We start from the raw sequence: 56,430 nt of genomic DNA on the forward strand, positions 1-56,430 counted from the left end.
TCAGCGGTTGCCATTGCCGGCCCCGGATCACCGCTGGCGAACACTCGAGCAGCTGTTGCGCCAACGCCCGCCATTCGGGGTGACTAAAGTCGATCATGTGCACTTCATCCCTGTAAATCGCATCCCTGTAACTGGCTGACAGACAAAGAGCCTGAAAAGGTACAATTACCGGCAGATGACGCCAACCCTTCTGCGTCAATTACGTGACCCCTCCCCCGCCTTTGCGCCAGAAATAGACAGCCCACCGGGAGGTGGGCTGTAACGGAAGATAAAGCAGAAGCTATTCGGCGGCGAGCCGCAGTTCGGCATCGTGCCAACCAAGCGGCAGCGTCAGCAGCTGATCGATCAGTTCGCGGCGATCTGATTTCTCCAGATAGGCGAGATAGAGCGGACGACTCAGCGGCTGGCCCCCTTCTACCAGATGCAACGCCCCTTTTTCGAGGAAGGGGCTGACCATCCGCCGTGGCAGATAGGCGGCACCGCCGTTGGCCAGCACGAATTGCAGCGCCATGCTGGCAGAGCTGGAGTGCAGCACCGGGGTCTTTTGCAGGCTCTGCAACCGGCTCGGCTGCGGCTCGAAGCTGGTACCCCAGTCGAGATGGATGTGGGGCATCTGCATCAGGTTGTCGGCATTGGCCGCCGGATCCCGGCTCACCAGCTCGAACACCAGCTCCCCGATGGGGTGCAGGGCGATCTCGTCGATCTTGGTCGGCTCGGAGAGCAGAGCCAGATCGAGAGAGCGTTCCAGCAACTGACGGCAGAGGTGCTCGCGGGAAGCCGTTTCCAGCCGCACCGCCAAGCCGGGTGCCAGCGCATAGATGTGGTTGAGCCAGTCATTGAAATCGAGCTCCCAGAATACGGCGGGAGCACCGATGGCCAGCTGCTGGCTGAAACCTGGCGAGAGCGCCACATCCTGTTTGGCACGACCGAGGGTATGGAGGATGGCGTCTGCATAAGGCAGCAGACGCTCACCGGAGGCAGTCAAACGGATGTTGTTGCGATGACGGGCAAACAGACTGACCCCGAGTTGCTGTTCAAGCTGGCGGATCCTGAAACTCACCGCCGACTGGGTCAGATAGAGATTTTCAGCAGCCCGGCCAAAGTGCCGGGTCTTGCTCACCTCGATAAAGGTCCGAAGCAGCTCGGTATCCATTAATCGATGGACTCGTCACTGCCACCGCCGCTACCACCGCCGACATCAAAGCTGCCGCCACCGCTGCTCTCTTCGCTGGCGCCGCCAACGACGGTGCAGAGACGGTGAACACGCTTGGGCCCGATCACCTTGAGGTACTTGAACCATACCTTGGCGTGGGGGTTGGCACCGGCAGCGCCGGATTTAACCTGTTCGATGAAGGCTGCCTCTACATCGTCACGGGGGGCAAGGGTGCCCTGATAGAGTGACAGCATGGCAGTGCCGTATTTTTCCAGACTATCCGCTTCGGCCACAGTGAATTCGCCACTGCGACGCAGGCCACGGGGAAAATGTTTGAAGTCGTTGAAACGCTTGTCTGATTCGAAGCTCATAATGCTCTTTTTTCTGGTTAGTTTGACCTTTGCGGGCAAGTATCATCAGGCCATCGCCGAGTGCAAAATCAATTTTCTTACTATGTTAATAAATATCTTTCATCGAAGCTGCATTATCCGTCAGACAGGGCCGATTTTGCGGGGAAGCACACAAAAATCGTTGATAAATAACAGGCTTATGTAAAATTTCGTAAACATTGCCGGGCTGTTTTCAGATAAATCGGGCAAAAAATAAAGCGCCATACGGCGCTTTATTTGTTTCGTCAGGTGAACCAGCTGAACTTTTGATGCGAAGATCGTTACTCGATCATGGCCGGCTGTGCCAGGTTGTCTGCACGCCACAAACGGTAGCGCACCTCGTACTCCTGCGGCACATAGATCACGAACGGCAGCTTGGAGTTGTAGTTCACAAAGAAACCCTGACCATAGATTTGGACGAAGGTCTCTTTCTTCTGACCATCCGGGCAAGCCATCAGAGTGCTGATGGGGTCGGAGACCTGACCCAGTTGCAGATAGTTGTAGCCCCAGCCCTTGACGCTGTGCTGTTCCAGGTTGCCCGCAAAACGCGGCACATTGCAGTCAACCATCATCTTCTTGCCGACCTGCAGCTCGACCATCATGTCGGCTTCGTTCTCGACTTCAGGCAGGCGGATCACCACACGTTCCTGATTCACGTCAGCGGCTGGGAACATGCTGATATCAAATTTTTTCGGCTCGGCGGCGAAGGCATGGCCACCCAGCAACAAGGCGCCCAGCAGGCTAAAACGCAATACGGTTTTCATCTGTACCTCTTGGGGTTGGTTCAACGCCGCTAGACTAACCGCTCTGCCGATTTCATGCCAGCGCTCTGCAACGTAAAAAGCACGTAAAATGATGCAGATCCGGCACCCGATGACGTGATTTGGCTATTTTCTGACACCGCGCACACTCCCTTCGCTGCTCCCGCTAAATAAAAAGCGAGGCCATCTGGCCCCGCTTTGAATTCAAATGACACTTTGCCAACTATTTCCGTGTCCCTTCATGGGCTTGGATGACGGCAACCGCCTTGTCGGGGAAGTCGCTGAACACCCCGTCCACATCCGCCTGATAGAGGAAGATGTTGAGCAGATCGGTAAAGTCCTTGGCATAGGCCGGGATCTGTCCCTCATCCTGACGGAAGGTATAAGGATGCACCTTGAGACCCGCCGCGTGAGCCTCTTTTACCATGCCGGTGAAGGTCGGTTTACCCAGGGTACCCGGCTCCGGCACTATCATCGGCTTCCACGGGCCGATCCCCTCGGCGTAGCTGGCGATCTCCTTCATGGCGCCCGGCTTGAACATCCAGTCATAGCTGTAGGGGGTTGCCTTGCCCTTGGCGTCATAGACCATGGTCTCGTTCCAGTCGGTCTCGGCCATCAGCTGCACCAGTTTGAGATCCATGCCCATGGCCGGCATCAGCTCGCTGTTGATGCGCTTGAGCTCGTTGGTATCGAAACACTGCAGATAGACCTTGTCATCCTTGCTGGTGTAGCCGTACTCCTTGAGCACCTTCAGCACCGCCTTGGAGATGTCCTTGCCTTCGTGGCGGAACAGCCATGGCGCTTTTATCTCCGGGTAGATACCGATGTTCTTGCCGGTGCTCTTGTTGAGCCCCTGGATCATCTCGATCTCTTCCTGGAAGGTGTGGATCTTGAAGCTGGACTTCCACAGCGGGAAGCGGGCCGGATAGACAGGCACCTGCTTGCCATCCACCAGCTGGAACGGCTCGGTCATGCGCAGGGAGCGCACTTCATCCAGGGTGAAATCCACCACATAGTAGCGCCCATCCGGGCGTGCCCGGCCGGGGAAGCGCTCGGCCACATCGGTGATACCGTCGAGGAAGTGATCGTGCATCACCACCAGCTGGTCATCCTTGGTCATCACCAGATCCTGCTCCAGATAATCGGCCCCCATGCCGTAGGCCAATGCCTTGGACTCCAGGGTGTGCTCGGGCAGGTAGCCGGAGGCGCCCCGGTGAGCGATCACTATCTTGCCTTCGTCGGCGGCCAGAACAGGTAATGAGAGGGATGCCCCAAGGCTTAGCGCAATGAGGGAAACGGTGAGTTTTTTCATATGTGACACTCTTTATTATTGTGTGTAGGTAGTTGTTATATCAGAGGTTTATTGCAGTTATAGGAAGGGCGACACAGGGCCGCCCTTCAGAGGGCTCAGCTTGCTTTGCGCAGGCCGTGGTGATGGTGAGCCAGCCACTCACCCAGTTGCTGTTGCTCGGAATCGGACAAGCGCAGCCCCAGCTTGCTGCGACGCCAGAGGATATCTTCCAGAGTGCAGGCCCACTCCCGCTCGATAAGATAGCGCACCTCAGATTCGTATAGTCCGGCACCAAAGTGCTGCCCACGGGACTCCTTGAGCCAGAGCCGGGCATGGGCGCCATAGGCTTCGGCGATGCGCAGGGCACTGCGATCATCGAGCCAGTCAAACTCCAGCGCAAAGGCGCGTGCCAGCTCGCGGACCGAGCAGTCAAACTCGCCACCCGGCAGACGGCTGCTGGCGGTCCAGTCATCCCCCATCTGGCTGAACCAGGGTTTGAGTTTGTTGCAGGCAGCCTGCGCCAGCTTGCGGTAAGTAGTGAGCTTGCCGCCAAATACCGAGAGCAGCGGCGCGCCGTCAGATTCACCGGAGAGTTCGAGGGTATAGTCGCGGGTCACCGCTTGCGGCGAGTCGGATTCGTCGTCGCACAGCGGGCGCACCCCGGCGTAAGTCCAGATCACGTCTTTGGGGGCGATCTGGCGGGTGAAGTGGGCGTTGACCACCTTGCACAGGTAGTTGATCTCGGCGTCGCTTATCTTCGCCTCGCGCGGACTGCCCTTGTGCTCCACATCCGTAGTGCCGATGAGGGAGTAGTCCTGCTGATATGGGATAACGAAGACGATACGGTTGTCCTCGTTTTGCAGGATGTAGGCCTCTTCGCGCTCATGGATGCGCGGCACTATCATGTGGCTGCCCTTGATGAGGCGAATGCCGCGCGGAGATTTCTCGTGCAGGCTCTCGTCATAGAAGGTCTTGACCCAGGGGCCGGCCGCATTGACCAGACCACGGCAGGTGACGCTGAACTGCTCGCCCCCTTCCCGCTCCAGCGTCAGGGTCCAGTGCTTTGAGCCGCGCTCCGCCTTGACGCAGCGGGTGCGGGTTTGCACGTCGGCACCCTTGTCGCGCGCCATCATGGCATTGAGCACCACCAGCCGGGCATCGTCGACCCAGGCGTCCGAATACTCGAACCCCTTGTTGATACCGGCGGTGAGGCCATCTTGCGGCAGGAAGCGCACGCCACAGCTGCCCTTGAGCTTGTCGCGCTTGGCTAGATTGTCATAAAGGAAGAGGCCGGCGCGGATCATCCAGGCCGGACGCAGATGCGGGCGGTGCGGCAGGCGAAAGCGCATGGGGCGGGCGATATGGGGCGCCATGCCGAGCAGCACCTCCCGCTCCGCCAGCGCCTCTTTCACCAGCCGGAATTCGTAATGTTCGAGATAGCGCAGACCACCGTGGATCAGCTTGCTGGAGTTGGAAGAGGTGGCTGAGGCGAGATCCTGCGCCTCGAACAGGGCCACTTTCAAACCCCGTCCTGCCGCATCAGCTGCAATGCCTACCCCGTTGATGCCGCCACCAACGACGACCAGATCATAATGTTCGCTCATGTTCACCTACTTTCATTTTTATGATTGCTATAACAGCAATGTTTGATTTCGCTCATTTTAGAACATAAAAAAACATCAAACGAACATTTAGTTGTAAAAGTGTGATCACAATGTGCAGCCAAACAGGCTTGGCGCTTCGCGTTGGGCAATGAAAGGAGGTGTTGCCAATACCATGGCAATGACATTCAAACAACGAAGGGGAGAAGAGCAGGAAGGCAATACCCCAAAGGGGAGGAATAACGAAAGGGAGGCCGCCCGACAGGGCGACCTGAACTCCACAACACAGGCGCTATATCAGCAGATATGGCAGGCGACCTGATGCTGGGCCATCAACCTTGTCAATTTCTCGGGCGGCTCCTGATCGGTAAAGAGCGCGTGAACCTGATTGATGTTGCCGAGGTTGACCATGGCGTTGCGACCAAACTTGGTGTGGTCAGCGGCCAGAAAGACCTGGCGGGAGTGGGCGATGATGGCCTGGGCAATCTTCACCTCGTGATAGTCGAAATCGAGCAGGGAGCCGTCGTTGTCGATACCCGAAATGCCGATGACGCCATAGTCCATGCGAAACTGACCGATAAAGTCGCGGGTCGCCTCCCCCACGATGCCGCCATCGCGGTTGCGGATTTCGCCACCGGCGATGATGACGGTGAAGTCATCCTTGGCAGTCAGAATGCTGGCCACGTTGAGGTTGTTGGTGACAATGCGCAGCTCGCGATGATCGAGCAGGGCGCGGGCAATGGCTTCGGTAGTGGTGCCAATATCGATAAAGAGAGAGGAGCCATCGGGAATATTGGCGGCTACCTCGCGGGCGATGCGCTCTTTCTCCTTGAGCTGCATCACTTTGCGGGCGCTGTAGGCGGTATTGACGGTACTCGAATGCAGGGAGGCACCGCCATGATGGCGCCGGATCTTGTTCTGCTCGGCGAGATCGTTCAGATCCCGGCGAATGGTCTGGGGACTGACATCAAAATGGGTCACCAGATCGTCGGTCGAGACAAATCCCTGCCGCGTCAGGACGTCCAGGATCTCCAGATGTCGTTGGGTTTGCTTCACGCTTGCACTCCGATGATGAGACGAAAAAAGGCCCCGGCAGGTGCGGGGCCTTTTGGCAGTTTACCTGATCCCCTTGGGGATCAATAAGCTGAGGATCACGTTTTATGCCTTATGAGCCTCGGCTCTGGCTGCCACGGCAAGGTTCTCGTGCTTGAGGGTCATCGCCAGCAGGATGATGGAGAGCACGCAGGATACGGTCAGCACCATAAAGCCGCCGTCCCAGCCGAAGTGGTCAACGGTGTAACCCAGCATGGCGTTGGCCGCCACAGCACCACCCAGATAACCAAACAGACCGGTGAAACCAGCTGCAGTACCGGCCGCCTTCTTCGGTGCCAGCTCCAGCGCATAGAGACCGATCAGCATGACAGGGCCGTAGATGAGGAAGCCGATGGCCACCAGTGCCAGCATGTCGACGGTCGGGTTGCCAGCCGGGTTGAGCCAGTAGACCAGCACGAACAGGGTTACCAGCACCATGAACAGGATACCGGCCGGCGCACGGCGGCCCTGGAACATCTTGTCAGAGATCCAGCCGCACAGCAGGGTGCCCGGAATACCGGCCCACTCATAGAGGAAGTAAGCCCAGGAGGATTTGTCGACGCTGAAATCCTTGGCCTCTTTCAGATAGGTCGGCGCCCAGTCCAGCACACCGTAACGAATGAGGTAAACGAAGGCGTTGGCAATCGCGATGTACCACAGCAGTTTGTTGTGCAGCACGTACTTGACGAAGATCTCCTTGGCGGAAAACTCCTGCTCGTGGCTCTCGTTATAATCCTTGGGAAAATCGTTCTTGTACTCTTCGATAGGAGGCAGGCCGACCGATTGCGGGGTATCGCGCATCACGAAGAAGGCGATCACCGCGATGGCCGCCGCAGCGGCTGCCGGGACATAGAAGGCACTGCGCCAGTCGTTGAACCAGCCCATCCCCAGAATAAACAGCGGACCAATCATGCCGCCACCCACGTTGTGGGCCACGTTCCAGACCGAGACCACTTCGCCCCGCTCTTTCTGTGACCACCAGTGCACCATGGTGCGACCGCAGGGCGGCCAGCCCATACCCTGTGCCCAGCCGTTCAGGAACAAGAGCACGAACATGATGCCGATGCTGGAGGTAGCCCAGTGCATGGTCCCCATCATGAACATCAGCGCAGCTGACAGCAGCAGGCCGGCAGAGAGGAAGTAACGGGCGTTGGAGCGGTCAGAGACGTTCCCCATCAGGAACTTGGAGAGACCATAGGCGATGGACACCCCGGAGAGGGCAAAGCCGAGATCTCCGCGGGAAAAACCCTGCTCGACCAGGTAGGGCATGGCCAGACTGAAGTTTTTCCGCACCAGATAGTAGCCGGCGTAACCGAAGAAGATCCCGAAGAACACTTGCCAACGCATGCGTTTGTAGAAGGGATCGACCTTGTCGGCCGGGAGCCTGTCGATGTGCGCCGCAGGCCTGAAGAGACTAAGCATGTTCTGCTTCCTTATTGTTGTTATGGGCTGTTGAGGGTGCCCTTGAACAGTCAGACGAATCAGGTGAGTCCATTGATTCGTAAGCGAGCCAATTGTGCTCATATGCGCTCATAAGTTCTGTGATGCATGCTCAAATATTGCAGTTTTATTACAAAAAAAAGCTCCAAATGAGAAAACGCTCATCAAGCGTCATCCCTTGTACAGCAAGGGTTAGCGACTACCCCATAGGGGGTATTGTGGAGATTACATATTGCTTTACGTCACATTTTCTTAGCAATGAGTGGGATCTTGTCCACATTTCCCATGGCGGGGGGATGGTGAAATTTATGGGAAGGTTTATTTTCTCTCACGTCCGAGAACGAGCGAAAACGAACATAACGTTTGCGCAAGAAGAATAAAGAACAAGGAAACGTTTTCGGTCGCAATGGATAGCCACAATAAAGATAAAACGGAACATCAAACCTCTACGGGTGGATACCTAAGGAATACTTATGAGCATACAAAGACCCAATACCCTGCTTGGCGAGTGCATCGCCGAGTTTATCGGAACCGGCCTGCTGATCTTCTTCGGCGTCGGATGTGTCGCCGCACTGGTACTGGCGGGAGCCAACTTCGGGCAGTGGGAAATTTCCATTACCTGGGGTCTGGGCGTTGCCATCGCCATCTATGTGACCGGCGGTATTTCGGGTGCCCACCTCAACCCGGCCGTCACCCTGGCGTTGATGACCTTCGCCGGTTTTGACAAGCGCAAAGTCGTGCCCTACATCATCGCCCAGATCGCCGGCGCCTTCTGCTTCGCCGCGCTGGTCTACTTCCTCTATAGCAACCTGTTCACCCAGTGGGAAGTGACCCACAACGTGGTGCGCGGCAGCGTCGAGAGCCTCGGCACCGCCGGGATCTTCTCTACCTATCCCAATGGCGCCATCTCCAACCTGCAGGCCTTCACCGTCGAGCTGGTGATCACCGCCGTGCTGATGCTGGGCATCATGGCGCTGGGTGACAACAACAACGGCGCTCCCAAAGGCTTTGCCGCCGCCCTGCTGATCGGTATTCTGATCGCCGTGATCGGTGCCTCCCTCGGCCCGTTAACCGGTTTTGCCATGAACCCGGCTCGTGATTTTGGCCCCAAACTGTTCGCATTCCTGGCTGGCTGGGGTGATGTGGCCATGACCGGTGGCCGTGATAACCCCTACTTCTGGGTACCCATCCTTGGCCCTATCGTCGGTGCCCAGATTGGTACTGCCCTCTATGTCAAAGTGCTGGCTCCCTGTGTACCTGGCAACCGTGTTGCCGCCACCGAGCAAGCTGCCCAAACCGCCAAAGAAGAGGCCGCCGCCTAAGAGCGCCCCTCCCCAACGTGTAAAAACGTGGAAAATAAAAACGTGGAGAACATCATGTCTGCTGAAAAGAAATATGTCGTCGCTCTGGACCAGGGTACTACCTCTTCCCGCGCCATCGTCTTTGATCAGGATGCCAATATCGTTGGCACCTCCCAGCGCGAATTCACCCAGCACTACCCGAAAGCGGGCTGGGTAGAGCACGACCCGATGGAGATCTGGGCAACCCAATCCTCCGTCTTCACCGAAGTGCTGGCCAAGACCGGCCTTCGCAGCGAAGAGATCGCCGCCATCGGTATCACCAACCAGCGTGAAACCACTGTCGTGTGGGAAAAGGCCACCGGCAAACCCATCTACAACGCCATCGTCTGGCAGTGCCGCCGCACCGCAGCCATCTGTGAAGAGCTGAAAGCACGCGGTCTGGAAGAGTACGTACGTGAAAACACCGGTCTGGTGCTGGATGCCTACTTCTCCGGTACCAAGGTGAAGTGGATCCTCGACAACGTGGAAGGTGCCCGCGAGAAGGCGATGAACGGCGAGCTGCTGTTCGGCACCATCGACACCTGGCTGGTATGGAAGATGACCAACGGTGAAGTGCACGTCACCGACCCGACCAACGCCTCCCGTACAATGCTCTACAACATCCGCGACCTGAAGTGGGATCAGCGCATGCTGGACGAGCTGGGCATCCCCATGTCCATGCTGCCGGAAGTGAAACCCTCTTCCGAGGTGTATGGCTACACCACCCGTGGCGGCGGCTCCCGCATCCCCATCGCCGGTATCGCCGGTGACCAGCAGTCAGCCCTGTTCGGCCAGCTCTGCTTCGAAAAAGGGATGGCCAAGAACACCTACGGCACCGGCTGCTTCATGCTGATGAACACAGGTACCGAGCCGGTTCGCTCCAGTAATGGCCTGCTGACCACGGTCGCCATCGGCCCGAAAGGGGAAGTGAACTACGCGCTGGAAGGTGCGGTGTTTATGGGCGGCGCTACCATCCAGTGGCTGCGTGACGAACTGAAGATCATTCACGATGCCCGCGACACCGACTACTTCGCCTCAAAAGTGGGCGATACCAACGGCGTCTATCTTGTACCGGCCTTCGTTGGTCTGGGTGCTCCCTACTGGGATCCGTATGCTCGCGGCACCATGGTCGGCCTGACCCGCGGTGCCAACCGCAACCACATCATCCGTGCCGCGCTGGAATCCATCGCCTATCAGAGCCGCGATGTGCTGGATGCGATGCAGCAGGACTCCGGCATCAAGCTGGCAGCCCTGAAAGTAGACGGTGGCGCGGTAGCCAACGACTTCCTGATGCAGTTCCAGTCCGACATGATGCATACCCCGGTGGTGCGTCCGACCCGTATCGAGACCACCGCCATGGGTGCCGCCTTCCTGGCAGGTCTGGCCGTCGGCTTCTGGAAAAGCTCGGACGAGCTGGAAGACAAGTTCAGCGTGGACCGCGAGTTCATCCCGCAGATGGACCGCGACGATCGTGCCAAACGCTACAGCGGTTGGAAGAAAGCGGTCGAGCGTTCACGCCGCTGGGCAGAAGAGGAGTGATCGGGTCACCGACACAGCCTTGAGATGAAAAACGTGAGAGGCCGACAGCAATGTCGGCCTCTCTTTTTAGCTCTATCTTCCCTTTCCATCCCCTGTCGATATTCACTTATGCACTCGGCACAACTTAATTGAGTTGTTTATCTATAATTTGCTTCTGGGTCGCATCTGCGACCTGTTTTTTACAGGAGCTAGGGATTATGGACAGAGCGATAAACCGATTTTCACTTAACTTCCTCTGGTCAGGACTCGGGATCAGAACCCGGATCCTCTCCGGTGTCGCCATACTGATGGTCATCGCCATCAGTTGTATCACCCTGATCCTGGAACAGATCTCCCACACTCAAGCGCAGCAGCGGGTCGAGCGCTATGAGCTGCCAAGCAGCGTGGATCGTATCGCCAACCAGCTCACTGCCGAGCTGACCCACCACTTGACCGAAGCACAGGCACTGGCCAGCAACAGCTTCGTCATCGACTGGCTGGCTCAGGGCATGCCGGCAGCAGAGTGGCCCAAGATGGAGCACTACTTTCAGGCACTGCAGCAGCGCATTGGCGGCAATGTCTTTATCGCGCCGCTCCAGACCAATACCCTGATCAACTTCAGCGGCGGCCCTACCGCCCAGAAACAACTGCACGCCTCAGACCTGAAAGATGACTGGTTCTACGGCTTTCTCAAACGCAATCACCCCTACGAGCTGAACCTCGATATCTCTGACTTTGATAAACGTGCGTCGCTCTACATCAATACGGCTGTCACGTCCGAAGGCAAGACGCTGGCGGTGGCGGGCACCTCCATCAATATGAATTCACTGCGCAAGCTCATCAGCAGCTACCGGATCGGCAAGAGCGGTCAGGTCTATCTGGCCGACATGAACGGCTCCATCGAAATCCACCCTGATCAGGAGCAGGAGGATGCAGCCCACCATCAGGCAGCGTTTCTCGACACCGTCAAACAGCTCATTCCCAATGCCCATGAACAGGTTGCCGTCCAATCCCTTACGCAGAATGGTGAAACCTACCTTATCGCGGTGCGTTACATACCGGCGCTCAACCGCGTGCTGATCGGCGAGATCAACGGCGCCGAGCTGGAGGAGGGACTGCATGAATCCCGCCAGCTCATCATCATGGTCTCGCTCGCCATCGGCACCCTGGCGATGCTGGCGTCGGCCTGGCTCGCCCACTCCATCAGCCGCCCCATTCGCCAAGCCGCCGATGGCATGCACCACATCACTGCTGACCGGGATCTGGCAACCCGCCTCGACTTTTCCGACGAGTCGGAGCTCGGGTTGATGGCCCAGAGCTTCAACCGGCTGATCCAGAGCCTGAACCAGAGCTTCTACCGCTTCCAGCAATCGGGCAGTGCCCTGTCGGCCCAATCCTCCCAGTCACTGCATCAGGCGCAAGCGCTGGCGGGTGAGGCGTGCCAGCAGGCCCAGAGCATTCAGGAGCTGACCAACGTGGTCGCTCTCATCGGGGATAATGCCGAGCAGATCGCCAGCCGCTCCATGGGGGTCAACGAGGTGACCCACCATATCGCCGGCCATATGCGCACCATCGAGCAGGATGTCACCCAGAGTGCCAACCGGCTTGAGACGCTGCGCAGCAGCATCAGCACCTCCTCTACCCTGCTCGACGAAGTGGTCAAGGACAGCAACGACATTACCCAGATCATGAACCTCATTCGCGACGTCTCGAACCAGACCAACCTGCTGGCCCTCAACGCCGCCATCGAAGCGGCCCGGGCGGGCGACATGGGGCGCGGTTTCGCCGTGGTGGCCGACGAGGTGCGCCAGCTGGCAGTGCGCACCCAGACAGCGACCAAGGATGTACAGGATCTGATCCTGCGCCTGCAGGAGGGTACCCGCCAGGCCAGCAACTCGATGACCGACTCGCGCACCTTGAGCGAAGAGGGATACAACCGGATGAGTCAGGCCAAGGAGGTACTGATCGATGCCACCAGCCAGATCAATCAGGCGGCACTCGAGATCAACGAGATAAGTGCGCTGGCCCAATCCCAGCATCAGCAGATGGGGCAGGCCAAGGCCGCCCTCGACGAACTGGCCATGGTGGCTGAGCATCAGCGCGAGCATGCAGAGGAGAGCAATGCCGCCAGTCGCGAGCTGTTCGAGCTGGCAAAAGCGATCGATGAGCAGATCCGTCAATACCGCATTCGTTGACCTGCCAGCCTCTCATGCAAATGAGAACGCCACCGCAAGGTGGCGTTTTCATTTTGCGAATCATTTTGCTAGCACTCTCATAACAGGAATAACGATAAAAAGTACAACCTGTTGATTATTAACATGAAAAAAGATGGAACGGCGGTTGCTTAGTGATATCAGGCTCAATAAGAGGAATGAAATCATGAAACCGACCAGCACCCGCACCACCCAAGAAGAGAATGCACTGACCCCCCGCGAAGGCACCTTTCTGATGATGGTCGCCCAACTGGTGGTCCTGACCACCATCGTTCTGGCCGCTACCCTGGGCGGGCTCTCATGGCAGTGGACCCTGCTGCTGGCCGTTCCCCCCGTCATCGGCGGCGCCCTGCTTAGCCGGGTCTTTGGCAAGCTGCCGCGCTAAACCGCTCCCCCCACCTTCCCGCAAAACGGCCGACCCTATGTCGGCCGTTTGTCTATCTGGCCATAAATGCCATTCATCGGCTAGAGGGTATGGCTGCCCAGCTGCTCCTTGAGAAAATCGAGCCAGACCCGCAGCCGGATATCGCGCTGGGCATCGGAATAGAAGACCGCATTGATGGGACGCGAGGCGCCGCTGTTGCTGCGCGCCAGCACCTCCACCAGCGCCCCGCTCGCCCGATCCGGCCCGGTCATAAAGTCCGACAGACAGACGATCCCCTGCCCCGCCAGCGCCAGCTGACGCAAGGTTTCCCCACTACTGGCACGCAGGCTGGGAGTGATGGGAAAGCGATCCCCCTGCTCGGCACTCAATAGCGGCCAGTGGTTGAGGTGATCGGGATGCAAAAAGCCAAGCAGCTCGTGGCCGCTCAGCAGATCTGCCGGCTGGCGCGGGGTGCCACGCTCGCTCAAATAGCCGGGAGAGGCCAGCAACCGCAACCGTGAGCGGCCAAGGGGCAGCGCGCGCAAAGAGGAGTCGCTCAGCTCGCCGATGCGGATGGCCATGTCTACCCGCCGCTCCATCAGATTGATAAAGCCCTCCGAGCTGTGCAGCTGCAGCTCGATGGCCGGATAACGACGTCGAAACTCGCCAATAATGGGCACCAGCCGATGGAGGATAAAAGGCGTGGCCGCATCGACCCGCAATATTCCCTCCGGCTGTTCGCGGCGCATCAGCAGCAGCCCCTCCGCCTCGCTCATCTCGGTCAGGATCTTCACCGCCCGCAGATAGAACCAGCTCCCCTCCTCGGTCAGGCTGACCCGCCTCGTGGTGCGATTGAGCAGCACGGTTGAGAGCTTCTCCTCCAGCCGTTTGATGCCGCGGCTCACCACCGAGTTGTCCATACCGAGGTTCTCCGCCGCCTGGCGAAAACTGCCCGCCTCCACCACCGCCACAAACAGGGTAAGTTCATCAGAATGGGTCTTCATTGCTGTTATCCGGACAAGAGTAATGGGCTTTTATAGGCGTAGCCGCTCTGTATTGGCAAGCATTGCCTGATATGGCTTCACCATCACAGCAAAGAGATAACGTGATGGCCAGCTCAAACTCTGTTCGGTGTTTGCCGGTAGAATGGGACCATATTGGTTCGTATGAAACCGAATAGACATAAGGAAGAACAGGATGACATTTGAAGAGCGGCTGACGGCTGCCCATCAGGAACTGGCAAACAAAGGGGTATGGCAGTCCAACTACAATCTCCCCTTGTTCTGGTTGTTGCGCCAACTTGGCTGGCCTGTCAAACCGCCTCACTACGAGAGCTGGCTAACCAACTTGCTGGTATTTGGCGTTGGCCTTGGCCTGATATGGAGCACGATGATGTGGTTGTTCAGCTGGCAATCCATGGGGATTGATCCGCTATTAGCTCTGCGCCACACAGCCCTGTTTGCTGGATTAACAGGCCTGGTGATGGCGAGTCTCCTCTGGCTACGGCGCAAGCAGCTGAAACTGACCCCTTGGGAGCAACTGGCTAACCCCGCCGATGCTGATGATGAGGAAGAAAAGCTGAATGAAATCCCATGAAAAACTGAACTATGTGGAGTTTGCTGCGCGAGATCTTGCCGCGACCAAGGCCTTCTTTCAGGCCGTATTTGACTGGCAGTTTGTCGATTACGGCACCGACTACTGCGCCTTTGCCGATGAGGGGCTGGATGGCGGCTTCTATCGGGCGGATCAGTGCAACCTGACAGCTCAGGGCGGCGCCCTGCTGGTCTTCTACAGCGCAGATATTGAAGCGACCCAAGCCAAGGTGAGCCAACACGGAGGCACCATCAACCGCCCTCTTTTCGATTTTCCCGGTGGCCGTCGTTTCCACTTCGTTGAGCCCAGCGGCAATGAGTTTGCCGTCTGGTCGGAACCCGCCGGCGCCTGATAAGCCAGCACCTGATAATAGGGGGCCACGACCCCCGATTGCTGTGCCTCTCTCAATTCACTGCTGCGCTATTAACCCTGTTTCCGGCAAGTCACGGCAGGCATACTGACCCTTCGTTTTAGCCAAGGAGGTTCAGATGTCATCACCCGTGATTGTGATTGCCCAGCTTGAAGCCAAACCCGAATATGCCGAGCCTTTTCGCGCCGCCCTTGAGCCGCTGATTGCGGACACCTTGCAGGAGGCTGGCTGCCAGCGCTACCAGCTGCATCAGGACTTGGACAATCCCCACAGCTGGATGCTCTACGAGGTGTGGGAGAGCGAGGCGGCCCTTACTGCCCATCAGGGCCAGCCTCACTTTACCGAGTTTGTTGCCAAGGCCGAGCCCTGGTTTGCTGGCAGCACCATTCGCCGCTATCAGCCGCTGGACGCCTGATCCTCCGCGCCACTGAGCGCCCTTTGCAACCCGTTTGAGGAGTAGCATGATGAAGATGCCCAACCTGGGTCTTGGAACCTTTCGCCTGACCGGCCAACCCCTGCGCGACTCTCTGTTGCAGGGTTTGGAACTTGGCTACCGCCATATCGACACCGCCCAGATCTACGCCAACGAAGCCGAAGTGGGCCAGCTGATGAGCGAGAGCGGCGTGCCTCGCCAGGATATCTATCTGACCACCAAGGTGTGGACCAGCGAATTCGGGCCGGGCAAGGTGATCCCGAGCCTTGAGGTAAGTCTTGAAAAACTGGGCACCGACTATCTGGATCTGGCGCTGATCCACTGGCCCTCCCCCAAGGATGAAGTGCCGATGGAGGTCTATCTGGAGCAGCTGGCCGAGGCCAAAGCCCGAGGCCTGACCCGCGAGATCGGGGTCTCCAACTTCACGGTGGCCCAACTCAAACAGGCCATCGAGATTTTGGGGCCGGGCGCCATCGCTCACCAGCAGGTGGAGATCCACCCCCTGCTGCAAAACCGCAAGGTGGTGGAATTCTGCCATGCCAACGGCATCGCCATCACCGCCTATATGCCGCTCGCCTATGGCAAGGTGCTCACCGAGCCGCTGCTGATGGAGATCGGCCAGCGCCACGGGTTATCGGCGGCACAAGTGTCGCTGGCCTGGCTGCTGGCGCAGGAGATGACGGTGATCCCGAGCTCCACCAAGCGGGAGAATCTCGCCGCTAACCTTGCAGCCCTCAAGGTCACGCTCACTGCCGAAGAGATGGCCGCCATCGCCACGCTGGATCGGGGCGAGCGCTGCGCCAACCCTGACTTTGCGCCGGATTGGGATTAAACGGGAAAAGATACATAGGCTCTCTCGCTTCGATGGCGGGGACCGGCAACCCTCACAAACCTATTGCAACCACTCGCTATCCCCTCTCCCTACGGGAGAGGGTCAGGGCGAGGGCAAGCGACCTCCCCCTCATCCCCAACCCTTCTCCCGCAAGGGGAGAAGGGAGCAAATCACGCTCAATGACATTCTTCAGCACCAGCGGGAGGCATCATGCCTCCCGTTTTTTTGCCCTTTAATCTCACTCTTTACTCACTCCCGCACACACAGCAGGTTCAGCCAACCCTGTCGCCTTCCATTGCCCCCGTCCTCGTTTCCTCTTTGTACCCTACTCGCTCAGCACGCTTTGACTCTGTTCTCCTGTCACTTCGCCCCCCCCCCCCTTTGCGGCCACTTTTGTCTCTCCCACTGCCCTCACCATTGCTGCTTATTTGGCAAAAGTAATTTGCTGTCACCGTCATTTTTGCCAACAAAACCCATCGGCATACTGGCGCCATTCTCCCGTCGGGAGTCCCAAACCAAGGAGTTGTTATGCCACTGGCGTTATTTGCCCTTACCCTGAGTGCCTTTGCGATCGGCACCACCGAATTTGTGATCGTGGGGCTTATCCCCACCATCGCCGAGCAGCTCAATGTCTCGCTCCCCTCGGCGGGCCTGTTGGTCAGCCTCTATGCCCTTGGCGTAGCCATCGGTGCCCCCGTGCTCACGGCGCTGACCGGCAAGGTGCCGCGCAAGTGGTTGCTGGTAGGGCTGATGGCACTCTTTACCGCCGGCAACCTGCTGGCCTGGCAGGCCCCCGGTTACGAGAGCCTGATCGTGGCCCGCATCCTCACCGGATTGGCGCACGGGGTCTTCTTCTCGGTGGGCAGCACCATCGCCACGGGTCTTGTGGCCAAAGAGAAGGCGGCGAGCGCTATCGCCATCATGTTCAGCGGCCTTACCGTGGCACTGGTAACCGGCGTACCGCTCGGCACCTGGATTGGTCAGGTCTTTGGCTGGCGTGAAACCTTTCTGGTAGTAAGCCTGCTGGGTCTGGTCGCCATGGTGGGTAGCCTGCTGCTGATCCCGAGCAACCTGCCCAAGGGGGCAGCCTCGACCATCCGCGAGCAGCTTTCGGTACTGACCAAAAAGCCGCTGCTGCTGGTCTACGCCAAGACCGCCCTCGGTTATGGCGGCGCCTTCACCGCTTTCACCTTCCTCGCCCCCATCCTGCAGCAGGTGAGCGGCTTTAGCGCCGGTGCGGTGAGCCTGATCCTGCTGGTGTACGGGGTATCGGTTGCCGTCGGCAATATCTGGGGCGGCAAGCTGGCCGACAAGATGGGCCCCCTGCCTGCACTGAAGCTGCTGTTTGCCGGTCTGGCGCTGGTGCTGCTGGCCCTAACCTTCACAGCCCCGCACCCGGTGCTGGCCGTGCTTACCGTGCTGGTGTGGGGCGCCTTTGCCTTCGGCAATGTGCCGGGTCTGCAGGTGCTGGTGGTCAAACAGGCCGAGCTGCACACCCCCAAGGCGGTGGATGTGGCATCGGGCCTCAATATTGCAGCCTTCAACGTCGGCATTGCGCTCGGTTCCGTAGTCGGTGGCTTGGTGGTGGAGCACCTCGGCCTGATGCACACCCCCTGGATCGGCGCCCTTATCGTGCTGCTGGCCTACGGGCTGACCCATGTCAGCGAGCGCCGCGAAGCCGTCCGGCTCGCCGCCTGTCAGGCATAAGCTGCGCCAGCAGGCGTCACGCAAGAGCGTGGCGCCTGCTGCAATCGGCGCGGCAGGCTTCTATGCTGTGACACAGCGTTAACCCGGCAACCATTTCAGCAACTGTTTCAGCAACCAAGCCTGTCACCCTCGCATCATTTGCCACGGAGTCTGTTATGAAGGTGCTTATCGTCTATGCCCATCCCGAACCCAAAAGTTTCAACGGTGCCCTCTTCTGCCACGCCATCAGGGCGCTGGAGCAGGCGGGCCACACAGTGATGACCAGCGATCTCTATGCCATGGGCTTTGATCCCGTCTCGGATCGGCGCAACTTCACCGCCGCCAGCGATCCCGATTTTCTCAAGCTGCAGCTTGAAGAGCTGGCTGCCACCGAGCAGGGCAGCTTTGCCCCGCAGCTGGAGCAGGAGATGCAAAAGCTGGAGGCGGCTGACCTGCTGATCTTCCAGTTCCCGCTCTGGTGGTTTGGCCTGCCCGCCATTCTCAAGGGGTGGGTGGATCGGGTCTTTGCCATGGGGCGGGTTTATGGTCAGGGCCATATCTACGAGAGCGGCAAGTTTCGCGGCAAGCGGGCTTTGCTGAGCCTGACCACCGGCGGCCCTGCCGAGACCTATCTGCCCGACGGCTTCAACGGCGATATTGACGGAGTGCTGCGTCCCATCCAGCGCGGGATCCTGCAATTTGTCGGCTTCGATGTACTGCGCCCCCATATCTGTTATGCCCCGGTGCGGGTCTCGCAAGAAGAGCGGGAAGCCTGGCTTGCCCAGTGGGCCGAGCGCCTTGGCCAGATTGAGCAGGAGTCCCCCATCGCGGTTGGCCGCTACCAGTAACGGCTGACGCAGCTGACACTCCCCCCCACACAGCACAAAAACAGCGAGCGGCCCCCGGCCGCTCGCTGTTTTTCACGCTCTGTCGTTATGGTTTTTGTTATCCGTGGGCAAGCCTTATGCCGCCTGTTACACGCCTGCTTTGCCGGTCACGGCACGCTTGAGCCAGTAGTCGAGGCTGACGTAGCGGCCCCCGCCGTAAACCAGCAGCACCAGTAGCATCACGAAGTAGGTGGCGGCAAACTCCATCCCGTTGTTGAGCATCACGGGGTCCCCGAGCTCGGTGATGTAGTTGTAGCGACCGGGGAAGTTGGCGGCCAGCCACTCGATAAAGCCGTTGAGGCGCACAGTGGCCTCCATGCTGCCGGTGGCGATGGCATCCCAGCCGTGCTTCCAGTGCACCATAGCGCTCGCCACGCTCATCAGGAAGATGGTGGGAATGGCCATGATGCGGGTAAAGAGGCCAAGGGCGATGCAGATGCAGCCCAGCACCTCGGTGCCCGCCGCCAGAAAGGCGAGCAGGGTCGGGAACGGCAAGTTGAGCCCCCCCTCCGAGACTGGGGCGCCAAACCAGGCGACCGTGCCGGCAAAGCCCACCACCTTGGAGTGGGCCCCCACATAGATGACCGGAATGAGATAGAGGCGAATGGCCAGCAGGGCCAGAAAATCGAGCCGCTTGCACTGGGCTACCGCCCGCTCGTACCACTGGATCAGGGTGTTGTTCATGGGAATTCTCCTTGGTGTTTTCTAAATGAGGGCAAGGGAGTGCTAGGCTGGCGCTCACCGACGGGCATGATCAACAGACCCAGCCGGTGAAAATGGCGCGCCCACTCGATAAGATCAAAGTCGCTGCGAACCTGTTGCACCTGTTGTTTGAATGTGGCTTGGATGATCCCCGGCTGCTGTTGCAGCAGCTGGATCAGCGCCACGTCCCATTCGCGCAACCGCTGGGTCACCACCTGATGATCCGGACTGCGAAACAGGCCATAGAAGTGGTTGCCCTGCCGGGTCGGCACCACGCCGCTGCGACGAATGGCAAAGGGGAGTTCAAGCAGTTGTAGGGTGGGATTGAGCACAAGCGAACTCTCCGCCGTCACTTCCTCCCCCGGCAACACTTGCGGCCCCCCCCCTTGGTCAATCTCGACACAGAGGCAGGCCCACTCGTACTCCAGCAGCGCCAGCCGCTGCCTGGGCCAGTTGAGGGAGCCCTCGCCGTGGCGATGCTGCACATAGCGGACAAACTCGGTGGCGATATGGTGAAACTCGGGGGCCTCGGCGCCGTGCGCGATAACAAAGCCCTCCACCAGCTGCCCTCTGTCCACCGGCGCCCAGTGAGCGTGGGTGAGCGGAAAAGCGCTCTCCAGCACCGACTCCACATTGGCGCGCACGCTGCGGGCATAGTGGCTGGCGATGCCATCCTGCGGCAACCGCACCCAGCTCGCCAGCCAGGCGGTCTGCTGCTGCATCCGCTGCGGGGCCGTTTTGGGCGCAGTGATCAGAGATAACCGTCTATCCATAGCGCACCTCCCGCACCTGATGGTCGATCGCCTCGCAACAGGCGCCGTGCACCCGCGCCAGTTCGGCCTCCAGCTCTGCCAGCGGTGGCAGATGGTGATCCCGCTCCAGCAGCAGGGGGCGCAGGCCGTGGGTCTGCACCGTATAACGGGCCAGCGCCACCACCTCCTCACATACCGGACGACCATGGGTATCCAGTAAAGTGCCGTCCGCCTCTTCCAGATGACCAGCGATATGGAAATAGCGGATCGCACTGCCCGGCAGCCCGGCGATCATCCGCTTGGGGCAGTAACCGTGGTTGCGGCTGTTGACGAAGACGTTGTTGATATCGAGCAGCAGCTCGCAGCCGCTGCGCGCCACCAGCTCGGCGAGAAAATCCTCCTCCGGCATCTCGTGGTCATAGCCGTGGTAGTAGGAGATATTTTCCAGCACCAGCGGGCGGGCCAGCGCCTCCTGCACCTGCGCGATCCGCTCTGCCAGATAGGGGATGTTCTCCCACTGACGCGGCACCGGTAAGAGCTCGTAAAGATAACCCTGCTGGTCGCGGGAAAAGCTCAAATGCTCGCTGTAGATATCGATGCCGAACTCATCCAGAAAGGTGCGGATCTGGCTGAGCAAAGTGCGATTGAGGGGCTGACAATCGCCGAGGGAGAGGCTGAGGCCGTGGGCCACCAGCGGGTAACGCTCGGCGATCCGGTGCAGCTGCGCCCGCCTGGCGCCGCCGATGGCCATCCAGTTCTCCGGCGCCAGTTCGAGAAAGTCGATGCCGGGGCGGACGGGGCCGGAGCAGAGCGCATCCAGATGCTCCTGCCGCAGCCCGATCCCCCGACTGCGGGAGCTTATTGACCGCATACCCCCTCCGTCATCTTGCTGCCGTTGTTGGAACCGGATCTGTCGCTATCAATCCCCTCTCCCGCCACGCCACACTTGCCGTCGCGAGCGCGCACCAGCCGCCCCTGTGGGTCACTGTCAAGGGCTTGCTTTTCAAAGCGCTTCTCGGTGCCGCACTTGCCCGCCGCACACTTGCCACCGTGCTGTTCGCTGGGGGCGGCCTTGACCGGCGCATCGCTCGGGGTGGCCGCCAGCGCCAGCCCCGGGGTCAGGGCAATCAGGCTGGTCATGGCGATGGAGAGGGTCAGTTTGTTGGTCTTGTTGCTGCTTGGGTTACTCATGGGTGGACTCCTTGACGGATGAAACGGGGTAGCTGGAGAGATCGCGGGCGGCCACGATCTGGCCGTGGAACTGCTGTTTGACGATGTCGATCGCCTCTTTTTTGTGATTGAGGCCGACCCCCATCCAGTGATTCAGCACCAGCAGCTTGGGATTCACCTCGGCGGCAATCTTGGCCACCACAGATGGCTTGGCATGAAGCGAGGCAGAGACCGGGTCGGCCCCCTCGTGGATGGCGAGCGGCATCACCATAATGTCGGCGCCGCGGGCAAAATCGAGGAAGGCGGGGTTGGAACCGTTCTGATCCGCCGAGATGACGATGCTCCCTTCGGCGCTCTGGATCCGGTAGGCCAGACAGGGCACGTCACCGTGGGGAATGCCGAGCGCGGTGATGGTCAAGCCATCCTGCTGATAGACGGTGTGGGGTTTTGGCCCGCGATAGGGGACATCAATCAGGGTGATGGGAAAGAGACCATCGGTGCCATCCTTGAAGCCGCTCAGGTAGGCATAAGCCCCCTTCTCCTTGTTGAAGAGGGCGTCAAAGTAGCCGCTCATGCTGGGGAAGGCCGAACCCGCCTCAGGCCCCGCCAGATCCAGCGGATCGCTGCGCTCGAAGAAGTAGGCCCCCTTGAGCAGGGCGGGCAGGTCGGTCACATGGTCGGTGTGAAAGTGGGTAATGCCGATAAAATCGACCTCTTCGAGCTTGGCCCCCGCCTGACCGAAGCGCAGGTAGACGCCGCCACCGGCATCGATCAGGATGCGGGATTTCCCCTTCCACCAGATCACCTCGCTGGAGGAGGCACGCTGATCGTCGGAGATGGGGCCGCCGCTACCGAGCACCTGCAGGGTGAAGTTCTTGTCCAGTGGCGTCAGTTGTACGCCCTGGCTGGCGGCACCCGCCGGCGCGGCGGCAAGGGCGCAGCCGATGGCCAGCGCCACCGCTTTCAATGTCTGTTTCATATTGATTACCTGTCGGTTGAGTGACAGTCCGCGACTGTCAGTGAAGTGGCAGGGTGGGTGGTCGGGCTGCGCCACAGGCGGCCCGACCGGGCATGCGGGTCAACCCCGCAAATCAGATCTGGTCGCGGTCAGCCGCTTCCCAGCGCGCTTCCAGCCAGAGCAGGTTGCACAGCCCCAGCAGCAGGGCAAAGCCGAGCCCCAGTATCCAGGTGAAGTACCACATGGCGTCCTCCTTATGGTCAGTAGAGTTGATGGCCGTCGCGCTTGATGCGGGCGCGGTCGAGCTTGCCGCGCACCACCCGATAGACCCAGCCGGTGTAGCCGAGGTTGACCGGCATCAACACCAGCACGATGCCGAACATGATGGCCAGGGTCTTGTAGCTGGAGGTGCCATCCCACAGGGTCAGGCTGCTCGCGGCATCAAGGGTTGAAGGGAGCACGAAGGGGAAGAGCGAGATGGCCACCGAGCCGAGCATGGCGATGCAGGCCATGGCGCTTGCCACCAGAGCCAGCCGTCCGCGCTCCAGCCAAGCGGCGATGCCGCTCGCCAGCGGCGCCAGCGCGCCCATCACCGGCACCAGCCAGAGCAGCGGCTGCTCGTGGTAGTTGCGCAGCCAGCCGGCGACATGGGGGGTAACCCCCTTCATCAGCGGGCTCAGCACCGCATTGCCGTCAAAGGGCTGGCCCGCCAGACCGGTCAGCTGATAGCCCTGCAGATCCACCAGATGCCAACCGGCCAGCAGGTAGAAAAAGGTCACCAGCGGGGCCAGCAGGATGGCGATACCCCGTGCGCGCAGCGCGGGCGTCCCCGTGACCTTGGCCTGCAAAAAGCTGGCGCCGTGCAGCAGCAGCAAGGTGATGGCGGTGGCCAGCACCGAGAGCAACCAGCCCCAGTGGAAGTCGAACGCGCCGTAGTGCAGACGCAGCGCCGTGTCGAAGCGAAACGGCAAGCCCTGCATCACCAGACCGATGGCGGCGCCGAGGATCAGGGTCGGTATCAGGCCCCCCGCCACCAGCGCCCGATCCCACCAGCGGCGCCACAGCGGGTCGGTCAGCTTGCTGCGATAGTCAAAACCGACCGGGCGCAGAAACAGGCCGAGCAGCAGCACCACCATGGGGATGTAAAGCACCGAGAAGGCGGCGGCATAGACCAGCGGCCAGGCGGCGAACAGGGCGCCGGCACCGGCAATCAGCCACACCTGATTGCCCTCCCACACCGGCCCCACGCTGTTGATCACCAGCCGCCGGTCGTCGTCATCCTGCGAGACCACCGGCAGCAACATGGCGATGCCGAGATCGAAGCCATCCATCACGATAAAGCCGACCATCATGAAGAGCAGCAGCGCCCACCAGATGAGTTTCAGAGTTGCGTAATCCATCAGGCGATCCTCGCAAGTTCGGGTTGTTCACCGCTGTAGCGGCCGGTATGGAGAATGGCGGGCCCCTTGCGGATCACCCGGCGCAGCAGGAACAGCTCCACCACCAGCAGCAGGGTGTAGATGGAGCAGATGGCGATGAGACTGAACCAGAGCTGGCCCGGGGTAAGCAGGGAGACCGAGGCCGAGACCGGCAGCACGTCGCTGATGGTCCAGGGCTGGCGACCAAACTCGGCCACAAACCAGCCCGCCTCGATGGCGATCCAGGGCAGCGGAATGCTCCAGAGCAGGGTCTTGAGCAGGCGTGGCGAGCTCTGCAGCCGGTTGCGGCAGAGCTGGACAAAGCTCACCACCATCAGCCCCAGCATCGCGACGCCGAGCCCCACCATCAGACGGAAACCGAAGAAGAGCGGCGCCACCTGCGGGATGGAGTCCTCCACCGCCTTGGCGATCTCCGCCTCCCCCGCCTTGGCGATATTGCTGGCATAGGGGGTGAGCAGCAGACCGTAGCCGAGATCCTTGCCGTGTTTGGCAAACAGCGCCCGGTTTTCGGCCGAGTCGTTGCCGGCGCGGATCTCTTCGAGTGCACCGGACGCCACCATGCCGCTGCGAATACGCGCCTCGTGCTGCATCTTGAGATCCTTGAGGCCGGTCACCGCCTCATCGAGGGAGCGAGTGGCGATGATCCCCATCAGATACGGGATCTTGATGGCGGCGTGGGTGGTCTCCCCCTGCTGATCCGGAAAGCCGAACAGGGTGAAGGAGGCCGGTGCCGGCTCGGTGTGCCACTCCGCCTCGATGGCGGCGAGCTTCACCTTCTGCACCTCACCGGTGCGATAGCCAGACTCATCCCCGAGCACGATAACCGAGAGGATGGCGGCCAGCCCGAAACCGGAGGCGATGGCAAAAGAGCGCAGGGCGAACTGCACCTCGGTTTTGCGCAGCAGATACCAGCTGCTCACCCCCATCACAAACATGGAGGCAGCCACATAACCCGCAGCAACGGTGTGAACGAACTTCACCTGCGCCACCGGATTGAGCAGCACGGCGGCGATATCCACCAGCTCCATCCGTTGGGTCAGCAGGTTGAACTCGGCCCCCACCGGGTTTTGCATCCAGCCGTTGCCGATCAGGATCCAGAGCGCCGAGAGGTTGGAGCCGAGCGCCACCAGCATGGTCACCAGCAGGTGCTTGCCGCGGGAGAGCTTGTCCCAGCCAAAGAAGAAGAGCCCCACCAGGGTCGATTCGAGGAAGAAGGCCATCAGCCCCTCGATGGCCAGCGGGGTGCCGAAGATGTCCCCCACGTAGTGGGAGTAATAGGCCCAGTTGGTGCCGAACTGGAACTCCATGGTGATCCCCGTGGTGACCCCCATGACGAAGTTGATGCCAAACAGTTTGCCCCAGAAGCGGGTGATGTCCTGATAGATCACCTTGCCGGTCATCACATAGGCCGACTCGGCGATCACCAGGATCCAGGACAGCCCCAGGGTGAGGGGGACAAACAGGAAGTGGAACAGGGCCGTGGCGCCAAATTGCAGGCGCGACAGGCTGACCACGTCATCCGGATTGATCATGCGTCACTCTCTTTTGTTGTATTTGCCTTGCACGTTTCATGCAGGACAAGTACACCACGGGTCATGACACCTATAACAGATGCAGTTATAGTGAATAGCACCTATAACAGTTGATCCAGATCATGCCTCTTTACCTACAACTGGCCGAACGCCTGAGCCGCGAGATCGATGACGGCATCTGGCAACCGGGGGAGCGCATCCCCTCCATCCGCCAGAGCTGCAAGACCCACAGCCTGAGCCCGATGACGGTGCTGCAGGCCTATCAGCTGCTGGAGAGTCAGGGGCGGATCCTCGCCCGCCCCCAGTCCGGTTACTACGTCAAGGCAGCCTCGCCAAAGGTGGCGCGCCACACCCCGAGCCAGACCCACTACAGCGGCTCGGTGGATATCAACGATCTGGTGTTCGAGGTGTTGCAGGCGAGCAAATCGCGGGCGCTGGTGCCCCTTGGCATGTCGGTGGCCGACCCGACCCTGTTCCCCCATCCCCAGCTCGGGCGGGCACTGGCCAGCTGCATGCGCAGGCTCGACCCCTTCAGCACGGTGGCCGACCTGCCCCCCGGCAACGAGGCGTTGCGCCGCGCCATCGCCCAGCGCTACGCCAGCGACGGGGTGGCTATCAACCCGCAGGAGATCATCATCACCACCGGCGCCATGGAGGCGCTCTCCCTCAGTCTGCAGGTGCTGACCGAGCCCGGAGACTGGGTGGTGGTGGAGTCCCCTACCTTCTATGGCGCCCTGCAGGCCATCGAGCGGCTGAAACTCAAGGCGGTGGAGATCCCGGTGATCCCGGGGGTGGGCATCGATCTGGCGCTGTTGGAAGACGCCCTCAGCCAGATGCCGATCAAGGCGTGCTGGCTGATGGGCAATGTGCAGCACCCGCTGGGCCACACCATGCCCGATGCGCACAAACAGGGGCTGATGGCGCTGCTCAACGCCCACAAGGTGCCGCTGGTGGAGGATGACGTCTATGCCGAGGTCTACTTCGGTCGCGAGCGCCCCAAGCCCATCAAACACTGGGATCAGCGCGGTGACAGCCTGCTCTGCAGCTCCTTTTCCAAGTGTCTGGCGCCGGGTTTTCGGGTCGGCTGGGTGGTGGCGGGGCCTCATGCCGAGCGGATCCAGCGGCTGCAGCTGATGTCCACCCTCTCCACCAATGTGCCGAGCCAGCTGGCGCTGGCCGAGATGCTACGCCAGGGCGGGGTCGATGCCCACTTTCGCCGTCTGCGCCACACTCTGGCCCAGCGCCAGCAGCAGATGCGGGCCGCGCTGCTGCGTCTGTTGCCGGGCGAGGTGCGGATCTCCTCCCCCGATGGCGGCTACTTTCTCTGGCTGGAGTTTGCGCCCCGCCTCGACAGCCGTGCCCTCCACGCCATGGCGCTCGACTGCGGCTTCTCCATCGCCCCCGGCGCCCTCTTCTCCAGTCAGGGGCAGCACAACCACTGCCTGCGCCTCAACAGCTCCCATCCCTGGAGCGAGCAGCTGGAGCAGGCACTCCACCAGCTTGCGGGCCTGATAAACCGGCAGCTGGAAACAGAGGGGTGATCGCCAAAGCGCAGAAACAACAACGCCCCTTGAACGGGGCGTTATCGGCAATCCATGGCGGTGAGGGTATCAGGCGGGGGCGTTAAGCTGGGCCACCTGCCGCTCGATGCTCCCCTTGAGGTTGTCATCAAGTTTGAGGGCGCGCGCCAGCTCGTCGAGATAGCCGCGCTCCATAAAGTGATCCACCTCGATGGCAAGCAGGGAGGCGAGATAGACCTCGGTGGCCAGCTCCATGTCGGTCACTTCCCGCGCCAGCGCGTGGGGGTCGAGGGGGCGGGCCAGCTCGGCGTCAATCCAGCGGGCGGCATCGCTCTGGCCCTGTTCGGTCAGATACTCCTGAATCTTCTGGCGCTCGGCACCGTCGATATGGCCATCGGCCCGGGCTGCCGCCACCATGGCGCGCACCAAGAGAGCCGAACGGGCATCCAGCGCATTGCCTGCCAGAGTGCTGACAGGATGGGTCGGTTGGGCGGGCGCCGCCTGCTGGGCCTGCCAATCCTGATAGAGCTTGTAGGCCAGCCCGCCGAGGGCCGCAGCGCCGCCCACGGCAGCGGCCTTGCCGCCATATTTGCGCATCTTCTTGTTGCCCAGCAGCAGACCGAGCGCACCGCCGGCCAGCGCCCCCTGCATCTGCCCCTTGCGCTTGTCTCCGCCTTCGTTGAGCCAGCCTTTGCCAGCCCCCAGCAACTGTTCCAGCATCTGTTTCATGGTGTCACTCCTGCGGGTCAAAAAAGTGAAATCGGGATGAATAGAGCCAGATAGTGACCCCGCCCCCCTGAATCGGGGATGAACCCTTGACCGGGCAGGCCGATGGGGCAAAGCTCAGGGAAACTCTTCAGGCAATAAGGATGTGACTGTGCCCAATCGCGAACTGACCCTGCAATTTCTGGCCGAACCCTCTGACGTCAACTTCGGCGGCAAGGTCCACGGCGGCATGGTGATGAAGTGGATCGATCAGGCGGGCTATGCCTGCGCCGCGGGCTGGTGCGGCGGCTATGCGGTGACCGTCTATGTGGGAGGGATCCGCTTTTTGCGCCCCATCCAGATTGGCCAGCTGGTGGAGGTACACGCCCAGGTGATCCACACCGGCACCACCAGCATGCATCTGGCGGTGGATGTCTACAGCCGCCACCCCACCGAGACCGAGCGCCACAAGACCACCCACTGCATCATCATCTTCGTGGCGATGGATGAGCATGGCAAACCGACCCCGGTACCCCAGTGGCAGCCGCTGAGCGAAAGCGATCTGCAGTTGCAGCAGTACGCCAAAAAGCTCATCGCCCTGCGCGAGGAGATCGACAAGGAGATGCGCCAGCACCTCTGACCTTCGTGGCTCACAACCCGACGGAGCGGGCGCTTTCGGCCAACGGCGGCGCCCCTGTATAATCCCCCCTTTTCCCGCAACCGGAACCCTGCCCATGTCACTGGAAACTGCCCCGCCCGAGGTGAAACTCGCGGTGGATCTGATTGAACTGCTGGAAACCAATGAACTGGCCCCCGAGCTGGTGCTGGCGGCACTGGCCATTGTGAAACAGGATTACGAGCGCAAGCTGGCGGAGGGGAAGGATCACTGATCCCTCCCCGCACTTTTTCCGCCTTATCTTGCCGACGTCAGTTTTTCCCCACAGAAGTTTTCCCTACAGAGCCACTCACTGCGGCCCCATCACCTCGTCGCACAGGGCGATCAGGGCCGAACTCAAGCGGCTGAGCGGTTCACCCCCATCCTTTGCCGCATGGAGCGCCAGCTCCACCGATGCCACCTTGGGCCACTGGGTCAGGGCCAGCTGATCGGCGGGCATCAGCCGTTTGGGCAGCAAGCTCACGCCAATGCCTGCGCTCACCGCCCCCTGCAAACTGGCGAGACTGGCGCTGACATAGGCGATCCGCCAGCGCCGACCCAGACCATCGAGCGCCTCGGTCATCTGCTGGCGATAGAGCCCTTCGCTCGGAAAGGCGACCAGCGGCAGCGGATCACGCCCCTTCGCTGGCCAGTCGCGGCTATCTACCCACACCAGCGGCTCACGCCAGCTGGCGAGCGGCGAGCCCTGTCCGCGCACCTGCTTGACCAGCGCCAGATCCAGCTCCCCCGCCGCGAAGCGCTGCCAGATGTGGTGGCTCAGGCCGCTCTCCACCTCCAGCCGCACCTCGGGGTAGTCGCGGGCAAAGGCGGCCAGCACCGGGGTGATGGCACCGGCGGCGAAATCCTCCGGCACCCCGAGGCTGAGGGATATGCTCCCCTCGCTCACCTGCTCCTCGGCCTGCGCCAGCAGTGCCAGAATGCGGCGGGCCAGCCCGAGCAGCTGCTCCCCCTCGGCCGTCGCCACCACCTGCCGACCGGAGCGGTCCAGCAGCGAGCAGCCGATCTGCTGTTCGAGCCTGCGCATCTGCTGGCTGATGGTGGATTGGGTCAGGTGGACCCGTTCACCGGCCCGGGTGAAGCTGCCGGTGTCGATAATGGCGACAAAACTGCGCAGTAACAGGGGATCCAGCATGGGTTTCTCCATTTATAAAACCACTGAAACTCATTTTATCATTTAATTTCCAAATGGTTTGTTTCGCCGCTAGGCTGGCATTTGTTCAGTCAAATCAGGGTTTTTCATCATGTCTGCGCCCCTTGTTGCCTCTGCCAACGCCCGCCCGATCCCCTCATCAACCACCCTCCCGACTCATCAGCGCTGGCTGGAGCAGGCGGTGCAACTGGCAAGAGAAAATCATCAGCAGGGTGGCCGCCCCTTCGCCGCCCTGCTGGTGCGCGATGAGCAGCTGGTGGCGAGCGCGGTCAACGGCATCCATTTGGATGGGGATCCGACCCGTCACGCCGAACTGGAGGCGCTGCGCAAGGCAAGCCAGTGTGGGCCGCTCGCGGGCAGCATCGTCTATGCCAGCGGTCACCCCTGCCCCATGTGCCTCGCCGCGCTGGTGATGAACGGTATCGCCGCCGTCTATTACGCCTTTGATAACGCCGATGCAGCGCCGTTCGACTTTGACAGCACCGCCGCCTATCAAAAGCTGGGGCTGCCGCTGGCACCGCCACCTCTGCCTCTGGTCAAACTGGCCGTCACCATGACGGCGGCGGATCTCTACGGCTCCCAGTTACAACAAGCCACACAAACAGCGCCTGATCATGAGTAAGGGGACTTTCGAACGCCCGGCAGAGGCGCGTCGCCAGCAGTTTGCCCTGCTGGTGCTGGTGATCCTGATTGGCCTGAATCTGCGCCCCTTTCTTACCGCCATCGGCCCGCTGAGCGGCGAGATTGGCCGCGCCCTGTCGCTCGGGATGGATACCCTGGCCTGGCTCACCCTGCTGCCGCTGTGGCTCATCGGGGTCGGCGTGCTGCTCACCCCGCGCCTGCGCAGCCTTGCCAGTGCCACCACCCTGCTGGGGCTGGCCCTACTGCTGCTCGCAGCGGGCAGTGCCCTGCGTTTTGATGCCCAGAGCGGCGCCCTGCTGATCACCACCGCCGCCCTCTGCGGCCTGGGTTCGGCGCTGGTGCAAGGGGTGCTGCCCGCCCTTATCAAGCAGCACTTTGCCCGCAAGGTGCCGCAAGTGATGGGGATCTTCTCTGCCTGCATGATGGGGGGCGGCGCGCTCGGCGCCAGCCTCACGCCACGGCTGGCGGCCAGCCTCGACTGGTCGCAGGCACTGGCGATCTGGAGCCTGCCGCTGCTGCTGGCCCTCGGCTGGCTAGGGTGGAAAGTGCGTCTGCCAAGCACCGCGGCGGTCGCGATCCCCCACGGCGAGCAGCGGCTGATCACCCTGCCCCGCAGCTGGTTGCTGATCGTCTGCTTTGGCATCATCAACAGCGGTTACGGCATAGTCGTGGCCTGGCTGGCACCCGCCTATATGGCGAATGGGTGGAACGCTGCGCAGGCTGGCGAGCTGGTCGCCTGGCTGGCACTGGCGCAGACTGCCAGCGGCCTTGGCTTGCCGCTACTGGCGGCGCGCAGTCTGGATCGGCGGCCATGGATGGGGCTTGCCATCGCCATGCAGCTGGCGGGATTTGGCGGCCTCTGGCTGGCGCCAGCCAGTGCCCCGATCCTCTGGTGCATGCTGTGCGGTGCCGGTCTGGGCGGCAGCTTTTCGCTGATCATGGTGATTGCGCTCGATCACCTGCCCGATCCGCGCCGCGCCGGCACCCTGAGCGCCCTGATGCAGGGCTTCGGCTTTATGCTGGCGGCCACCGGCCCCTGGGTCGCCGCCCGCCTCTATCACCTGTTCGGCGACTTCGCCGCCGCCTGGCAGTGGCAGCTGGGGGGCCTGCTGCTGATGAGCCTGCTGGTGCTGCGCCTCGACCCGCGTCACTACCCCCGCGTCATGCGGTTACCGACCACCAGCGAGCCAACTATTTCGGCGCCCCTCCCAACCAGCTCTGCTGCCCAAAACAACACACCGGCCTGAGGCCGGTGTGTTGGGGATAACAGTGTTGGGGATAATCGTATTGGAGATGACTGGCGGCTGATGCCACTCAAAGGGGCAACTCAGCGCCCCTTCTTCTGCCGTCCGCTGTTAGCGGTGCGCGGCTTGCCTGCGGCCGGTTTGCCACCCTTGGGTGCCCCTTTGCCTGCGCCGCCCTTGTTGGCAGCACCTTTGCCCGCCCCCCCCTTGCCCAGCGGCAGCTTCTTCTCGAAAGCTTCCGGGCCCGGCACATTGGGACGCCCGCCAATCTCGTGATCATCATCGCGGCGCGGCTTCTTGCCCTGCCCCGGTTTGGCGGTTTGCGCCGCAGGGGCCTTGGCCGCCTTCGGTTTGTCTCCTTTGGCCGGTTTCACCTCGGAGGAGGAGTCCTCAATCAGCTTGAACAGGTCGATCAGCTCGTCGTCGGTCAGATCGCGCCACTCGCCCACCGGCAGTCCCTTGAGGCTGACGTTCATGATGCGGATGCGCTCGAGCTTGGTCACTTCAAAACCGAAGTGCTCGCACATGCGGCGGATCTGGCGATTCAGCCCCTGCACCAGGGTGATGCGAAAGACGAACGGCGCCTCTTTCTTCACCTTGCACTTCTTGGTCACAGTACCAAGGATCGGCACTCCGGCCGCCATGCCGCGCACAAACTCGTCGGTCACCGGCTTGTCAACGGTCACCAGATACTCTTTCTCGTGATCGTTGCCCGCCCGCAGGATCTTGTTGACCAGATCGCCGTGGTTGGTGAGGAAAATCAGCCCCTGCGAATCCTTGTCGAGCCGCCCGATGGGGAAGACCCGGGTGCTGTGGTTTACGAAATCAACGATGTTGTCCTTCTCGCCCGCCTCCGTGGTACTGACGATGCCCACCGGCTTGTTGAGGGCGATCAGCACCAGACTGTCCGCCTCGCGCGGCTCGATCACCTGACCGTTCACCTTGACCAGATCGCCAACCTGCACCTGATCGCCAATCCCGGCCCGCTTGCCGTTGATAAAGACATGGCCCTGCTCGATAAAGCGGTCGGCCTCGCGGCGCGAGCAGATACCGCTCTCGCTGATGTATTTGTTCAGGCGCATGGATTCGTTAGCCAGCATGAGTCACCTGCCAGAGGGGCTGAACCCCATCCTGTTGTACGGTTGCGTGCGTCGGCCATGCCGGACACATGATCTGCGGCATCACCCTCTCCACTACGTCGATTTTTTGCATACGGCTCCAATTTCAACGAGGCCAATGCCGGCCCATCCGGCAAAAAAGTGCGACACATTACCACATCGCCCGCCACAGCACGCCGGATTATCGCCAACTCCACCGCACCGGCGACACAATTGCGGGCCAGCTCACAGCACCAAGCCCCGCATCAGGGGCGATGGGGCAAACGGGGTTTGACCGATTTCACGGCCAGCAAAAGCGCCGGCAAAGGCGAGCGCGGGGCGCGCCAAGAGAGGCAAACGAGGGAAAGATGCGCCCCGACCAGCGGCCGGGGCCAGCGGTTGATACGCCAACCCAACTCCCTCTGCAGTGCCGGATTCAGGGGTAGCGACTTATCTCGATCAGGTTCTGATCCGGGTCGAGGAAGTAGATGGACTCTATAGGCCCGCAAGCCCCGCTTTTGGTCACCGGCCCCTCGACAATCTCCACCCCGTGGCAGGCCAGCTGAGTCATCACCTGCTCCAGCGGCCAGCGGGTGATAAGGCAGACGTCCCCCGACCCCACCTGCGCCCGGTTACGCGGCTCCTGTCCCAGCAGTTGCAGATTGATCTTCTGGTTGCCAAACCCCACCGCCCGGCGCCCCGCACCGAAGGTGATGGCCTCCATATTGAGCACCGAGCTGTAAAACGCCACGGCGCGCTCGATATCACTGACCGTCAATACCAGATGGTCGATATGGCTGATCATGATTCCCTCCTGGTGCTGATGCCGGCAACGCGGCCGGTGGTGATAAACATGCAGCCAGCCAACCCGGCTGTCCGCCTTGCCAGCTGCATCCCCGCTCGTTTGCCATAGACATCACAGATACAGGAACGCCCCGCTAGCCCCTCCATCATACCGGGCCAAACCACCCGCGACTGTGGTATGGCGCGCAAAGATGCTCCGACGACTTGGCGGGCGCGATAAATCTCCATCAGCGCACTGCGGCACATGCCTTGTCCCGCTGGGCCAGCAAGGTTTCATCTTCGCTATCCATCGCTGCCAGAATCGCCTGATTGCAGGCCCGCTCTGCCAGCTTGGCCGGACTCTGTTTGGCATTCCCAATCTCGGCAATCATCGGCCTGTAGCTGACGGCGGCCGAACAATACATGCCGCGATATTTGGGCAGTTGCCAACTGCTGTCATCCTGCCGGGTCAGGTCATCGCACAGCTTGTGAAACAGAGCCGAAGCCTTGACCGTGCACTGGCTAAAGCGACGAACATCCTGCTCGTAGGGGCGACAGATACTCTGCTGCTGGATCTGCCAGAGCTGAAACGAGAAGGGTACTGATTCCCCCTCATACTGCACCGCAACCGTTTTAAGCTCGGTGCCATAGATATCTGAAATCTGCTGCTGAACCAGATTGAGATAAGCCGAAAAAAGATAGGAAACCGGATCCATCACCACCTCCCTGTGGTTGTCACTGCCGGGCTTTATTACCGAAAACCGGGGCGATCTTCAAACGAGTAACAGGCGACAACAGCTTACTGATTTGGCAACAAAAAATAATTACTTTTCACACGCGGTGGAAGCTGGGCCGAGAGTGCTATCCGGTCAGCTGTATGGACGGGAATGATCCATGGCGATCTGCAGTTCACGGCCACCGGCAATCTCGCCATGACTGATGCCGCTGGTCAGCCACCAGCTGATAACCAGAAGCAGTCGTTCCGGATCATGGCGCAGACGCCCTTTCAGGGCACACTCCCAGATGATCAGACGGCGGATACCCAGTTGGTCCAGCTCGGCCAGATGACGGGCATCACGCGCACGATTGCTGGCGATCTTGGCTTGCCAGAAGTCGGTTCTGCTCGATGGCAGCTTGAAGAGATGGCAGTCATGACCATGCCAGAAACAGCCATTCACCTCGATCACCGCACGGTAGCGAGCCAGCCAGAGATCCGGCGTGCCCGGCAAGGCGGTATTGTGCAAGCGATAGCGAAACCCGGCATGATGCAACATGGCACGCACCCGCTTCTCGGGACGGGTATCCCGGTTACGAATACCGGCCATCATCTCGCTACGCTTTTGGGGCTTCACGATATCTGTCACAATGTCGCCTCGCTTGTGATGTCGCATTAAATACTGTATAAAAAACCAGTTCAATCACTGACTATTGATGATTATGTCTACAAATGGCTAAGAAATAAGTGAGTTATCTCTGTGAAAACCTTCTTGAAAAAATATGAAGATGCATTAAGCGCCCTGGCACATGAACATACCCCCACAGGAAGTGACCCACGAGCATTAATTCATCAATGGCTGCACGCCATTGCATCTGACACTGAACTGGCATGCCAATCAGCAAAAATCAACAAAGAAATCATCATCTCGGAACTCACCAAGCATGATTTGATTGCGAGCCCGTCCGAGCTGAAAACAACTCTGCATTCTCTTGTGGTAAGTCCACCATCAGATAAAAACGTTTTTACTTTTATAGATTTGTTTGCTGGTATTGGTGGTTTTAGAACAGCCCTGCAAAGCCTGGGGGGAGTTTGTACATTTAGCAGTGAATGGGATAAATCTGCACAGCAAACATATCTCAATAATTATGGCGAACTGCCATTTGGTGATATCACAGCTTTCACAAATGATAATATTAGTGACAAGCATTTGAATACACTAGTCCCTTCACATGATATTCTTGCTGCAGGTTTCCCCTGCCAACCGTTCAGTGGTGCAGGTGTATCAGCTAGAAATGCTGTCGGCAAAGAACATGGTTTCAAATGTGAAACTCAAGGCACTCTTTTCTTTGATGTGATGCGTATTGCATCAGTAAAAAAACCTAAAGTTCTCTTTCTGGAGAATGTTAGAAATATTACCAGACATGATAAAGGTCGAACCTTTGATGTAATCAAAAGGTCCGTAGAGGAAATCGGTTATACATTCAAATATGAACTAATCGATTCATCATCGCTAGTACCACAACGTAGAGTACGTTGCTACATGGTATGCACTCGCAATGATCTGAATATCGACTTCAAATTCCCTGAATTTGACGGTCAACCTCTACCACTCAGGTCTATTCTGGAGCCGACTCCAGACGCAAGATTCACTATTTCTGATGCTCTCTGGCAAGGACATATAAAAAGAACAGAGAGAAACCTTGATAGAGGAACAGGCTTTACAGCCTTTACAGCAAATCTGGATAAGCCATCAAACACACTGGTCGCAAGATATGGTAAAGATGGTAAAGAATGCCTAATTCCTCAGGAAGGTAAAAACCCGAGACTATTGACACCCAGAGAATGTGCAAGATTACAGGGATATCCTGAAAATTTTGTTATTCCTACAGCAAAAACTCCAGCCTACAAGCAATTTGGTAATTCAGTCGCGGTACCCGTTATCAGGAAGATTGCTGAAAATATAGTAGAGGCCATCATATGAGCTTTGAAGATTTTTGCACAAAATCAATGCGTTATGATAAGCAAAGGGTTCAATGTCAAGAATCCTTTGTCATCAGCTTCAATAATGAGAAAGATGAATGCTTTACCATAAAACCTGAGACGCTGATTACATTTCTTCAATTCATGTTGGAAAACTACAATCAGATTGAAAATGCTTGGGGCTCTGTCCCAAGCAAAAAAAACAGTTTAAATATATACGAAGAAAAATCATATCGCGCAATTTATGGAAAAGCTTCAGATATCGATGATTTGAAAAGCATCAGTTCTATAGGTCGCAGCCAAACGAAAGCAATAACAAAAGTAATATCTAAATTCATAGCCTATCTATTAGATGAAGAGTACGTCGGCGTTGAATCAAACACTTTTTTTGTTGACTCATATTTAAAGTCGGCATTAGAAAAAGTCGCATCGGGATTCAAAGAATATGAAAATAAAAAATCGCCCTCTTCTTCTACCCCTCAACTAAAAGTGCTTTTCGAAAACTGGCTTGCGAAACAAAACCTTAGCACTAGCACTATAAAAAAATACTCGGAGCAGAGTATTGCTAAAGCTGATGAAGTAGTGTCATCTATTGATGAATCACTCCCCAGATTTTATTCGGTTTCAGATGTTGGCATTTGTGAAAAACTAATAAACACCTTACTTAAAAGCGATCTTTGGAAAGATTTAAACACTGCGGGAAATGGGATGTACTCCTCGGGAGTGAAAAAATACGAATTATTTCTCAATCAGTACTTCATAAATAAACCCATCTCCTGTCATAAACCATTTTTACTTTTTGCCGGTATTTCTGGCACAGGAAAAACCCGTTTTATTCGTGAGCAGGTCAAGGACTATCCAGGCCAGAAAAATTACTGCCTGGTACCTGTACGACCTGACTGGCACGAACCCTCTGACCTGCTGGGCTATATCTCCAGGATCAGTGGTAAAAAGGAGTATGTATCAACGCCGGTGCTGCATTTTATTACCCAAGCCTGGATTCATATTTACGAGCGTATTGGCAAAGTCAGAGCCGATGGCAAGATTGGTCTGAGCCAGGAACAACTGGACCATATTCCCCCCTTCTGGCTCTGCCTAGACGAGATGAACCTGGCTCCGGTTGAACAATATTTCGCCGACTATCTCTCGGTACTGGAGACCCGCCACTGGTATACCTCACCCGAACTGACTGCATTTAACGACAAAGAAGGGGTGGACTACAGCTATGTCTACCAGTGCGATCCCCTGCTCAAAGCAGATACGCTTAGCCAGCAACTGGATCAGAACGCGCGTACCGAACTTGCGGAAAAACTGGGACTGGACCTCGATGTTTCACTGCATCAGCAGATCTGGGCCAGCTTCTGCCAGCACGGTATCGCTATCCCCTTCAACCTGATGGTGGCCGGTACCGTCAATATGGACGAAACCACCCACGGCTTTTCCCGCAAGGTGATCGACAGGGCCCTCACCTTCGACTTTAACGAGTTCTTCCCCAACGATTTCGATGCCTACTTTGCACCGGCATTGCAGCCAAAACGGCTGGGTTATCCGACCTGGTCAGAGGGGCGCGCCATTACTGAAGTCTCCGCACTGGAAAAATACAGTAAAGAGAGCGTCGCCTTCCTGAAGGCAGTCAACGAGGTGCTGCAACTGAGCCCGTTCGAACTGGCCTATCGCGCCCTGAACGAGCTGATGCTGGCCCTGCTGGCCCATCGCCCCGCCAATACCGCAGAACTGGTCGCCATCTGGGATGACTTTATGATGTGCAAGGTCTTGCCGCGCATTGAGGGGGATAGCGACAAGTTGCGCAGCCATCAGACGGCTGATGGCGACCTGCTGACTGACCTGGAAAAGGTGTTGGCAGAAAAATTTACCGAGCACTGGGAGGGGACACGCCCTGACCTGTTTAACTGCAAGGTGGCTGCCGCCGGTGAAGATTCCGCCCCCGCAGAACTGCCGCTCGTCCCCTGCCGCAGCAAGAAGAAACTCGCCTGGATGAAAGAGCGGCTGGCACGGCAGTGCTTTACCAGCTTCTGGCCGTAAGGGGGTTGTGATGGAGTGCCTGTTTACCCTGCTGAGCCGTGACTGGATTTTGCGGATCTATGCCAATGAGAAGACGGTCGGGGATCGTTATCAGCAGTTACAAGCTACCCGCGCCCATCATCAACAGGAGCGCGACAAATCGGGCCTGCCAGCGAGCCCGAGCAGATACGAACCGCCAGTTGTGCGCTTCTCGCAGCCCCTTTCCATCACTCTGGCTGAAGCTGATGGTTGCCCGCTGGAGCTGCCTGATGATCAGGCGCTCTCCGCTCTGGTACTGCCAACCCCCCTGTTGTTTGAGAACTGCTTTTACGAATTCGAATGGGAGTTTCTTCACGGCGTTAGCGAGGGAAGTGATGCGCCGCGGCTGGAGCATCATCTGCAGCGGATCTGCGAGTCGTTTCGCTTCAAAAGCAGGCATGGATCGCAGGAGCTGCTGGGGGGATTCAATACCGGCAACGATGTAGGCACACTTGCACTCCCCTTCTCTTATCAACCGAAATCGGCTGCAGGAAAAGCTGCTCGCATTCAGCTGACGCTCTGGTTCGAGGTCTATCCGGTCAAGCTGGATATCCGCCGGGATGTGCCGCTGATCCATCGGGTGCTGGATGAGCAGTACCCCTACTGGCGTTTTACCCTGAACAGCGCAACCAGTCAGCAAGGGGGGCGCAGCCAGCGCAAGGCCGAACCGTTCCCCCTGCTCTGGCTTGCCCATTTCGAAGCCCTGCACAAGGACCTTGAGCGGGGGATCCGCCAGATCATCAATGCGCCCCACAGCAGGCTGCAAAGCAAGACCGAATATCTGCTGGCCGCCAGAATGAAGCGCCCGCCACGCCCGAAGCAGGCCGAACAGATCCGCCAGGATCTGGATAACGGTATCGAGCGCAGATACCGAGTGGAACGTAAACAACTGACCACGGATACCCCGGAAAACCGCTTTATCAAGTTTGTGCTGGAGCGCACCGGAAGGATGCTGCAACAGCTGACCCAACAGGGTGATCGCACCCTGCTGTCCAGGGCCTTTTTTGACCGCCTCAAGGCGTGGAGCAAACCGCTGGATCAGGCGCTGGCTCACCCCCTGATGCAGGAGATAGGTCCGGCGGCAGTGTTACAACGTGAGTCTCTGGTACTGCAGCAAAAGAGCGGCTATAGCACGGTTTACCGGGTCTGGCAGCAACTGCGCCTCTATCTCGATGCGTTGGGTAATGATGCCGTGGCCGGCGTGCGCAGCATGGATCAGCTCTACGAGCTCTGGTGCGTGATCGAGGTGCGCCGGATTATCCTGACACTGGGATTTACCGAGGTGAAAACACCTGCATTTAACTTCACCCGCGATGGCTGGGATACCCGGCTGGCCGAGGGGATGAAGTACTGCTGGGAGTACCTTCGTGCAGCAGACGGTGTAAAGCTCAAACTGGCCCATGAACCCAGATTTCACAAGACCAACAAGCCGGTGCACTCTCTGCTGGTTCCCCAGAAGCCGGACATTCTGATCGAAGCCACTACTGGCAGTGGCGACACCTTTATCTGGCTGTTTGATGCCAAGTACCGGGTCGATAACGGCACTCAAGATGACCCGAGAGACAGGGTGCCCGATGATGCCATCAACCAGATGCACCGTTATCGCGATGCCCTGCTCTATCAGCAACAGGATGACCCGATACCAAGCCGCCCCACCTTTGGCGCTTTTGCGCTCTATCCGGGCTTTATGAGCCAGCAACCCGGAACGAAAAATCCCTATCAGGAGGAGATCGACCGGATTGGTATCGGTGCCTTTGCCCTGTTGCCAGCAGAGGATCACAGCGGCTCTTGCTGGCTGCAAACCTTCCTTGAGCAAAAGCTGGGTAAATCGGGGGAAGAGTTTCGCTATCCTGCCATCCACTCGGGCCACTTCTATCTGGAAGAGCCCAGCCGGATTGCCACCCTGGGGATGCAGCAAGTCCGCCACCATGATCTCACCCTGATCATTCCGACCGCACTGGAAAACAGCCGCCCGGCGAGCTACTTCGATACATTTCGTGATGGTTCTGCCCGCTGGTATCACACCCCTGCCGAAACCATTGCCACTCGTTATGATGATCAGCTGATGAACGAGATCAGCTATCTGGCCGTAGCGACCCTTGCGGCCGATGGCAAGACACGGGAGGTAACCCGTGTCTTGCCTGTGCTGACATGCCGGAAGCTGCGAAGGGAACAACTGACCGAAGAGCAGACCGGTACACCGCTGGCCGAGGGGAATGTGAATCCTTACTGGTTGCTGGAGCTGGGGCCCTCTATTTCATTGCTCCACCCTCTGACACATCTGGATGCGGCAAGTTTCAGAGCAGCCATGAGACTGACCAGGCTGGCAGAATTGCAAGGTGAATTGACCGGGTTTGCGGCACTGCCGGATTATTACGGGGAATTATTGCGCACGCATCCAGCCTGAACACCTTATGGCTATCCCGGCTTGGCCATTGCTCTGTTAGCCAGACCGGGATTACAGCCTCGCATGACCATGAGTAAAAGTGCCGCGATCTGACCCCAAAACCCCGTCTAAATTATCCAGTTGCATAATAACCATGCGGCCTTGCGGTTGTTTAACGTGCCCTAACATCAGATAATGTTGCGGCCTTCAAACCGGATACCCGACCTTCGATGACTGAATACCTGCTTTTATTGATCGGCACAGTGCTGGTTAACAACTTCGTGCTGGTGAAATTCCTCGGCCTCTGCCCCTTTATGGGGGTCTCGGGCAAGCTGGAAACTGCTATCGGCATGGGGCTCGCCACCACCTTCGTGATGACCCTGGCCAGTGCCTGCTCCTATCTGGTGGAGCACTACATTCTGGTGCCGCTGGAGATCGCCTATCTGCGCACCCTCGCCTTTATTCTGGTGATCGCCGTGGTGGTCCAGTTTACCGAGATGGTGGTGCGCAAGAGCAGCCCGACCCTCTATCGCCTGCTGGGGATCTTCCTGCCGCTCATCACCACCAACTGCGCGGTGCTCGGGGTGGCGCTGCTGAGCATCAACGAGCGTCATGACTTCGTGCAGAGCGTGATCTACGGCTTTGGCGCCGCCACCGGCTTCTCGCTGGTGCTGATCCTGTTTGCCGCCATGCGCGAGCGTCTGGTCGCCGCCGATGTGCCCGCGCCGTTTCGCGGGGTCTCCATTGCCATGATCACCGCCGGTCTGATGTCTCTGGCCTTTATGGGCTTTACCGGCCTCATCAAGATATAACCATGATCCATATTCTTTTTGCCATTCTGGTGCTGACCCTGCTGGCGCTGGCGTTCGGGATTATCCTGGGCTTTGCCGCCGTCAAGTTTCATGTGGAAGCAGACCCCATCGTCGATCAGCTCGATGCCCTGCTGCCCCAGACCCAGTGTGGCCAGTGCGGCTATCCCGGCTGCAAACCCTACGCCGAGGCGGTTGCGGGCGGCGATCAGATCAACAAGTGCGTACCCGGTGGCGAGGCCACCATGCGCAAGATTGCCGACCTGATGGGGGTCGAACCCCAGCCGCTGGGCGGCAGCGACGAGGCCGCAGTGCCGGTCAAGAAGGTCGCCTTTATCCACGAAGATCAGTGCATCGGCTGCACCAAGTGCATTCAGGCCTGCCCGGTGGACGCTATCGTTGGCGCCACCAAGGCGATGCATACCGTGATTGCCAGCGAGTGCACCGGTTGCGATCTCTGTGTCGATCCCTGCCCGACCGACTGCATCGAGATGATCCCGGTGCCCACCACGGTCGATAACTGGAAGTGGGATCTCAATAACGTGCAGGTTCCGGGCAAGATTCCGGTTAAGTTGGTGGAGTAACCATGCAGTCTTTACTTGAACGCATCAAAGCCGGGAATATCTGGGACTTTCACGGTGGTATTCACCCCGCCGACAACAAACTGCAATCGAGCCAGAGCCCGGTCGAGCAGGCCGGTCTGCCACCGCGCCTGATCATTCCGGTGCGCCAGCACGCAGGCGCTGCTGGCGACCTGCTGGTGCAGGTGGGTGACAAGGTCAAGAAGGGTCAGCCGCTGACCCGTTATGCCAGAGGGCGGGTGGTGCCGGTGCACGCCTCCACCTCGGGCACCATCACCGAAATTGCCAACCACACGGTCGCTCACCCTTCGGGGCTCGACGATCTCTGCGTCATCCTCACCCCCGATGGCGAGGATGAGTGGGGCGAGCTCGACGGCAAACCCGATTACTGGAATCTGGAGCGGGGCGAACTGCTCGAGCGCATCCAGCAGGCGGGCATTGCCGGTCTTGGCGGCGCCGTCTTCCCCACCCACAGCAAGCTCGATGGCCGCGGCCAGCTCACCGAGATCCTGATCGTCAACGGGCTGGAGTGCGAACCCTATATCACCACCGACGATCGGCTGATGCAGCAGTACGCCGATGAGATAATGGATGGCATCCGGGTGCTCAAGCACCTGCTCAAACCGAAACTCACCCTGATCGGGGTGGAAGACAACAAGCCCGAGGCGATCACCGAACTGACCCGTCACGCCACCGACGAAGATGTGCTGGTCAAGACAGTGCCGACCAAGTACCCCTCGGGCGGTGCCAAGCAGACCATCGAGCTGCTGACCGGCCGTCAGGTGCCCAAAGGCGGCCGCGCGGTCGATATCGGCATCATGGTGCTCAACGTCGCCACCGTGTTTGCCATCAAGCGCGCCATTATCGACGGCGAGCCGCTGATCGAGCGGATCGTTACCCTCACCGGCGACAGCTTCAAGAAACCCGGCAACGCCTGGGTGCGCCTCGGTACACCAGTGCGCTGGCTGCTGCAGCGTTTCGAGCTGCAACCGGAAGCGGATCAGCGGGTGATCATGGGGGGCCCCATGATGGGCTTTACCCTGCCCCACGCCATGGTGCCGGTGGTCAAGGCGACCAACTGCCTGCTGGCGCCGACGCAAGCCGAACTACCCGCTCCCGGCCCGGAGCAGGCCTGCATCCGTTGCAGCGCCTGCGCCGATGCCTGCCCGGCCAGCCTGCTGCCGCAAGAGCTCTACTGGTACAGCAAGGCCAAAGAGTACGACAAGGCCGAGAAGCTCAACCTGATGGACTGCATCGAGTGCGGAGCCTGCGCCTGGGTCTGCCCGAGCGAGATCCCGCTGGTGCAGTACTACAAGATCGCCAAGGATGACATTCGCGAAGCCCGCGCCGAGGCCGAAAAAGCCGAGCGCGCCAAGCAGCGTTTCGAGGCAAAGCAGGCCCGTTTCGAGCGGGAGAAAGCGGCCCGCGAAGCGCGCCACGCCGAAGCCGCCGCCCAGCGCCGGCAGGCGATGACTGCCGCAGGCGGGGAAGATCCGGTGGCAGCGGCTCTCGCCCGTATTAAGGCCAAGCAGGATGCGCCCATCACCGCCATTGCAGCCACAGGCGAAGGCGTGCCCGACAATAGCGCCGTGATTGCCGCTCGCGAAGCGCGCAAACGGGAAGCGGAAGCGCGCCGCGCTGCCAAGCTGGCGGAGAGCGTAAACAGCGAAACAGCCGCTGCGCCGCAATCCGCCGAGGCGGTTGACCCATCCAGCGATCCCAAAAAAGCGGCCATCGCCGCGGCTCTTGCTCGTGCCAAGGCCAAGAAGGCGGCTCAGGCTGGCGATGCTCCTGCTACAGATAGCGCGGCCGAGAGCCAGCCTGCAGCAGACGCCGATCCGAAAAAAGCGGCGATTGCCGCCGCCATTGCCCGTGCCAAGGCCAAAAAGGCTGAGGCGAGTGGCAAGCCGGTAAGCACAGCCAACAGCGCGACAACCGACGCAGACATCCAAAGCGATGCGCCATCTGCGGCCAGCGAAGCGGTCGATCCCAAGAAAGCCGCTATTGCTGCTGCCATTGCCCGGGCCAAAGCCAAGAAGGCCGCCCAGCAGGGCGACAGCGCTGAGGGCGATCTGACTGCCACCGCAGGCACCAGCGAAACGGCTGCAACCCAAAGCGATGCGCCATCTGCGGCCAGCGAAGCGGTCGATCCCAAGAAAGCCGCTATTGCTGCTGCCATCGCCCGGGCCAAAGCCAAGAAGGCAGCCCAGCAGGGTGACAGCGCTGAGGGCTCTCTGACTGCAACCGCAGGCACCAGCGAAACGGCTGCAACCCAAAGCGATGCACCATCTGCTGCCAGCGAAGCGGTCGATCCCAAGAACGCCGCTATCGCCGCAGCCATTGCCCGCGCCAAGGCCAAGAAGGCGGCCCAGCAGGCTGCTGAACAGGGTGAGCCAATGCAGGCAGCAGAAGGGGCTCGCGGTGAGCAAGCACTCGCCGAGCCGGTGAGCGAGGCCGTGGCCGAACCTGCCGTGGCCGAGGCGAGCGTTGACCCGAAAAAGGCAGCCATCGCCGCTGCCGTTGCCCGCGCCAAGGCGAAAAAACTGGCTGCCGAAGCGGCCAGGGCCAGTGGGGCCACCCCGGATGAGGGATCATCATCCGACGCCGAGCCGCGCTGATGCTCGCTGGCCCATCGTTAAACAACGAGGTAATGCACTAATCCATGTTCAATATCGCGACTGCGCCGTTTGCCCATAACCGCAAACAGACCCGAACCCTGATGCTGCTGGTGATCCTGGCCTGTGTGCCGGGCTTGCTGGCCCAGACCTGGTTCTTCGGCTGGGGCTCCTTTATCCAGATCCTGATTGCGCTGGTAACCGCGCTGGTGAGTGAGGCGCTGGTGCTCAAGCTGCGGGGCCGCCCCGTCAAACCGGCCCTGATGGATGGCAGCGCCGCCCTCACCGCCGTGCTGATCGGTCTCTCCCTGCCGCCGCTGCTGCCGTGGTGGATGATGGTAGTGGGCACTGCCTTCGCCATCATCATCGCCAAGCAGCTCTACGGCGGGCTGGGTCAGAACCTGTTCAACCCGGCCATGGTGGCCTATGTGCTGCTGCTGGTCTCCTTCCCGGTGCAGATGACCAGCTGGCTGCCGCCGGAGAGCGTGCGCGCCTACAGCCTCGGCTTTGGTGATGCAGCCTCGGTCATCTTCACCGGCTTTAGCCTCGACGGCTACAGCATGGCCCAGCTCAAGCAGGGGGTGGATGGTCTTACCATGGCGACCCCGCTCGATACCCTGAAAACCGGCCTGACTCAGGGGCTCACCACCGGCGAGATCCTGAGCGGCCCGCTGTTCGAGGGTTGGGGCGGCATCGGCTGGAGCTGGGTCAACCTCGGCTATCTGCTGGGCGGCCTCTTCCTGCTGCAGCAGAAGGTGATCAACTGGCGCATCCCGACCGCCATTCTGGGCTCCCTGCTGGCGGCGGCGACCCTCGGCTACCTGATGAGCCCGGATGCCACCGCCACGCCGATGTTCCACCTCTTTAGCGGCGCCACCATGTTGGGGGCCTTCTTTATCGCCACCGATCCGGTCAGCGCCTGTACCACGCCGCGCGGCCGACTGGTCTATGGCGTGCTGATCGGGGTACTGGTCTACATCATTCGCCGCTTTGGCGGCTACCCGGATGCGTTCGCCTTCGCCGTGCTGCTGGCCAACCTTTGCGTACCCTTTATCGACAGCCTGACTCGCCCGAAAGTGTATGGAGCCCGTCGCCAATGATGTTTCTGCCCTCTTTCCCCATCACAGCTGACGGAGCCCGGACATGTTAAAGAGCATGCGCAAGAATGGCCTGATCCTGGCCATGTTCGCGCTGGGCTGCACCGCACTGGTGGTGCTGACCAACGAGTTGACCAAGGACAAGATCGCCCACCAGCAGCAGCTGGAGAAGTTGCAGACGCTGGAAGCACTGCTGCCTGCCGGCAGCTATGACAACGATCTGGTGACCAGCTGCAAGCTGGTGACCAGCAGGAAGTATCTGGGCAGCGATCAGCCACAAGCCCTCTATACCGCCAGCAAGAATGGCGTGGTGACCGGCTATGCGCTGGAGGCGATCGCGCCGGATGGCTACAGCGGTGCCATCCGCATCGTGGCGGGCTTTGATGCCAAGGGCACCGTCAGCGCGGTGCGAGTGCTCGCTCACAAAGAGACCCCCGGCCTTGGTGACAAGATCGAGCTGAAAAAATCGAACTGGATCAACAGCTTTACCGGAAAATCCCTGACCGCCGACAATGAATCTGAGTGGGCAGTGAAGAAGGATGGCGGCGAGTTCGATGCCTTTACCGGTGCCACCATCACCCCCCGTGCAGTGGTCAAGGCGGTGAAAAACCTGCTGAAACTGCAGCACGAGCACCCGGAACTGCTCAGCAACGCCCCGGCTTGTCCGGCCGCACAATAAACCGGAGTCGACCCCGTCATGACACAGATGGAACAGATTGAAACGGGCACAGCCCCGATCGCCGAGCTGGACAGCCGCAAGGGCGAGCTCAAGGAGCTGATGGTACAGGGGCTGTGGAAGAACAACCCCTCGCTGGTACAGGTGCTGGGTCTGTGCCCTACCCTCGCCGTCTCCTCCACCTTTACCAATGCGCTGGGGCTCGGCCTTGCCACCATGGCGGTGCTGGTCTGCTCCAACCTCGCCATCTCGCTGGTGCGCAACTGGGTGCCGAAGGATATCCGCATCCCGGTCTACGTGATGATCATCGCCTCGCTGGTGACCAGCGTGCAGCTGCTGATGAACGCCTACACCTATGGCCTCTATCAGGCGCTCGGCATCTTTATCGCCCTCATCGTCACCAACTGCATCATCATCGGCCGCGCCGAGGCCTATGCCTCCAAAAATCCGCCGCTGCTGGCGGCCCTCGACGGCCTGATGATGGGGCTGGGCTTTACTCTGGTGCTGCTGGTGCTTGGCACCATGCGCGAGATCATCGGCATGGGCACCCTGTTTGATGGCGCCGATCTGCTGCTGGGCGAGTGGGCCAAGTCCCTGCGCATCGAGCTGTTCCATTCCGATGCCAGCCTGCTGCTGGCCATTCTGCCGCCGGGCGGCTTTATCGGGCTGGGGCTGCTGATCGCCGCCAAGAACGCCATCAACGAGTGGCGTGACCGCAAGCAGGCGACCACAGTGGCTCACTGCAATGTGCCCCCCGTCCGTGCCCGGGCGACCCAGCTATGACACGCGAGGCTGCATGAACAACCAGAAACGCAGAGAGATACTGGAGCGACTGCGGGAGCACAATCCCCACCCCACCACCGAGCTCAACTTCAACTCGCCGTTCGAGCTTCTGATCGCTGTGCTGCTCTCGGCGCAGGCAACCGATGTCAGCGTCAACAAGGCGACCGACAAGCTCTATCCGGTGGCCAACACCCCGCAGGCAATGCTGGATCTCGGGGTCGAGGGGCTCAAGAGCTACATCAAGACCATTGGCCTCTTCAACACCAAGGCCGAGAACGTCATCAAGACCTGCGCCATCCTGCTGGAGCGCCATGGCGGCGAGGTGCCGGAGAACCGTGAAGCGCTGGAAGCCCTGCCGGGTGTCGGCCGCAAGACCGCCAACGTAGTGCTCAACACCGCCTTTGGCTGGCCCACCATCGCCGTCGATACCCATATCTTCCGGGTATCGAATCGCACCGGCTTTGCGGTAGGCAAGAACGTGGATCAGGTGGAGGAGAAGCTGCTTAAAGTGGTGCCCGCCGAGTTCAAGCTGGATGTCCACCACTGGCTCATCCTGCACGGGCGTTACACCTGTCTGGCTCGCAAGCCCCGCTGTGGTTCCTGTATCATCGAGGACTTGTGCGAGTACAAAGAGAAGGTCTATCCCGAGAACTGATAGCCTCGCAACCGAGATTGAAAGCAGTACACATCACCAACCCGGAGAACTGAGCAATGAGAATTCTGCATACCATGCTGCGTGTCGGCGATCTGCAACGCTCCATCGACTTCTACACCCGCGTCCTTGGCATGAAGCTGCTGCGCAAGAGCGAAAACAGCGAGTACAAGTACACCCTGGCCTTCGTCGGCTACGGTGACGAGAAGGATGAAGCGGTGATCGAGCTGACCTACAACTGGGGGGTGAGCGAGTACGAACTGGGCTCCGCCTACGGCCACATCGCGCTGGAAGCGGACGACATCTACGCCACCTGCGAAGCGCTGCGCGCCGCCGGAGCCAAGATCACCCGCGAGCCGGGCCCGGTCAAAGGCGGTACCACCGTCATCGCCTTCGTCGAAGATCCGGACGGTTACAAGATTGAGCTGATTGCCAAGAAAGATGCCGGCACCGGCCTTGGCGACAGCTTCTAAGCGGCCCGGGTAAAAACGCCCGATGGCAGGATCAAAAAAGAGCGCGCTGGCGCTCTTTTTTTATGCTTGTCTGCTTGGGCTGCCGGGCTAGATCTCGCCGTTACGCCCCATACTGATGACCACCCGCCGGTTCTTGGCACGCCCCTGCTCGGTTTCATTGGAGGCAACGTGCTGCTTCTCGCCATGCCCCTCCACCGAGACCTTGCCGGGATCGAGCCCCAGATCGACGAACACCTTCTTGATGGCATCGGCCCGCTTTTCCGAGAGTTTCTGGTTGGTCCAGCGCCCGCCGTAGCTGTCGCTGTAGGCGTCGATCACCACCACATCGATGCTCTTGTCCGCCTTGATATATTCGCCGATCATCGCCAGCCGTCGTTTGGACGAGATGGAGAGCTGATCGCTGTTCTTGTCGTAGGTGAGCACGCTAAAGGCGATATCGTTGAAGCTGTAGGGCAGCAGCCCGCTCTGACAGTCAAGAAACGCCTGATATTTGACCCGGAAGTTGACCGACGAGAGCGACACCCGCACCGGCCGGTTCTGGCGATACCAGTCCCGGTACTGGAAAGTGGGCATGTTGCCCCCCTCCAGCTCGTCGAGCATGGTCCAGGCGGTCTGTCCCTCAACCAGCCCATCAAACTGCTGATAGAAGTGGAGCTGGCTCACTTCCCGCCCGGCGATGCCGGGACGCCATACCGGCGGCATGATGCCAAGGCTCACCGTCTCGGTTCTGGCCTGTGGCCGTTTGCCCTTGAGCTCGAAATCGAGATTGATCTTGCGCCCGGCGCGGCTGACAAAGGCCCCCGTTCCCCAGTTCGGGATCGGGTGTTCGAGGCGGCACTCAATCTGGGTATCGGAGGTCAAACGCCAGACGGATTGATCCAGACCGGCACCGAATTCGGTCACCCCAGCCTGTACCTGCATACTCACCGATATGCTGATCAACCCCAACTTCCAAGCGTCCAACGGCTTGTCCTCCACACGATCTCATATGGAGTATCGGCCGCGGACAGGCAACCTTTAGCGGCAAAACTGCAAAGGGCTGCCGCTGGCGGCAACCCCTTGCCTCTGTTGAAAAAAATCGGGATAGCAGTGGCAATCGCAGCATCTGATGCGCGCCAACGGCGGCGGATCTCGCTACAGTAGAGCCAGAGTGACAGGATGTCGCCGTGCAGGAGCAAGACGCATGTTCAGACCCTTCCCGACCTTGTGGCCCCTTATGCTGGCCATGCTCGGCAACGCCGCCCAGAGCGCAACTCAGGATGAAGAGTGGGCGCAACAGCGCGCCAATGCGGTGCTCTCCCTGATGAGCTTTACCGTGGTGCCGGACATTACCGCCAGCGATCTCTCCCTCGGCAGCGGCAGTGGCCAATCGGCCGCCCTCAGCATGGCGCAGCTGGGCGGTGGCGCGACGATGAGCGAATCGTTCCCTATCTATCTGGAGGGGGCACTCGGCTTTAGCCGCTACGATCCCCAGTTCGTGATGAGTAACGGCAGCGAGAGCCGCACCATCCCCACCCGCTGGAACAGCGCCACCGCCTCGGGCGGCGTTGGCTGGGATATCTCCCTGCACAGGGATAAGCAGGGCGGCCACTGGGTACTGCGCCCCATCGCCAATGTTTCGCTGGGTACCATGGCCAGCGATATTCGCATCGGCAACTGGCTGCTCGATCGTACCAGGGGCTACTCCCTCGACTTTCTCGAAAACGGTCAGCTCAATATGTACGGGCTGGGTGGCTCGCTGATGGTCGACTACGAGCTCTTCTCCAAAACTCAGGATATCGATGCCGAACTGCGTTACTCCTACCAACACCTGCAGAGCTTCGGCAATACCTCGGAGAGTGTGCGTGGCAGCGCCGAGGCGGAGAACCTCGGCCTCTATCTGCGCCGCCGGGCGCCGGTGTTTGACTGGACTCTGCTCGATCGCCCGCTGCGCTATGTGATGGAGGGGGCGCGCACCGAGTACCTCGGCGAGCAGCGTGGCCTGCTCGGCTTCAATGCCCTCAACTCGCTGGGGCTCGGTCTTGAGATCGACAGCAGCAAGTACCACATCATCGTCAGCCGCACCCGGCTGGTCGCCCGCTATATGTTCAGCAACAATACCCGCGGCTACTCGGTCGGGCTGGCCATGAGTTTCTGATCTGAGCGGGAGATGCGCGGGATAAAAGAGAGATCGGGCAGCCTTTTCCGGGCGGGTTCCCGGCCATATGTACCGCCAGTGGCGCTATTTTTGATGAGGCAACCGCCCGGATAGCGCCGAATTAATAAAGTAAAATATTTATTAATTCCGCGCTATTCAGCCAGCAAGGGAGCGGCCCAAGGAGCAAAGCGGCCTTCATCCGCTCAAAAGGGCTGACAAACCGCCCCTCCGATCTGATGACAAAGGGTGATCGGGCCACAAAATATCCCCTTTCAATGTCTCTGTTGCCGCCAATAAAAACGCCAGCCTTGGAGCTGGCGTTCTCATTGAGGTTGAAGCGACTTATTTCAGATCGAAACGGTCGTTGTTCATCACCTTGACCCAGGCCTTGACGAAGTCACGGACGAACTTCTCCTTGCCATCTTGCTGGGCATAGACCTCGGCGTAGGCGCGCAGCACCGAGTTGGAGCCAAACACCAGATCAACCCGGGTGGCAGTCCACTTCACCGCGCCGCTCTGGCGATCCACGATCTGGTAGCTGTTGCGGCCAGTCGGCTGCCAGCTATAGGCCATGTCGGTCAGGTTGACGAAGAAGTCGTTGCTGAGCACCCCGACCCGGTCGGTAAAGACGCCGTGGGCCGAGCCGCCGTGGTTGGTGCCAAGCACCCGCAACCCGCCGACCAGCACCGTCATCTCGCGGGCGGTGAGCCCCAGCAGCTGGGCACGGTCGAGCAGCATCTCCTCCGGCTGCACCTTGTAGTGCCCCTTCTGCCAGTTGCGGAAACCATCGTGCACTGGCTCGAGGAAGGCAAACGACTCGGTATCGGTCTGCTCGGCGCTGGCATCACCGCGGCCCGGCGCAAAGGGGACGACGATATCAACGCCGGCCAGCTTGGCCGCCTGCTCCACCGCTGCGCTACCACCCAGCACAATCAGGTCGGCGATGCTGACCGGCTTGCTCAGGGTGGCCTGCAGGGCGATCAGGGCGTTGAGCACTCTCTCGAGGCGAGCGGGCTCGTTGCCTTCCCACGCTTTCATCGGCGCAAGGCGAATCCGGGCACCGTTGGCCCCGCCGCGATAATCGGAACCGCGGAAGGTGCGGGCACTGTCCCACGCGGTAGCGATCAAATCGGCTGGCGCCACGCCAGAGGCCAGCAGCTTGGCCTTGAGCTCGCTCACTTCCTTGTCGGAAAGCTGGTAATCCACCGCCGGAACCGGATCCTGCCACACCATGACTTCGCCCGGCACTTCCGGCCCCAGATAGCGGCTGCGCGGCCCCATGTCGCGGTGGGTCAGCTTGAACCAGGCGCGGGCAAAGGCGTCGGAGAAGAGCGCTTGATCCGCGGCAAAGCGCTCGGAGATCTCCCGATAGACGGGATCAAAACGCAGCGCCATGTCCGCATCGGTCATGATGGGATTGCAGCGGATGGAGGGGTCTTCCACATCCACCGGGCGATCTTCCTCCTTGATGGCGACGGGCTCCCACTGCCAGGCACCGGCCGGACTCTTCTTGAGCCACCAGTCGTGGCCCAGCAGCATCTTGAAGTAGCCGTTGTCCCAGCGGGTCGGGTTGCTGGTCCAGGCCCCTTCAAGGCCGCTGGTCACCGTATCGCGGCCGATACCGCGGCTTTCGTGGTTGATCCAGCCCAGCCCCTGCTCGTGCACATCGGCCCCTTCGGGAGCAGGCCCCAGTTTGGCTGCGCTGCCGTTGCCGTGGGCCTTGCCGACGGTGTGACCACCGGCGGTGAGCGCCACGGTCTCTTCGTCATTCATCCCCATGCGGGCAAAGGTGACGCGCATGTCGTGGGCGGTTTTCAGGGGATCCGGGTTGCCATCCACCCCTTCCGGGTTGACGTAAATCAGCCCCATCATCACCGCTGCCAGCGGGTTCTCCAGATCCCGCTCGCCGCTGTAACGGCTCCCTTCGCTACCGCTCGGCGCCAGCCACTCCTTCTCGGAGCCCCAGTAGACATCTTTTTCCGGATGCCAGATATCCTCGCGGCCACCGGCAAAGCCGAAGGTCTTGAGCCCCATGGATTCATAGGCGACGTTGCCCGCCAGGATCATCAGATCAGCCCAGGAGATCTTGTTGCCGTATTTCTGTTTGATCGGCCACAACAGACGGCGGGCCTTGTCGAGGTTGCCGTTGTCTGGCCAGCTGTTGAGGGGGGCGAAGCGCTGGTTGCCGGTGTTGGCACCGCCACGGCCATCGGTCGCGCGATAGCTGCCAGCGGAGTGCCAGGCCATGCGGATCATCAGGCCGCCGTAGTGGCCCCAGTCGGCCGGCCACCAGGGCTGGCTGTCAGTCATCAGGGCATGGAGATCGGCCTTGAGGGCATCGTAATCGAGGCTGTTGAAGGCGTCGGCATAATCGAAAGTCTCATCCATCGGATTGGTCTTGCGGTCATGCTGATGCAGGATGTCGAGGTTGAGGGCATTGGGCCACCAGACTTGATGCTCCTGGCTGGCAGAGGTATTGGCACCGTGGGCAAAGGGGCACTGACCGGCCCCGCTAGCGTGTTTGTCCATCTTCAGATCCTCATTGTGGTCATAATGACGGCGAAACCCTTCGCTTCGCAGTTGAGACTAGCCTACCCCCCACCACTCACTTAAAAAAACGAATAAAAAAGTTCAATTCAATCTGGTTTTACGATTGAACTATCTCGTCACCGGGTAACAAACAGAACAATGCAGGCGTTGGCAGAGTAGTAGTGGCATAGATCACACAAGCTTGTTGAACCGACTGTTAACATGTGGCCATTGCACATCAGACGACAGCGTTGAAATGGACTTCACACCTGTTATTGCGGTTCTGCTGGGCCAGCTCTGGTATCTGCTGCCCCTGCTGCTGATTGCCGCCCTGATCAAAACGCCCTGGTTCAAGGGGATGATCGGGGAGGCATTTATCAATCTCGGTATCCGGCTATTTCTCGACCAGCGGGAGTACCATCTGCTCAAGAACGTGACCCTGCCGACCCCTGAGGGGAGCACCCAGATCGACCATGTGCTAGTTTCGCGCTTCGGACTGTTTGTCATCGAGACCAAAAACATCAAGGGGTGGATATTTGGCAATCCGGCCCACAAGAGCTGGACACAGCAGCTCTTTCGCCGCAGGCACAGCTTTCAAAATCCATTGCGCCAAAACTATCTACACCTGATGACGCTCAAATCCCTGCTGGGGCTGGCGGATCATCAGCTCCACTCGATCATCTACTTTATTGGCGACTGCACCTTTAAAACCCCGATGCCGGATAACGTGATGAATCGCGGACTTATTCGCTATATCAAGGGCAAGACCACGCCAGTGTTGACCCCTGTCGAGGTCACCCGGGTGATCGATACCATCCAGCGGGGACGACTGGCTGCCAATTGGCAGACCCATAAACAGCATGTGGCGCAGCTAAAGGCGCGTCACAACCAACCTGCTATTCCCTCTTATCCAAGCAATCACGTCAGCATGGTAAAAGAGGAACTCCCCATCCTTCATGACACGAGTCACGCCCAGCAGCGTTGCCCGAAATGTGGCAACGCCATGGTGCTTCGCACAGCACGCCGTGGCAGCAACAAGGGGGAACAGTTCTGGGGATGCAGTGCTTACCCGAAATGCCGGCAGATCATCACGCGGCAAACTGAAGAGCGGTAACCAGCGGAAACAACAAGGGCGGCCAATTGGCCGCCCTTGTTGTGTTTCTTAGCGAATGGTCGCCATCTGCCGCACGCAGCGCTGCTCCCTGTCATCCACCCGCTTGGCAAACCAGGCGGTGGTGAGGTTGCGGGTGATCTTGGGGCTTTTCAGCTGAATGCCCGGCAGGATGGCGCGGGGCAACCGCTTGCCCGCTTTCTGGTCTGCCAGCGTAAACACGCGATGATAGAGGTCGCTCTGGCCAAATTCGGCGGTATCGCCGAGTTTGAGGCTCTGGTGGATAGCCTGCTGGCTCATATTGATCCGGCTGGCGATGGTATAGACCGCGAGTTCCGTCTTGCCCGGCAGGTCGGAGTCGTAGCGGATCAGATCGCCATCCAGAGCCAGCGTGGTACCGCTCAAACGGCTGACGGCGGCCTGAAAAGCGGCGTTGCGACTGGCATACCAGCCGGCGTTGAAGTCGGCGAAACGGTAGAGGGTATCGGGGTACTCCGCCTCATAGCCGAAGATATGTTTGGTACCAAACCAGATACCGCCGCGGCGGGTAAAGACTTCGTGGCGGATGGACTCCTTGACCGGATAGGGATAACCACGGGTATTGGCCTCGGCAAAGGCGATGCTCACCTGCATCGGGCCGCCGGTGTGCACCGGGTTCATGTTGCCAAACAGGGTCTTGCCCATCGGCAGCATGCTGATCATGTCCTCGAAAATTTCGCTCATCTCCCGCTCGGTGCGAAGCGCATCAATGCGCTCGGCATAGCTCTTGCCGGTCGGCGAGTTGATGGAGAGCGCGGCCCGCACCATAAACTCGGGGATCAGCAGCTTGGCCGCCCGCGAGTTGATCTCCTTCCAGGCGATCTTGCCAAGGCCCAGCACCACAGGGTCGGCCTGATAGGTCGCCTCCTGCTCTGCCACCGCCAGCACGGTACAGACGTTGTGATCGTTGACTGTCACCCCCTGGGTAGTGAGCGCCGTCACCACATCGTTGGCCCACCCCTGCTTGTCGACCACATGACGAGGCAGAAACCTCACGATGCGGCTCTTCATGTCCGCCGGCTTGCGCGGCTGCATGGCTGGCGGGGTCGCCTTTTTGGCGGGCACTGTCGCGCCCGTTGTGTCGCCAGGCGCAGGGGCAGAAGCGGGATCGCTGGCACAGCCGGCCAGCAGCAAGGGGATCAGCAGCGCCAGCGTGCGCATGGCGGGGGAAACAGAAAAGAGAGAGAGCGTCATCGGATATCCGGTACTGAAGCTGGAGGCAAACCCGCCAGACGGCGGGCGCACACATGATGGCTCATTGTAGAGAATTGATCCACAAGGCTAAAGTCCCATCGCCTCGCCCCTCTCCCTGACCAGACAGGGGTTGCCGCAACAAGAGTGCCCCATATATGACCAGATAACAGGTATGACCCGACAACAGACATGGGCTTTTATCGAGAGTTGTTTACATTTAGAATGCCGCCGCCAGGATGCTCACGGTATGGACCCTATGGATACGCTCGCCCATCTCTTTGCTTACGTGCAGCAGTGGCTGCTCACTCCGATCTGGCACTGCCTGACCGGACTGTTTGATTTCAACGGGCGGCTTGGGCTCCCCTTTCTGCTGATATCCGGCCTCATTGCCTACCTCCTCTACCGTGTGCGCCGGCGCCAGCAGGGCCCGGCGGCTGGCAGTTTCGCCGGTTTTCTCGGCGGCCGGGCCATCTGGCTGCATCCCTCCGCCCTGCTCGATTATCAGTATTATCTGGTGCGAGCCCTGCTCCATGTGGCCCTGATCGTGCCGCTCCTGACTCTGCTCAACCCCTGGCTTTTGCAGGCAACGGATATTACCTCTGCGCTCACCCGCCTGTGGGGGGAGCGTCCCCGTCTGGCCGAGGCGAGCTGGCTGATGATGCTTTACGGCCTCGGGGTATTTCTGGTCAGCGATTTCGTCCACTACTGGCTGCACCGTGTCTTTCACAGCCGCTGGCTGTGGGAGTTTCACAAGGTGCACCACAGCGCCACCGTGCTGGTGCCGCCGACCGCCAGTCGCATTCATCTGGTGGAAAAGCTCTCTGAAATCGTGCTCAAGGGGAGCGCGCTCGCCCTCTACTCCGGTGCTTTCTACTGGCTGTGCGGCGGCTCCGTGCGCCCCTACACCCTGTTTGGGGTGGGCTATCTGGTGCTGATCTTCAACTCGCTGGCCGCCAATTTGCGCCATAGCCATATCTGGCTGTCGTTTGGCCCGCGGCTGGAGCATATCTTCAACAGCCCCGCCCAGCACCAGATCCACCACAGCCGGGATCCCCGCCACTTCAACCACAACTTCGGTATCAATCTGTCGCTGTGGGACTGGTGGTTCGGCACTCTTTACGTCACCAACCACCAGCCAGAGCCCCTCACCTTCGGGGTCGGCCCGAAAGACAATGTGCGCTACAGCCGCCTGAGCGCGCTGATCCTGCGCCCCTTTCTGGTCACGGCCCGCAAGCTGTGGCATGCCCTGCCCCGTC

55 protein-coding genes (2 of these 55 only partly in view) are annotated in these 56,430 nt (G+C 59.8%); 29 read left to right on the forward strand and 26 right to left on the reverse strand.

Features of this window, described 5'->3' with window-relative positions; all coding sequences use genetic code 11:
* From NOM67_RS06285 to glpT, 8 genes are all read right to left on the reverse strand, one after another.
* Positions 1–97, reverse strand: partial view of a hypothetical protein gene (locus NOM67_RS06285; protein ID WP_198037977.1) — the beginning only. It extends 845 nt beyond the left edge of the window; only the first 97 of its 942 coding nucleotides appear in the window; the start codon lies at positions 95–97; its stop codon lies off the left edge, out of view.
* Between the two features lie 183 nt (positions 98–280).
* Positions 281–1,153: an HTH-type transcriptional regulator HdfR gene (hdfR, locus tag NOM67_RS06290; protein WP_041208513.1), complete on the reverse strand. Its 873-nt coding sequence runs from the start codon at positions 1,151–1,153 to the stop codon at positions 281–283.
* Positions 1,153–1,524 carry a DUF413 domain-containing protein gene (gene maoP / locus NOM67_RS06295; RefSeq protein WP_033112906.1) on the reverse strand — a complete coding sequence of 124 codons (372 nt, stop codon included), beginning with the start codon at positions 1,522–1,524 and terminating at the stop codon, positions 1,153–1,155. Before maoP ends, hdfR begins: the two co-directional genes overlap by 1 nt.
* Positions 1,525–1,823: 299 nt before the next feature.
* Positions 1,824–2,306: a serine protease inhibitor ecotin gene (gene eco, locus NOM67_RS06300; protein ID WP_033112907.1), complete on the reverse strand. Its 483-nt coding sequence runs from the start codon at positions 2,304–2,306 to the stop codon at positions 1,824–1,826.
* Between the two features lie 220 nt (positions 2,307–2,526).
* Entirely contained in the window at positions 2,527–3,615 is a 1,089-nt protein-coding gene (glpQ, locus tag NOM67_RS06305) for a glycerophosphodiester phosphodiesterase (RefSeq protein WP_156853439.1), read from the reverse strand.
* A 95-nt stretch (positions 3,616–3,710) separates the two neighbouring features.
* On the reverse strand, positions 3,711–5,198 hold the full coding sequence (gene glpD / locus NOM67_RS06310; RefSeq protein ID WP_156853438.1) for a glycerol-3-phosphate dehydrogenase: 1,488 nt from the start codon (positions 5,196–5,198) through the stop codon (positions 3,711–3,713).
* Between the two features lie 294 nt (positions 5,199–5,492).
* Positions 5,493–6,251, reverse strand: coding sequence for a DeoR/GlpR family transcriptional regulator (locus tag NOM67_RS06315; RefSeq protein ID WP_033112910.1), 759 nt, complete (start codon positions 6,249–6,251; stop codon positions 5,493–5,495).
* A 102-nt stretch (positions 6,252–6,353) separates the two neighbouring features.
* Positions 6,354–7,709 carry a glycerol-3-phosphate transporter gene (glpT, locus tag NOM67_RS06320; RefSeq protein ID WP_033112911.1) on the reverse strand — a complete coding sequence of 452 codons (1,356 nt, stop codon included), beginning with the start codon at positions 7,707–7,709 and terminating at the stop codon, positions 6,354–6,356.
* A gap of 491 nt (positions 7,710–8,200) precedes the next feature.
* Here glpT and NOM67_RS06325 point away from each other — a divergent pair, with 491 nt between their 5' ends.
* From NOM67_RS06325 to NOM67_RS06340, 4 genes are all read left to right on the forward strand, one after another.
* Positions 8,201–9,049 carry an MIP/aquaporin family protein gene (locus tag NOM67_RS06325; RefSeq protein ID WP_033112912.1) on the forward strand — a complete coding sequence of 283 codons (849 nt, stop codon included), beginning with the start codon at positions 8,201–8,203 and terminating at the stop codon, positions 9,047–9,049.
* 54 nt (positions 9,050–9,103) lie between these two features.
* Positions 9,104–10,606: a glycerol kinase GlpK gene (gene glpK / locus NOM67_RS06330; protein ID WP_033112913.1), complete on the forward strand. Its 1,503-nt coding sequence runs from the start codon at positions 9,104–9,106 to the stop codon at positions 10,604–10,606.
* A 197-nt stretch (positions 10,607–10,803) separates the two neighbouring features.
* The gene (locus NOM67_RS06335) at positions 10,804–12,780 is read left to right on the forward strand and encodes a methyl-accepting chemotaxis protein (RefSeq protein WP_255934747.1); all 1,977 of its coding nucleotides are present in this window, start codon (positions 10,804–10,806) and stop codon (positions 12,778–12,780) included.
* Positions 12,781–12,964: 184 nt separating this feature from the next.
* Positions 12,965–13,183 (forward strand): hypothetical protein, encoded by a 219-nt coding sequence (locus NOM67_RS06340; protein ID WP_104014458.1) that lies wholly within the window; start codon positions 12,965–12,967, stop codon positions 13,181–13,183.
* 80 nt (positions 13,184–13,263) lie between these two features.
* Here the strand turns inward: NOM67_RS06340 and NOM67_RS06345 are convergent, their stop codons facing one another.
* Positions 13,264–14,166: a LysR substrate-binding domain-containing protein gene (locus NOM67_RS06345; RefSeq protein ID WP_219270740.1), complete on the reverse strand. Its 903-nt coding sequence runs from the start codon at positions 14,164–14,166 to the stop codon at positions 13,264–13,266.
* Positions 14,167–14,359: 193 nt separating this feature from the next.
* Between NOM67_RS06345 and NOM67_RS06350 the strand changes: the two genes are divergently transcribed.
* The 6 genes from NOM67_RS06350 to NOM67_RS06375 all read left to right on the forward strand — a co-directional run bounded on the left by NOM67_RS06350 (position 14,360) and on the right by NOM67_RS06375 (position 18,924).
* A complete protein-coding gene (locus NOM67_RS06350; RefSeq protein WP_255934748.1) occupies positions 14,360–14,758 on the forward strand; it encodes a DUF6404 family protein in 399 nt (132 codons plus the stop codon).
* Positions 14,745–15,107 carry a VOC family protein gene (locus NOM67_RS06355; RefSeq protein ID WP_255934750.1) on the forward strand — a complete coding sequence of 121 codons (363 nt, stop codon included), beginning with the start codon at positions 14,745–14,747 and terminating at the stop codon, positions 15,105–15,107. Before NOM67_RS06350 ends, NOM67_RS06355 begins: the two co-directional genes overlap by 14 nt.
* A gap of 136 nt (positions 15,108–15,243) precedes the next feature.
* The gene (locus NOM67_RS06360; RefSeq protein ID WP_198506007.1) at positions 15,244–15,540 is read left to right on the forward strand and encodes a putative quinol monooxygenase; all 297 of its coding nucleotides are present in this window, start codon (positions 15,244–15,246) and stop codon (positions 15,538–15,540) included.
* A gap of 46 nt (positions 15,541–15,586) precedes the next feature.
* Positions 15,587–16,390, forward strand: a complete 804-nt coding sequence (dkgB, locus tag NOM67_RS06365; RefSeq protein WP_255934754.1) for a 2,5-didehydrogluconate reductase DkgB — start codon at positions 15,587–15,589, stop codon at positions 16,388–16,390.
* A 528-nt stretch (positions 16,391–16,918) separates the two neighbouring features.
* Entirely contained in the window at positions 16,919–18,097 is a 1,179-nt protein-coding gene (locus NOM67_RS06370; protein ID WP_255934757.1) for an MFS transporter, read from the forward strand.
* 155 nt (positions 18,098–18,252) lie between these two features.
* Positions 18,253–18,924, forward strand: a complete 672-nt coding sequence (locus tag NOM67_RS06375; RefSeq protein WP_005359664.1) for an NAD(P)H-dependent oxidoreductase — start codon at positions 18,253–18,255, stop codon at positions 18,922–18,924.
* 126 nt (positions 18,925–19,050) lie between these two features.
* Here the strand turns inward: NOM67_RS06375 and NOM67_RS06380 are convergent, their stop codons facing one another.
* From NOM67_RS06380 to NOM67_RS06415, 8 genes are all read right to left on the reverse strand, one after another.
* Entirely contained in the window at positions 19,051–19,647 is a 597-nt protein-coding gene (locus tag NOM67_RS06380) for a DoxX family protein (protein ID WP_182925733.1), read from the reverse strand.
* Entirely contained in the window at positions 19,644–20,438 is a 795-nt protein-coding gene (locus NOM67_RS06385; protein WP_255934763.1) for a putative DNA-binding domain-containing protein, read from the reverse strand. Before NOM67_RS06385 ends, NOM67_RS06380 begins: the two co-directional genes overlap by 4 nt.
* Entirely contained in the window at positions 20,431–21,288 is an 858-nt protein-coding gene (locus NOM67_RS06390) for a DUF692 domain-containing protein (protein ID WP_255934765.1), read from the reverse strand. Before NOM67_RS06390 ends, NOM67_RS06385 begins: the two co-directional genes overlap by 8 nt.
* Positions 21,276–21,608, reverse strand: coding sequence for a hypothetical protein (locus NOM67_RS06395; protein ID WP_201911704.1), 333 nt, complete (start codon positions 21,606–21,608; stop codon positions 21,276–21,278). The genes NOM67_RS06390 and NOM67_RS06395 overlap by 13 nt, the downstream gene beginning before the upstream one ends.
* Positions 21,601–22,566, reverse strand: a complete 966-nt coding sequence (locus NOM67_RS06400) for an MBL fold metallo-hydrolase (protein WP_255934768.1) — start codon at positions 22,564–22,566, stop codon at positions 21,601–21,603. The genes NOM67_RS06395 and NOM67_RS06400 overlap by 8 nt, the downstream gene beginning before the upstream one ends.
* Positions 22,567–22,678: 112 nt before the next feature.
* A complete protein-coding gene (cydX, locus tag NOM67_RS06405) occupies positions 22,679–22,789 on the reverse strand; it encodes a cytochrome bd-I oxidase subunit CydX (RefSeq protein ID WP_041208534.1) in 111 nt (36 codons plus the stop codon).
* Between the two features lie 16 nt (positions 22,790–22,805).
* Positions 22,806–23,945: a cytochrome d ubiquinol oxidase subunit II gene (cydB, locus tag NOM67_RS06410; RefSeq protein WP_255934778.1), complete on the reverse strand. Its 1,140-nt coding sequence runs from the start codon at positions 23,943–23,945 to the stop codon at positions 22,806–22,808.
* Complete coding sequence (locus NOM67_RS06415) at positions 23,945–25,516, reverse strand: cytochrome ubiquinol oxidase subunit I (protein WP_255934780.1); 1,572 nt, start codon at positions 25,514–25,516, stop codon at positions 23,945–23,947. The genes cydB and NOM67_RS06415 overlap by 1 nt, the downstream gene beginning before the upstream one ends.
* Positions 25,517–25,638: 122 nt before the next feature.
* On the opposite strand from NOM67_RS06415, the gene NOM67_RS06420 reads away from it, so the two are divergent.
* The gene (locus NOM67_RS06420) at positions 25,639–27,057 is read left to right on the forward strand and encodes a PLP-dependent aminotransferase family protein (RefSeq protein WP_255934782.1); all 1,419 of its coding nucleotides are present in this window, start codon (positions 25,639–25,641) and stop codon (positions 27,055–27,057) included.
* Between the two features lie 69 nt (positions 27,058–27,126).
* On the opposite strand, the gene NOM67_RS06425 is transcribed toward NOM67_RS06420, so the two are convergent.
* Positions 27,127–27,765 (reverse strand): tellurite resistance TerB family protein, encoded by a 639-nt coding sequence (locus tag NOM67_RS06425; RefSeq protein ID WP_139406490.1) that lies wholly within the window; start codon positions 27,763–27,765, stop codon positions 27,127–27,129.
* 148 nt (positions 27,766–27,913) lie between these two features.
* Here NOM67_RS06425 and NOM67_RS06430 point away from each other — a divergent pair, with 148 nt between their 5' ends.
* Both NOM67_RS06430 and rsmS read left to right on the forward strand, forming a co-directional pair.
* Positions 27,914–28,381: an acyl-CoA thioesterase gene (locus tag NOM67_RS06430; RefSeq protein WP_058054029.1), complete on the forward strand. Its 468-nt coding sequence runs from the start codon at positions 27,914–27,916 to the stop codon at positions 28,379–28,381.
* A gap of 94 nt (positions 28,382–28,475) precedes the next feature.
* A complete protein-coding gene (gene rsmS / locus NOM67_RS06435; protein ID WP_080768580.1) occupies positions 28,476–28,631 on the forward strand; it encodes a pleiotropic regulatory protein RsmS in 156 nt (51 codons plus the stop codon).
* A gap of 75 nt (positions 28,632–28,706) precedes the next feature.
* Here the strand turns inward: rsmS and NOM67_RS06440 are convergent, their stop codons facing one another.
* Positions 28,707–29,549, reverse strand: coding sequence for a LysR family transcriptional regulator (locus NOM67_RS06440; protein ID WP_255934795.1), 843 nt, complete (start codon positions 29,547–29,549; stop codon positions 28,707–28,709).
* Between the two features lie 109 nt (positions 29,550–29,658).
* Here NOM67_RS06440 and NOM67_RS06445 point away from each other — a divergent pair, with 109 nt between their 5' ends.
* Positions 29,659–30,189, forward strand: coding sequence for a nucleoside deaminase (locus NOM67_RS06445; RefSeq protein ID WP_255934798.1), 531 nt, complete (start codon positions 29,659–29,661; stop codon positions 30,187–30,189).
* Positions 30,182–31,456, forward strand: coding sequence for a cyanate transporter (locus NOM67_RS06450; RefSeq protein WP_255934800.1), 1,275 nt, complete (start codon positions 30,182–30,184; stop codon positions 31,454–31,456). Before NOM67_RS06445 ends, NOM67_RS06450 begins: the two co-directional genes overlap by 8 nt.
* Before the next feature lie 80 nt (positions 31,457–31,536).
* On the opposite strand, the gene rluF is transcribed toward NOM67_RS06450, so the two are convergent.
* The 4 genes from rluF to NOM67_RS06470 form a co-directional block, all read right to left on the reverse strand.
* Positions 31,537–32,553 (reverse strand): 23S rRNA pseudouridine(2604) synthase RluF, encoded by a 1,017-nt coding sequence (gene rluF / locus NOM67_RS06455; RefSeq protein ID WP_255934802.1) that lies wholly within the window; start codon positions 32,551–32,553, stop codon positions 31,537–31,539.
* 433 nt (positions 32,554–32,986) lie between these two features.
* The gene (locus NOM67_RS06460; RefSeq protein WP_040067818.1) at positions 32,987–33,355 is read right to left on the reverse strand and encodes a VOC family protein; all 369 of its coding nucleotides are present in this window, start codon (positions 33,353–33,355) and stop codon (positions 32,987–32,989) included.
* Between the two features lie 226 nt (positions 33,356–33,581).
* Positions 33,582–34,049 carry a hypothetical protein gene (locus NOM67_RS06465; protein ID WP_071911149.1) on the reverse strand — a complete coding sequence of 156 codons (468 nt, stop codon included), beginning with the start codon at positions 34,047–34,049 and terminating at the stop codon, positions 33,582–33,584.
* A gap of 153 nt (positions 34,050–34,202) precedes the next feature.
* Positions 34,203–34,697 (reverse strand): very short patch repair endonuclease, encoded by a 495-nt coding sequence (locus NOM67_RS06470; protein ID WP_201998048.1) that lies wholly within the window; start codon positions 34,695–34,697, stop codon positions 34,203–34,205.
* A gap of 111 nt (positions 34,698–34,808) precedes the next feature.
* Between NOM67_RS06470 and dcm the strand changes: the two genes are divergently transcribed.
* From dcm to gloA, 11 genes are all read left to right on the forward strand, one after another.
* Complete coding sequence (dcm, locus tag NOM67_RS06475) at positions 34,809–36,032, forward strand: DNA (cytosine-5-)-methyltransferase (protein WP_071911147.1); 1,224 nt, start codon at positions 34,809–34,811, stop codon at positions 36,030–36,032.
* Positions 36,029–38,074 carry an McrB family protein gene (locus NOM67_RS06480; protein WP_255934806.1) on the forward strand — a complete coding sequence of 682 codons (2,046 nt, stop codon included), beginning with the start codon at positions 36,029–36,031 and terminating at the stop codon, positions 38,072–38,074. Before dcm ends, NOM67_RS06480 begins: the two co-directional genes overlap by 4 nt.
* 10 nt (positions 38,075–38,084) lie before the next feature.
* On the forward strand, positions 38,085–40,499 hold the full coding sequence (locus NOM67_RS06485; RefSeq protein WP_255934809.1) for a DUF2357 domain-containing protein: 2,415 nt from the start codon (positions 38,085–38,087) through the stop codon (positions 40,497–40,499).
* 209 nt (positions 40,500–40,708) lie between these two features.
* Positions 40,709–41,290, forward strand: a complete 582-nt coding sequence (gene rsxA / locus NOM67_RS06490) for an electron transport complex subunit RsxA (RefSeq protein WP_042031202.1) — start codon at positions 40,709–40,711, stop codon at positions 41,288–41,290.
* A gap of 2 nt (positions 41,291–41,292) precedes the next feature.
* Entirely contained in the window at positions 41,293–41,871 is a 579-nt protein-coding gene (rsxB, locus tag NOM67_RS06495) for an electron transport complex subunit RsxB (RefSeq protein ID WP_208735975.1), read from the forward strand.
* Positions 41,872–41,873: 2 nt separating this feature from the next.
* Positions 41,874–44,486 (forward strand): electron transport complex subunit RsxC, encoded by a 2,613-nt coding sequence (gene rsxC / locus NOM67_RS06500; protein ID WP_255934818.1) that lies wholly within the window; start codon positions 41,874–41,876, stop codon positions 44,484–44,486.
* A gap of 44 nt (positions 44,487–44,530) precedes the next feature.
* Positions 44,531–45,583 carry an electron transport complex subunit RsxD gene (gene rsxD / locus NOM67_RS06505; protein WP_041208552.1) on the forward strand — a complete coding sequence of 351 codons (1,053 nt, stop codon included), beginning with the start codon at positions 44,531–44,533 and terminating at the stop codon, positions 45,581–45,583.
* 43 nt (positions 45,584–45,626) lie between these two features.
* Entirely contained in the window at positions 45,627–46,259 is a 633-nt protein-coding gene (gene rsxG, locus NOM67_RS06510; RefSeq protein WP_033113576.1) for an electron transport complex subunit RsxG, read from the forward strand.
* A gap of 18 nt (positions 46,260–46,277) precedes the next feature.
* Entirely contained in the window at positions 46,278–47,039 is a 762-nt protein-coding gene (locus NOM67_RS06515) for an electron transport complex subunit E (protein WP_370689151.1), read from the forward strand.
* A gap of 13 nt (positions 47,040–47,052) precedes the next feature.
* Positions 47,053–47,694: an endonuclease III gene (gene nth, locus NOM67_RS06520; protein WP_255934824.1), complete on the forward strand. Its 642-nt coding sequence runs from the start codon at positions 47,053–47,055 to the stop codon at positions 47,692–47,694.
* Positions 47,695–47,750: 56 nt separating this feature from the next.
* Positions 47,751–48,164, forward strand: coding sequence for a lactoylglutathione lyase (gene gloA / locus NOM67_RS06525; protein ID WP_005337610.1), 414 nt, complete (start codon positions 47,751–47,753; stop codon positions 48,162–48,164).
* 87 nt (positions 48,165–48,251) lie between these two features.
* Here gloA and NOM67_RS06530 read toward each other — a convergent pair whose 3' ends face one another.
* Positions 48,252–49,127, reverse strand: a complete 876-nt coding sequence (locus NOM67_RS06530) for an OmpA family protein (RefSeq protein WP_198493494.1) — start codon at positions 49,125–49,127, stop codon at positions 48,252–48,254.
* A gap of 253 nt (positions 49,128–49,380) precedes the next feature.
* On the opposite strand from NOM67_RS06530, the gene NOM67_RS06535 reads away from it, so the two are divergent.
* Positions 49,381–50,301, forward strand: coding sequence for a hypothetical protein (locus tag NOM67_RS06535; RefSeq protein WP_255935166.1), 921 nt, complete (start codon positions 49,381–49,383; stop codon positions 50,299–50,301).
* 342 nt (positions 50,302–50,643) lie between these two features.
* Here the strand turns inward: NOM67_RS06535 and katG are convergent, their stop codons facing one another.
* Complete coding sequence (katG, locus tag NOM67_RS06540) at positions 50,644–52,830, reverse strand: catalase/peroxidase HPI (RefSeq protein WP_255934827.1); 2,187 nt, start codon at positions 52,828–52,830, stop codon at positions 50,644–50,646.
* A gap of 256 nt (positions 52,831–53,086) precedes the next feature.
* On the opposite strand from katG, the gene NOM67_RS06545 reads away from it, so the two are divergent.
* Positions 53,087–53,944 carry a nuclease-related domain-containing protein gene (locus NOM67_RS06545; RefSeq protein WP_255934829.1) on the forward strand — a complete coding sequence of 286 codons (858 nt, stop codon included), beginning with the start codon at positions 53,087–53,089 and terminating at the stop codon, positions 53,942–53,944.
* Positions 53,945–53,992: 48 nt separating this feature from the next.
* On the opposite strand, the gene NOM67_RS06550 is transcribed toward NOM67_RS06545, so the two are convergent.
* Complete coding sequence (locus tag NOM67_RS06550; RefSeq protein ID WP_255934831.1) at positions 53,993–55,174, reverse strand: DUF1615 domain-containing protein; 1,182 nt, start codon at positions 55,172–55,174, stop codon at positions 53,993–53,995.
* Between the two features lie 256 nt (positions 55,175–55,430).
* Here NOM67_RS06550 and NOM67_RS06555 point away from each other — a divergent pair, with 256 nt between their 5' ends.
* Positions 55,431–56,430, forward strand: partial view of a sterol desaturase family protein gene (locus NOM67_RS06555; RefSeq protein WP_255935169.1) — the 5' portion only. 35 nt of this gene lie beyond the right edge of the window; 1,000 of the gene's 1,035 nt are visible here — the first part of the coding sequence; its start codon is at positions 55,431–55,433; its stop codon lies off the right edge, out of view.

Origin of the sequence: Aeromonas sp. SG16 (assembly GCF_024436135.1) — a bacterium.
Lineage (GTDB): Bacteria > Pseudomonadota > Gammaproteobacteria > Enterobacterales > Aeromonadaceae > Aeromonas > Aeromonas jandaei.

Coding starts and splice junctions, on each gene's coding strand:
- NOM67_RS06325 (WP_033112912.1), top strand. CDS start 8,201: ATGAGCATACAAAGACCCAATACCCTGCTTGGCGAGTGCATCGCCGAG.
- NOM67_RS06535 (WP_255935166.1), top strand. CDS start 49,381: ATGCTGGCCATGCTCGGCAACGCCGCCCAGAGCGCAACTCAGGATGAA.
- cydX (WP_041208534.1), bottom strand. CDS start 22,789: ATGTGGTACTTCACCTGGATACTGGGGCTCGGCTTTGCCCTGCTGCTG.
- rsmS (WP_080768580.1), top strand. CDS start 28,476: ATGTCACTGGAAACTGCCCCGCCCGAGGTGAAACTCGCGGTGGATCTG.
- NOM67_RS06375 (WP_005359664.1), top strand. CDS start 18,253: ATGAAGGTGCTTATCGTCTATGCCCATCCCGAACCCAAAAGTTTCAAC.
- NOM67_RS06345 (WP_219270740.1), bottom strand. CDS start 14,166: ATGAAGACCCATTCTGATGAACTTACCCTGTTTGTGGCGGTGGTGGAG.
- NOM67_RS06450 (WP_255934800.1), top strand. CDS start 30,182: ATGAGTAAGGGGACTTTCGAACGCCCGGCAGAGGCGCGTCGCCAGCAG.
- NOM67_RS06485 (WP_255934809.1), top strand. CDS start 38,085: ATGGAGTGCCTGTTTACCCTGCTGAGCCGTGACTGGATTTTGCGGATC.
- maoP (WP_033112906.1), bottom strand. CDS start 1,524: ATGAGCTTCGAATCAGACAAGCGTTTCAACGACTTCAAACATTTTCCC.
- NOM67_RS06390 (WP_255934765.1), bottom strand. CDS start 21,288: ATGCGGTCAATAAGCTCCCGCAGTCGGGGGATCGGGCTGCGGCAGGAG.
- NOM67_RS06550 (WP_255934831.1), bottom strand. CDS start 55,174: ATGACGCTCTCTCTCTTTTCTGTTTCCCCCGCCATGCGCACGCTGGCG.
- NOM67_RS06395 (WP_201911704.1), bottom strand. CDS start 21,608: ATGAGTAACCCAAGCAGCAACAAGACCAACAAACTGACCCTCTCCATC.
- NOM67_RS06480 (WP_255934806.1), top strand. CDS start 36,029: ATGAGCTTTGAAGATTTTTGCACAAAATCAATGCGTTATGATAAGCAA.
- NOM67_RS06360 (WP_198506007.1), top strand. CDS start 15,244: ATGTCATCACCCGTGATTGTGATTGCCCAGCTTGAAGCCAAACCCGAA.
- eco (WP_033112907.1), bottom strand. CDS start 2,306: ATGAAAACCGTATTGCGTTTTAGCCTGCTGGGCGCCTTGTTGCTGGGT.
- NOM67_RS06460 (WP_040067818.1), bottom strand. CDS start 33,355: ATGATCAGCCATATCGACCATCTGGTATTGACGGTCAGTGATATCGAG.
- glpQ (WP_156853439.1), bottom strand. CDS start 3,615: ATGAAAAAACTCACCGTTTCCCTCATTGCGCTAAGCCTTGGGGCATCC.
- dkgB (WP_255934754.1), top strand. CDS start 15,587: ATGATGAAGATGCCCAACCTGGGTCTTGGAACCTTTCGCCTGACCGGC.
- rsxC (WP_255934818.1), top strand. CDS start 41,874: ATGCAGTCTTTACTTGAACGCATCAAAGCCGGGAATATCTGGGACTTT.
- rsxD (WP_041208552.1), top strand. CDS start 44,531: ATGTTCAATATCGCGACTGCGCCGTTTGCCCATAACCGCAAACAGACC.
- NOM67_RS06400 (WP_255934768.1), bottom strand. CDS start 22,566: ATGAAACAGACATTGAAAGCGGTGGCGCTGGCCATCGGCTGCGCCCTT.
- glpK (WP_033112913.1), top strand. CDS start 9,104: ATGTCTGCTGAAAAGAAATATGTCGTCGCTCTGGACCAGGGTACTACC.
- glpT (WP_033112911.1), bottom strand. CDS start 7,709: ATGCTTAGTCTCTTCAGGCCTGCGGCGCACATCGACAGGCTCCCGGCC.
- katG (WP_255934827.1), bottom strand. CDS start 52,830: ATGGACAAACACGCTAGCGGGGCCGGTCAGTGCCCCTTTGCCCACGGT.
- NOM67_RS06335 (WP_255934747.1), top strand. CDS start 10,804: ATGGACAGAGCGATAAACCGATTTTCACTTAACTTCCTCTGGTCAGGA.
- hdfR (WP_041208513.1), bottom strand. CDS start 1,153: ATGGATACCGAGCTGCTTCGGACCTTTATCGAGGTGAGCAAGACCCGG.
- nth (WP_255934824.1), top strand. CDS start 47,053: ATGAACAACCAGAAACGCAGAGAGATACTGGAGCGACTGCGGGAGCAC.
- rluF (WP_255934802.1), bottom strand. CDS start 32,553: ATGCTGGCTAACGAATCCATGCGCCTGAACAAATACATCAGCGAGAGC.
- NOM67_RS06425 (WP_139406490.1), bottom strand. CDS start 27,765: ATGAAACAGATGCTGGAACAGTTGCTGGGGGCTGGCAAAGGCTGGCTC.
- NOM67_RS06440 (WP_255934795.1), bottom strand. CDS start 29,549: ATGCTGGATCCCCTGTTACTGCGCAGTTTTGTCGCCATTATCGACACC.
- NOM67_RS06515 (WP_370689151.1), top strand. CDS start 46,278: ATGACACAGATGGAACAGATTGAAACGGGCACAGCCCCGATCGCCGAG.
- rsxA (WP_042031202.1), top strand. CDS start 40,709: ATGACTGAATACCTGCTTTTATTGATCGGCACAGTGCTGGTTAACAAC.
- rsxG (WP_033113576.1), top strand. CDS start 45,627: ATGTTAAAGAGCATGCGCAAGAATGGCCTGATCCTGGCCATGTTCGCG.
- NOM67_RS06465 (WP_071911149.1), bottom strand. CDS start 34,049: ATGGATCCGGTTTCCTATCTTTTTTCGGCTTATCTCAATCTGGTTCAG.
- NOM67_RS06385 (WP_255934763.1), bottom strand. CDS start 20,438: ATGGATAGACGGTTATCTCTGATCACTGCGCCCAAAACGGCCCCGCAG.
- rsxB (WP_208735975.1), top strand. CDS start 41,293: ATGATCCATATTCTTTTTGCCATTCTGGTGCTGACCCTGCTGGCGCTG.
- NOM67_RS06370 (WP_255934757.1), top strand. CDS start 16,919: ATGCCACTGGCGTTATTTGCCCTTACCCTGAGTGCCTTTGCGATCGGC.
- cydB (WP_255934778.1), bottom strand. CDS start 23,945: ATGGATTACGCAACTCTGAAACTCATCTGGTGGGCGCTGCTGCTCTTC.
- NOM67_RS06420 (WP_255934782.1), top strand. CDS start 25,639: ATGCCTCTTTACCTACAACTGGCCGAACGCCTGAGCCGCGAGATCGAT.
- NOM67_RS06355 (WP_255934750.1), top strand. CDS start 14,745: ATGAAATCCCATGAAAAACTGAACTATGTGGAGTTTGCTGCGCGAGAT.
- NOM67_RS06445 (WP_255934798.1), top strand. CDS start 29,659: ATGTCTGCGCCCCTTGTTGCCTCTGCCAACGCCCGCCCGATCCCCTCA.
- glpD (WP_156853438.1), bottom strand. CDS start 5,198: ATGAGCGAACATTATGATCTGGTCGTCGTTGGTGGCGGCATCAACGGG.
- NOM67_RS06545 (WP_255934829.1), top strand. CDS start 53,087: ATGGACTTCACACCTGTTATTGCGGTTCTGCTGGGCCAGCTCTGGTAT.
- NOM67_RS06415 (WP_255934780.1), bottom strand. CDS start 25,516: ATGATCAATCCGGATGACGTGGTCAGCCTGTCGCGCCTGCAATTTGGC.
- NOM67_RS06380 (WP_182925733.1), bottom strand. CDS start 19,647: ATGAACAACACCCTGATCCAGTGGTACGAGCGGGCGGTAGCCCAGTGC.
- gloA (WP_005337610.1), top strand. CDS start 47,751: ATGAGAATTCTGCATACCATGCTGCGTGTCGGCGATCTGCAACGCTCC.
- NOM67_RS06350 (WP_255934748.1), top strand. CDS start 14,360: ATGACATTTGAAGAGCGGCTGACGGCTGCCCATCAGGAACTGGCAAAC.
- NOM67_RS06340 (WP_104014458.1), top strand. CDS start 12,965: ATGAAACCGACCAGCACCCGCACCACCCAAGAAGAGAATGCACTGACC.